Origin of the sequence: Tamilnaduibacter salinus, assembly GCF_003096655.1 — a bacterium.
GTDB lineage: Bacteria > Pseudomonadota > Gammaproteobacteria > Pseudomonadales > Oleiphilaceae > Tamilnaduibacter > Tamilnaduibacter salinus.
In genome coordinates this window covers 172,830-230,500 of sequence record NZ_QEKQ01000004.1, presented here as the reverse complement: position 1 = coordinate 230,500, position 57,671 = coordinate 172,830, and the positions used below count along the sequence as shown (strand labels likewise).

The 57,671-nt window shown below is 62.9% G+C and carries 51 protein-coding genes (2 of these 51 cut by a window edge); 27 read left to right on the top strand and 24 right to left on the bottom strand.

All coding sequences use genetic code 11. The features are described from left to right. The 3 genes from C8D92_RS07855 to C8D92_RS07845 form a co-directional block, all read right to left on the bottom strand. On the bottom strand, positions 1-659 hold the 5' portion of the coding sequence (locus tag C8D92_RS07855) for an OmpP1/FadL family transporter (RefSeq protein WP_095611530.1). The gene continues 766 nt to the left of window position 1, outside the view; the window shows 659 of its 1,425 coding nt (coding positions 1-659); the start codon lies at positions 657-659; its stop codon lies beyond the left edge, outside the window. 288 nt (positions 660-947) lie between these two features. Further along, on the bottom strand, positions 948-2,069 hold the full coding sequence (locus C8D92_RS07850; RefSeq protein ID WP_095611529.1) for a PilT/PilU family type 4a pilus ATPase: 1,122 nt from the start codon (positions 2,067-2,069) through the stop codon (positions 948-950). Positions 2,070-2,088: 19 nt separating this feature from the next. After that, a complete protein-coding gene (locus C8D92_RS07845) occupies positions 2,089-3,123 on the bottom strand; it encodes a type IV pilus twitching motility protein PilT (RefSeq protein WP_095611528.1) in 1,035 nt (344 codons plus the stop codon). A 190-nt stretch (positions 3,124-3,313) separates the two neighbouring features. Between C8D92_RS07845 and C8D92_RS07840 the strand changes: the two genes are divergently transcribed. The 9 genes from C8D92_RS07840 (at position 3,314) to hemW (ending at position 11,732) form a co-directional block, all read left to right on the top strand. Then, entirely contained in the window at positions 3,314-4,009 is a 696-nt protein-coding gene (locus C8D92_RS07840; protein ID WP_116918988.1) for a YggS family pyridoxal phosphate-dependent enzyme, read from the top strand. 94 nt (positions 4,010-4,103) lie between these two features. After that, complete coding sequence (gene proC / locus C8D92_RS07835; RefSeq protein WP_116918987.1) at positions 4,104-4,940, top strand: pyrroline-5-carboxylate reductase; 837 nt, start codon at positions 4,104-4,106, stop codon at positions 4,938-4,940. 75 nt (positions 4,941-5,015) lie between these two features. Beyond that, on the top strand, positions 5,016-5,600 hold the full coding sequence (locus C8D92_RS07830) for a YggT family protein (protein ID WP_095611525.1): 585 nt from the start codon (positions 5,016-5,018) through the stop codon (positions 5,598-5,600). A gap of 142 nt (positions 5,601-5,742) precedes the next feature. Beyond that, on the top strand, positions 5,743-7,707 hold the full coding sequence (locus C8D92_RS07825) for a dynamin family protein (RefSeq protein ID WP_116918986.1): 1,965 nt from the start codon (positions 5,743-5,745) through the stop codon (positions 7,705-7,707). 67 nt (positions 7,708-7,774) lie between these two features. Beyond that, positions 7,775-8,923 carry a homoserine O-succinyltransferase MetX gene (gene metX, locus C8D92_RS07820; RefSeq protein ID WP_095611523.1) on the top strand — a complete coding sequence of 383 codons (1,149 nt, stop codon included), beginning with the start codon at positions 7,775-7,777 and terminating at the stop codon, positions 8,921-8,923. Continuing rightward, positions 8,920-9,513 carry a methionine biosynthesis protein MetW gene (gene metW / locus C8D92_RS07815; RefSeq protein ID WP_095611522.1) on the top strand — a complete coding sequence of 198 codons (594 nt, stop codon included), beginning with the start codon at positions 8,920-8,922 and terminating at the stop codon, positions 9,511-9,513. The genes metX and metW overlap by 4 nt, the downstream gene beginning before the upstream one ends. A gap of 10 nt (positions 9,514-9,523) precedes the next feature. Then, on the top strand, positions 9,524-9,973 hold the full coding sequence (locus tag C8D92_RS07810; RefSeq protein WP_095611521.1) for a DUF4426 domain-containing protein: 450 nt from the start codon (positions 9,524-9,526) through the stop codon (positions 9,971-9,973). Between the two features lie 9 nt (positions 9,974-9,982). Next, positions 9,983-10,597 carry an RdgB/HAM1 family non-canonical purine NTP pyrophosphatase gene (rdgB, locus tag C8D92_RS07805; RefSeq protein WP_095611520.1) on the top strand — a complete coding sequence of 205 codons (615 nt, stop codon included), beginning with the start codon at positions 9,983-9,985 and terminating at the stop codon, positions 10,595-10,597. Continuing rightward, positions 10,590-11,732: a radical SAM family heme chaperone HemW gene (hemW, locus tag C8D92_RS07800; protein ID WP_116918985.1), complete on the top strand. Its 1,143-nt coding sequence runs from the start codon at positions 10,590-10,592 to the stop codon at positions 11,730-11,732. Before rdgB ends, hemW begins: the two co-directional genes overlap by 8 nt. Positions 11,733-11,861: 129 nt before the next feature. On the opposite strand, the gene trmB is transcribed toward hemW, so the two are convergent. The 3 genes from trmB to C8D92_RS07785 form a co-directional block, all read right to left on the bottom strand. Then, positions 11,862-12,578, bottom strand: a complete 717-nt coding sequence (trmB, locus tag C8D92_RS07795; protein ID WP_116918984.1) for a tRNA (guanosine(46)-N7)-methyltransferase TrmB — start codon at positions 12,576-12,578, stop codon at positions 11,862-11,864. Between the two features lie 61 nt (positions 12,579-12,639). Beyond that, the gene (locus C8D92_RS07790) at positions 12,640-14,160 is read right to left on the bottom strand and encodes a YifB family Mg chelatase-like AAA ATPase (protein ID WP_116918983.1); all 1,521 of its coding nucleotides are present in this window, start codon (positions 14,158-14,160) and stop codon (positions 12,640-12,642) included. A gap of 75 nt (positions 14,161-14,235) precedes the next feature. Continuing rightward, complete coding sequence (locus C8D92_RS07785; RefSeq protein WP_095611516.1) at positions 14,236-14,487, bottom strand: accessory factor UbiK family protein; 252 nt, start codon at positions 14,485-14,487, stop codon at positions 14,236-14,238. Positions 14,488-14,780: 293 nt separating this feature from the next. Here C8D92_RS07785 and glnK point away from each other — a divergent pair, with 293 nt between their 5' ends. Together glnK and C8D92_RS07775 are read left to right on the top strand one after the other, a co-directional pair. Beyond that, on the top strand, positions 14,781-15,119 hold the full coding sequence (gene glnK / locus C8D92_RS07780) for a P-II family nitrogen regulator (RefSeq protein ID WP_095611515.1): 339 nt from the start codon (positions 14,781-14,783) through the stop codon (positions 15,117-15,119). Positions 15,120-15,186: 67 nt separating this feature from the next. Next, on the top strand, positions 15,187-16,452 hold the full coding sequence (locus C8D92_RS07775; protein WP_095611514.1) for an ammonium transporter: 1,266 nt from the start codon (positions 15,187-15,189) through the stop codon (positions 16,450-16,452). Between the two features lie 77 nt (positions 16,453-16,529). On the opposite strand, the gene C8D92_RS07770 is transcribed toward C8D92_RS07775, so the two are convergent. Both C8D92_RS07770 and speE read right to left on the bottom strand, forming a co-directional pair. Further along, the gene (locus C8D92_RS07770) at positions 16,530-16,742 is read right to left on the bottom strand and encodes a DUF6316 family protein (protein ID WP_095611512.1); all 213 of its coding nucleotides are present in this window, start codon (positions 16,740-16,742) and stop codon (positions 16,530-16,532) included. Positions 16,743-16,849: 107 nt separating this feature from the next. Continuing rightward, the gene (speE, locus tag C8D92_RS07765; protein ID WP_095611511.1) at positions 16,850-17,710 is read right to left on the bottom strand and encodes a polyamine aminopropyltransferase; all 861 of its coding nucleotides are present in this window, start codon (positions 17,708-17,710) and stop codon (positions 16,850-16,852) included. Between the two features lie 89 nt (positions 17,711-17,799). On the opposite strand from speE, the gene speA reads away from it, so the two are divergent. From speA to C8D92_RS07750, 3 genes are all read left to right on the top strand, one after another. Then, positions 17,800-19,716: a biosynthetic arginine decarboxylase gene (speA, locus tag C8D92_RS07760; RefSeq protein WP_116918982.1), complete on the top strand. Its 1,917-nt coding sequence runs from the start codon at positions 17,800-17,802 to the stop codon at positions 19,714-19,716. 61 nt (positions 19,717-19,777) lie between these two features. Continuing rightward, complete coding sequence (locus C8D92_RS07755; RefSeq protein ID WP_095611509.1) at positions 19,778-20,425, top strand: sigma-70 family RNA polymerase sigma factor; 648 nt, start codon at positions 19,778-19,780, stop codon at positions 20,423-20,425. Further along, positions 20,422-21,075, top strand: a complete 654-nt coding sequence (locus tag C8D92_RS07750; RefSeq protein WP_116918981.1) for a ChrR family anti-sigma-E factor — start codon at positions 20,422-20,424, stop codon at positions 21,073-21,075. Before C8D92_RS07755 ends, C8D92_RS07750 begins: the two co-directional genes overlap by 4 nt. Positions 21,076-21,356: 281 nt before the next feature. Here the strand turns inward: C8D92_RS07750 and C8D92_RS07745 are convergent, their stop codons facing one another. Next, entirely contained in the window at positions 21,357-22,079 is a 723-nt protein-coding gene (locus tag C8D92_RS07745) for an SDR family oxidoreductase (protein ID WP_116918980.1), read from the bottom strand. Positions 22,080-22,220: 141 nt separating this feature from the next. On the opposite strand from C8D92_RS07745, the gene C8D92_RS07740 reads away from it, so the two are divergent. The 3 genes from C8D92_RS07740 to C8D92_RS07730 all read left to right on the top strand — a co-directional run bounded on the left by C8D92_RS07740 (position 22,221) and on the right by C8D92_RS07730 (position 27,095). Continuing rightward, positions 22,221-23,996, top strand: coding sequence for an acyl-CoA dehydrogenase C-terminal domain-containing protein (locus C8D92_RS07740; RefSeq protein ID WP_116918979.1), 1,776 nt, complete (start codon positions 22,221-22,223; stop codon positions 23,994-23,996). 397 nt (positions 23,997-24,393) lie between these two features. Continuing rightward, a complete protein-coding gene (gene tcdA, locus C8D92_RS07735; protein WP_207775143.1) occupies positions 24,394-25,188 on the top strand; it encodes a tRNA cyclic N6-threonylcarbamoyladenosine(37) synthase TcdA in 795 nt (264 codons plus the stop codon). 50 nt (positions 25,189-25,238) lie between these two features. Next, positions 25,239-27,095 carry a cation:proton antiporter gene (locus C8D92_RS07730; RefSeq protein WP_116918977.1) on the top strand — a complete coding sequence of 619 codons (1,857 nt, stop codon included), beginning with the start codon at positions 25,239-25,241 and terminating at the stop codon, positions 27,093-27,095. 11 nt (positions 27,096-27,106) lie between these two features. Here C8D92_RS07730 and C8D92_RS07725 read toward each other — a convergent pair whose 3' ends face one another. The 4 genes from C8D92_RS07725 to C8D92_RS07710 form a co-directional block, all read right to left on the bottom strand. Further along, the gene (locus C8D92_RS07725; RefSeq protein WP_423837074.1) at positions 27,107-28,054 is read right to left on the bottom strand and encodes an NADP-dependent oxidoreductase; all 948 of its coding nucleotides are present in this window, start codon (positions 28,052-28,054) and stop codon (positions 27,107-27,109) included. 118 nt (positions 28,055-28,172) lie between these two features. Continuing rightward, a complete protein-coding gene (locus tag C8D92_RS07720; RefSeq protein ID WP_116918975.1) occupies positions 28,173-28,622 on the bottom strand; it encodes an acyl-CoA thioesterase in 450 nt (149 codons plus the stop codon). Beyond that, positions 28,609-29,703 carry an SMP-30/gluconolactonase/LRE family protein gene (locus tag C8D92_RS07715; RefSeq protein WP_116918974.1) on the bottom strand — a complete coding sequence of 365 codons (1,095 nt, stop codon included), beginning with the start codon at positions 29,701-29,703 and terminating at the stop codon, positions 28,609-28,611. The genes C8D92_RS07720 and C8D92_RS07715 overlap by 14 nt, the downstream gene beginning before the upstream one ends. Positions 29,704-29,827: 124 nt before the next feature. Beyond that, positions 29,828-30,613: an alpha/beta fold hydrolase gene (locus C8D92_RS07710; protein WP_116919051.1), complete on the bottom strand. Its 786-nt coding sequence runs from the start codon at positions 30,611-30,613 to the stop codon at positions 29,828-29,830. A 96-nt stretch (positions 30,614-30,709) separates the two neighbouring features. Between C8D92_RS07710 and C8D92_RS07705 the strand changes: the two genes are divergently transcribed. The 4 genes from C8D92_RS07705 to C8D92_RS07690 all read left to right on the top strand — a co-directional run bounded on the left by C8D92_RS07705 (position 30,710) and on the right by C8D92_RS07690 (position 34,905). Beyond that, entirely contained in the window at positions 30,710-31,156 is a 447-nt protein-coding gene (locus tag C8D92_RS07705; RefSeq protein ID WP_095611500.1) for a PilZ domain-containing protein, read from the top strand. Between the two features lie 293 nt (positions 31,157-31,449). Then, positions 31,450-32,490 (top strand): AraC family transcriptional regulator, encoded by a 1,041-nt coding sequence (locus C8D92_RS07700; protein WP_116918973.1) that lies wholly within the window; start codon positions 31,450-31,452, stop codon positions 32,488-32,490. After that, a complete protein-coding gene (cls, locus tag C8D92_RS07695; protein ID WP_423837073.1) occupies positions 32,487-33,917 on the top strand; it encodes a cardiolipin synthase in 1,431 nt (476 codons plus the stop codon). The genes C8D92_RS07700 and cls overlap by 4 nt, the downstream gene beginning before the upstream one ends. Before the next feature lie 307 nt (positions 33,918-34,224). Then, positions 34,225-34,905 carry a GntR family transcriptional regulator gene (locus C8D92_RS07690; RefSeq protein ID WP_116918972.1) on the top strand — a complete coding sequence of 227 codons (681 nt, stop codon included), beginning with the start codon at positions 34,225-34,227 and terminating at the stop codon, positions 34,903-34,905. Between the two features lie 39 nt (positions 34,906-34,944). On the opposite strand, the gene C8D92_RS07685 is transcribed toward C8D92_RS07690, so the two are convergent. Together C8D92_RS07685 and C8D92_RS07680 are read right to left on the bottom strand one after the other, a co-directional pair. Further along, a complete protein-coding gene (locus C8D92_RS07685; protein WP_243402401.1) occupies positions 34,945-37,194 on the bottom strand; it encodes a patatin-like phospholipase family protein in 2,250 nt (749 codons plus the stop codon). A gap of 2 nt (positions 37,195-37,196) precedes the next feature. Continuing rightward, positions 37,197-37,811, bottom strand: a complete 615-nt coding sequence (locus C8D92_RS07680) for a hypothetical protein (protein ID WP_116918971.1) — start codon at positions 37,809-37,811, stop codon at positions 37,197-37,199. 202 nt (positions 37,812-38,013) lie between these two features. Between C8D92_RS07680 and C8D92_RS07675 the strand changes: the two genes are divergently transcribed. Continuing rightward, complete coding sequence (locus C8D92_RS07675; protein ID WP_165819250.1) at positions 38,014-38,385, top strand: hypothetical protein; 372 nt, start codon at positions 38,014-38,016, stop codon at positions 38,383-38,385. Position 38,386: 1 nt separating this feature from the next. Here C8D92_RS07675 and C8D92_RS07670 read toward each other — a convergent pair whose 3' ends face one another. The 8 genes from C8D92_RS07670 to C8D92_RS07635 form a co-directional block, all read right to left on the bottom strand. Then, a complete protein-coding gene (locus C8D92_RS07670; protein WP_116918970.1) occupies positions 38,387-41,509 on the bottom strand; it encodes a transporter substrate-binding domain-containing protein in 3,123 nt (1,040 codons plus the stop codon). Positions 41,510-41,553: 44 nt separating this feature from the next. Beyond that, a complete protein-coding gene (locus C8D92_RS07665) occupies positions 41,554-43,233 on the bottom strand; it encodes a sensor domain-containing diguanylate cyclase (protein WP_116918969.1) in 1,680 nt (559 codons plus the stop codon). 63 nt (positions 43,234-43,296) lie between these two features. Then, positions 43,297-44,193, bottom strand: a complete 897-nt coding sequence (gene xerC / locus C8D92_RS07660; protein ID WP_116919048.1) for a tyrosine recombinase XerC — start codon at positions 44,191-44,193, stop codon at positions 43,297-43,299. Positions 44,194-44,234: 41 nt separating this feature from the next. Next, a complete protein-coding gene (locus C8D92_RS07655) occupies positions 44,235-44,984 on the bottom strand; it encodes a DUF484 family protein (protein ID WP_095611494.1) in 750 nt (249 codons plus the stop codon). Between the two features lie 28 nt (positions 44,985-45,012). Beyond that, positions 45,013-45,975 carry a diaminopimelate epimerase gene (gene dapF / locus C8D92_RS07650; protein ID WP_116918968.1) on the bottom strand — a complete coding sequence of 321 codons (963 nt, stop codon included), beginning with the start codon at positions 45,973-45,975 and terminating at the stop codon, positions 45,013-45,015. Between the two features lie 6 nt (positions 45,976-45,981). After that, positions 45,982-47,232, bottom strand: coding sequence for a diaminopimelate decarboxylase (gene lysA, locus C8D92_RS07645; RefSeq protein ID WP_116918967.1), 1,251 nt, complete (start codon positions 47,230-47,232; stop codon positions 45,982-45,984). 26 nt (positions 47,233-47,258) lie between these two features. Next, complete coding sequence (lptM, locus tag C8D92_RS07640; protein WP_116918966.1) at positions 47,259-47,414, bottom strand: LPS translocon maturation chaperone LptM; 156 nt, start codon at positions 47,412-47,414, stop codon at positions 47,259-47,261. 37 nt (positions 47,415-47,451) lie between these two features. Then, positions 47,452-50,298: a class I adenylate cyclase gene (locus C8D92_RS07635; protein ID WP_116918965.1), complete on the bottom strand. Its 2,847-nt coding sequence runs from the start codon at positions 50,296-50,298 to the stop codon at positions 47,452-47,454. 96 nt (positions 50,299-50,394) lie between these two features. Here C8D92_RS07635 and C8D92_RS07630 point away from each other — a divergent pair, with 96 nt between their 5' ends. After that, entirely contained in the window at positions 50,395-52,860 is a 2,466-nt protein-coding gene (locus C8D92_RS07630; RefSeq protein ID WP_243402400.1) for an EAL domain-containing protein, read from the top strand. 32 nt (positions 52,861-52,892) lie between these two features. Here the strand turns inward: C8D92_RS07630 and argH are convergent, their stop codons facing one another. Continuing rightward, positions 52,893-54,290, bottom strand: coding sequence for an argininosuccinate lyase (gene argH, locus C8D92_RS07625; RefSeq protein ID WP_207775142.1), 1,398 nt, complete (start codon positions 54,288-54,290; stop codon positions 52,893-52,895). Between the two features lie 72 nt (positions 54,291-54,362). Between argH and C8D92_RS07620 the strand changes: the two genes are divergently transcribed. The 4 genes in view from C8D92_RS07620 to C8D92_RS07605 are tightly spaced (at most 47 nt apart) and all read left to right on the top strand, a layout consistent with a single transcriptional unit that may run on beyond the window. Further along, on the top strand, positions 54,363-55,433 hold the full coding sequence (locus C8D92_RS07620) for a sensor histidine kinase (RefSeq protein WP_095611487.1): 1,071 nt from the start codon (positions 54,363-54,365) through the stop codon (positions 55,431-55,433). Next, a complete protein-coding gene (locus C8D92_RS07615; RefSeq protein ID WP_116918962.1) occupies positions 55,430-56,185 on the top strand; it encodes a LytR/AlgR family response regulator transcription factor in 756 nt (251 codons plus the stop codon). Before C8D92_RS07620 ends, C8D92_RS07615 begins: the two co-directional genes overlap by 4 nt. A 47-nt stretch (positions 56,186-56,232) precedes the next feature. Next, complete coding sequence (gene hemC / locus C8D92_RS07610) at positions 56,233-57,174, top strand: hydroxymethylbilane synthase (RefSeq protein ID WP_116918961.1); 942 nt, start codon at positions 56,233-56,235, stop codon at positions 57,172-57,174. Further along, positions 57,155-57,671, top strand: partial view of a uroporphyrinogen-III synthase gene (locus C8D92_RS07605; RefSeq protein WP_116918960.1) — the 5' portion only. It continues 278 nt past the right edge of the window; only the first 517 of its 795 coding nucleotides appear in the window; it begins with the start codon at positions 57,155-57,157; the stop codon falls past the right edge of the window. Before hemC ends, C8D92_RS07605 begins: the two co-directional genes overlap by 20 nt.

The following is a 57,671-nucleotide window of genomic DNA, read 5'->3' as shown; positions in this document are numbered from 1 at the left end:
CCCTCGATATCCACATAACCCTGCCCATTGCTCTGATTCAGGAACTGCTGACCTCCCGGTAGCGCCGCCAGCGTCGGTGCCTGGGCGCTGTAGTCCTGGAACTTGGTGAGTGTGCCCTCCGCGTACATCAGATTCGCACCGATGCCCGCGGAGAAGCCGTTGTTATCAGTGACAGCGATGGACGGGCTCAGGCTGATGACCCTCAACTCTGTTTCGTCCGCAAAGTACCGGCCCTTGAAGCGGTCGTCATAGTCTGCCGCCAGCCCGTACGGCGCGTGAAGACCAATACCGACGGAGACGTTCTTGCTGACCTGACTGGTCGCATACGCGTTTGGAAGGACCGCAACCGGGACAAAATCACCGCCATCGTCACCGTTCACTGATTGACCAGCATTATTGGTCGCCTGCCCTCTGAAATCCCCGGTGATATCCAGAACGGCAGCGCCAAACGACACATGATTGCCTTCCAGTTCCGTCATACCGGCCGGGTTGAAGTAGACCGTTGTCGCGTTCTCGGGGTTCGCAGCGGCACCGGCATTGGCCGTACCCATGGCGCTGGCGCTCTGCTCATTGAGGGAAAACCCACCGGCCAGGGACACCGCCGGTGTCAGTGCGGTCGCCAGAACCAGCACACCACGGACGTCAAACACTCCACGCATCGACTTTTCTCCAGTTGTCATTTTGTCGGCGGGAGTCTAAAGGCGCGGGATATTGGCCTCAAATGCCAAATGCAATGATTCAGGGAGGCAGGTTTTATTGCAGTAAGACGATGAGCAGCCACGGAAAACACAGAACGACACAGAAATTGCCCTCGGCACAAAACCGACTCGGGTTACAAGGAAAGTGGCAGGCCACCGCCTTTTCGTCTCTTATCGTCTTCCGCGTTGTTCCGTGTTTTCCGTGGCAATGTCATTTTCCGCGCCCGTCCGAGGTTTCCGCGGCCACCATCAGTCGTCCTGAATCGACAGTTTGTCGACGGACGAGGACAGCTTGTCCGCACTGGCCGCATCGGCACCCAGCTTGATCATCAGGCGCAGGTCGTTGGGCGAGTCGGCGTGCGCGAGGGCGTCCTTGTAGGTGATCGCGCCCTCATCGTAGAGCCAGTAGAGGGCCTGATCGAAGGTCTGCATGCCGGTCTCGTTGGACTTGGACATCAGTTCCTTGAGTTTGTGCACCTCGCCCTTGCGGATCAGGTCCTGGGCCAGCGGCGAGTTGATCATGATCTCGATCACCGCGCGCCGCCCCTTGCCATCCGGCGTGGGAATCAACTGCTGGGCGACAATCGCCTTGAGGTTCAGCGACAGGTCCATCCAGATCTGGTTGTGCTGCTCGGGCCCGAAGAACTGGATGATCCGGTCCAGCGCCTGGTTGGCGTTGTTGGCGTGCAGCGTTGCCAGACAGAGATGACCCGTTTCGGCGAACTGCATGGCGTACTCCATGGTCGCCTTGCTCCGAACCTCGCCAATCAGGATGACATCCGGTGCCTGACGCAGCGTGTTCTTCAACGCCACTTCGAAGCTCTCAGTATCGATCCCCACCTCACGCTGGGTCACGATGCAGCCCTGGTGCTGGTGGATGAACTCAATCGGGTCCTCAATGGAGATAATGTGGCCGCGGCTGTTTCGGTTACGGTGCCCCAGCATGGCCGCCAGCGACGTCGACTTACCGGTCCCCGTGGCGCCCACGAAGATGATCAGTCCGCGTTTGGTCATGGCCAGTTCCTTGATGGCCTCGGGCAGGTTCAGATCGTCCAGCTGCGGGATTTTCACCTCGATCCGACGCAGTACCATGCCGCAGACGTTGCGCTGATAGAATGCGCTCACCCGGAAACGGCCAACACCGCGGGCACTGATCGCGAAGTTGCACTCGTGCGTGTCGTCAAACTCCGCCTGCTGCTTCTCATTCATGGCGCCGTAGACCATCTCGCGCGTCTGGTCCGGCGTCAGAGCCGTCTTGGTCACCGGCAGCACCTTGCCATTGACCTTCATGCTGGGCGGTACGCCGGCGGTAATAAACAGGTCGGAGCCGCCCTTTTCCACCATCAGGGCCAGCAGTTTCTCAAAATCCATGATCGTCACCCGTCAATGATCAGAAGTTGTCCGGCATCTTGGCCTTCGCGCGCGCCGCCTCGCGGGAGATCAGCCCTTTCTGCAACATCTTCTGGAGACACTGATCCAGCGTCTGCATGCCCGTCTGGCCACCGGTCTGGATGGCCGAGTACATCTGCGCCACCTTGTCCTCACGAATCAGGTTCCGGATGGCTGACGTACCGATCATGATCTCGTGCGCCGCCACGCGACCGCCCCCCACCTTTTTCATCAGAGCCTGGGAAATCACCGCCTCCAACGACTCCGACAGCATGGAGCGGACCATCGACTTTTCCTCCGCCGGGAACACATCGACGATCCGGTCGATGGTCTTGGCCGCCGAGGTGGTGTGCAGCGTGCCGAACACCAGGTGACCGGTTTCGGCCGCCGTCAGAGCCAGGCGAATGGTCTCCAGGTCCCGCAGCTCACCCACCAGAATGATGTCCGGGTCTTCCCGCAGCGCCGAGCGCAGCGCTTCATTGAAACCCAGCGTGTCCCGGTGCACTTCCCGCTGGTTCAGCAGACACTTCTTGGAGTCGTGGACAAACTCGATCGGATCCTCAATGGTCAGGATGTGCTCGTACCGACTCTCGTTAATGTAATCGAGCATGGCCGCCAGCGTTGTGGACTTGCCCGAACCCGTCGGCCCGGTCACCAGCACCAGCCCCCGAGGGACCGAGGACACGTCCTTGAACACCTGCCCCATGCCGAGGTCTTCCATGGTCAGCACTTTCGACGGGATGGTCCGGAAAACCGCACCCGCGCCGCGGTTCTGGTTGAAGGCATTGACACGAAAACGCGCAACACCCGGCACCTCGAACGAAAAGTCCGTCTCCAGGAACTCCTCGTAATCCTTGCGCTGCTTGTCGTTCATGATGTCGTAAATGAGCCCGTGGACCTCTTTGTGCTCCATGGGCGGCAGGTTGATCCGCCGGACATCGCCGTCCACACGGATCATCGGCGGCAGACCGGCCGACAGGTGAAGGTCCGACGCGCCCTGTTTGGCGGAAAACGCCAGCAGTTCGGTTATATCCATTGAGTCTTTCCCCGGAAGGCTCGTTGGTCTTTGTTCTTAACCAGCGGAAGTCGTCCCGAAGCTGTCCGGTGGCGGGGCATCATGTTGGCGTTCGCTGGTACCGGGCGGTAGTCTAGAGACCGTCTGAGGAGGCCCTTGTGACACCCCCGGAACCCCTGAGAACCGCACCGGAAAGGCCCGGAACTTCCGAATGAACAGCATAGCAGACAACCTCGGGACCGTAACCCGACGCATACAAAAAGCAACACAGGCCGCAGGCCGGCCAGATGGGGCCGTGAGCCTGCTGGCGGTCAGCAAGACCCACCCCCCGTCGGCGATCCGCGATGCCGCAACCGCCGGCCAGCGCCGGTTTGGTGAAAACTACCTTCAGGAAGCTCTGGAGAAGATGGAGGCCCTGTCGGACCTGAGCGATCTGGAGTGGCATTTCATCGGCCCGATCCAGTCGAACAAGACGCGGGACATCGCCGCCCGCTTTGACTGGGTCCATAGCGTCGACCGCCTGAAGATCGCGCGCCGCCTGAGTGACCAGCGCCCGGCGGGCATGGCGCCGCTGCGAATCTGCCTGCAGGTGAACATTGACCGGGAAGCGAGTAAGTCTGGAGCCGACCCGGACGAGGTGCCGGCGCTGGCAAGGGCCATCGCTGCGCTCGAAAACCTGGAGCTGGCGGGACTGATGGCGATCCCCGACCCGAACCAGGCGGAATCGTCCCTGCGTGCCAGCTTCCGTCGACTCGCCGGATTGCTGGCGACGCTTCAGGAGCAGACGACGGACGGGCCCATCCCGCAGACACTGTCGATGGGGATGTCCGGTGATCTGGAAATCGCCATCGCGGAGGGCGCGACCCTGGTGCGGGTTGGTTCAGCGCTGTTCGGCCCCAGGGGATAGTCCCTGCCCGGCTGATTCGCCAATGGAATAAGCCCCGCGATGAAGTCGTGCCTGTTATGATGACGCTTTTGCCTGAATCGGAGGGAGCCCTACCGTGAGCACACCCCGCACCATCGCCTTCATTGGCGCCGGCAACATGGCCAATGCCATCATCGGCGGCATGCTGGAAAACGGCTTCAACGCTGACAACCTCTGGGTCAGCGCCCCGGACGACAGCCACCTCCAGAGAATCCGCAAGCAGTCGGGGGTCAGCGTCACCACCGACAACCGCTATTGCGCACAACAGGCCGATATTATCGTGCTGGCGGTCAAGCCCCAGATTATGCGGTCGGTCTGCGAAGAGATCGCGCCCGTGGTCCAGAACACACGCCCGCTGATCGTCTCAATTGCCGCCGGACTCGAAGTGGACACGCTTGATGGCTGGCTCGGCGGCGGCATGCCCATCGTGCGCTGCATGCCGAACACACCGTCACTGGTTGGAAAAGGGTCGGCCGGGCTCTATGCAACCGACAGTGTTGGCGACGATCAGCGCAAGGCGGTCACGGCCATCTTTGAGGGCGTGGGGATTGCTCTCTGGGTCCCAGACGAGGCCATGCTGCATTCGATTACGGCATTGTCCGGCAGCGCTCCCGCCTACTTTTTCCTGATGCTGGAAGCCATGGAAGAGGCCGGTGATGAACTCGGCGTCGAGCGCGAGCAGGCCCGTTGGCTGGCCATTCAGACCATGGCCGGTGCCGCCGAGATGGCCCGGCGCGGCCCCGATGAACCCGCCCAGCTCAAGCGCAACGTCATGTCACCCGGCGGCACCACGGAAAAAGCCGTCGAAACCTTTGAGGATGGCGACCTGCGCGGACTGGTCCGGCGCGCCTGCCAGGCGGTGATCAAGCATTCGAAAGCGATGGCGGCGCAATTGCGCGACAACGCGTCCTGAACCATCACTGGAAATTGACCGGGATAATCCCCATGATTTTTCCACCACCGATTAGTTGTTGAACGGAGCCTTTCAATGCTGGCTGAAATCGTGATCACGGTCCTGCAGCTTGTATCCACCTTTTACCTGACCGTCGTACTGCTGCGCTTCCTTCTGCAGATGGCGCGGGCGGATTTCTACAACCCGATCACCCAATTCGTCGTGAAAGCCACCAACCCACCGCTGCGCCCGCTGCGCCGGATCATTCCGGGCTGGGGCGGGATCGACGGAGCCTCGCTGGTACTCGCCATCCTGATCCAGGGGCTCGTGTATCTGCTCATTCTCGCCGCGCTGAGCAATGGGTTCCCGGCGATCAACCCGGTCACTCTGCTGGCCTGGTCGGTCGTGACGGTCCTCGGGCTGATCGTGAAAATCTATTTCTGGTCGGTTCTCGCGATCGTGATCATCAGCTGGATTGCCCCTGGCAGCCCGCACCCGGCGATTCAACTGGTGGGGCAGCTCACCGAACCGGTGATGCGACCGGTGCGCAGCATCATGCCATCCATGGGGGGGCTGGACCTGTCCCCCATCATCGTGTTCCTGCTGCTCAACGTCATCTCCGTTGTGATTGAGCACATGGCCCAGGGCGTGGGACTGGGGAACATTGGCGTCGGGCTGTGACTGTCGTCACGTTTTACATTTCCTTACCAACCGACGTGGCGACATTCGATAGCATCACACTATAGTGTCCGTTATCCATACCCAGAGTGAGTGACCGGTTCGGCAGGGACACGCCGATCCGGTTGCGGAGACGAGCAGTGTCATGCAGATGAACGGCAGCCTGTCACAACAAGTCGAGGCCTATCACGACTGGAAAAAGGAACTGATCCGCCAGATAGCGCGCTACCGGCTCTGGCTCCAGGACAATGACCTTTTTTCCGAGGACGTCAGTGACCGTATCCGCCACGGCCTTGAGTTACTCGTCGAGGACGAACTGACGCTCGCGTTCGTGGGCGAGTTCTCCCGCGGCAAGACCGAGTTGATCAATGCCCTGTTCTTTGCCGGTTACGGTCAGCGCATGCTGCCCTCCGAGGCCGGGCGCACCACCATGTGTCCGACCGAGCTGTTCTTCGACCGCAACCGGAACCGCAATTACCTCCAGCTGCTCCCGATCGACACCCGCCGGGAAGAGCCGTCACTCCAGCAACTGCGTCGCGAGGACGCCTGGTGGGAGCATCACGAGCTTGACACCAGCTCGCCGGACACCATGCGGGAAGTCCTCTCAGAAGTCGCGCGCGTGCGCAGCGTATCGGTTCGCGAGGCCCGGGAGCTGGGCTTCGATGAGAAAATGCTGGAGTCCGACCCGGAGCATAACGACAACGTTCTGATTCCAGCGTGGCGCAGCGCCCGCATCAGCATCCAGCACCCGTTGTTCGAGCGGGGGCTGCGCATTCTCGACACCCCCGGACTGAACGCGCTGGGCTCGGAACCGGAACTGACCATCAGCATGCTGCCCGCCGCCCATGCGGTCATATTCCTGCTGAGCGCGGACACCGGCGTCACCGCCAGCGACATGACCATCTGGAAAGAGCACATCGCCACCGAGGACTCGGATCACCGGGCGGGTCGGTTTGCCGTCCTCAACAAGGTGGACATGCTCTGGGACGACCTGGAGGGGGAGAGTCACTCTCAGGACGCCATCCGACGTGTCCAGCGCGATACGGCGCGACACCTCAACATCACACCGGACGACGTGGTGCCGGTCTCCGCCAAACAGGGGCTGCACGGTCGGGTGCGGGACAACCAGTCACTGTTCGATCACAGCGGCCTTGGCAATCTTGAGGACCTGATCGTTGATCGCATTCTTCAGTACAAAGAGGACCTGATCACCCAGAGTCTGATCAATGATCTGGTCGGAATGCTTCAGAACAGTCAGGCCGCCATGCAGAGCCGCCTGTCTTCCATGCGCGAGGAGCTGGACGCCTGCCGTGAGCACCGGGTCGACCGCGAGGCACTCAAGCGCCTTGCCGAACGCTCCCAGCAGGACTACGACTTCTATTACCGCAAGCTGATTACACTGCGTTCCAGCCGCCGCCTGATGCAGTCCCAGGGGGATCTGCTCGCCGACATGGTGTCCCAGGAACGCTTCGACCAACACGTCAGCAAAATCCGGCACCTGATGGGAAGCAGTTGGACCACCCCAGGGCTGAGCCGGGCCATGGACCACTTTTTTGAGCGGCTGGAAAACGACTTCAACAACCTGCTGATGGAGGGGCGTTTGGCCGAGAAAATGGTCGGCTCCATCTACCGGCGCTATAACGAGGACAACCGAACTCGTCACCTGGAGCCCATTCCGCTGCGCGCCGGCCGGCACCTGATTGCCCTGCGCGACCTGCGCCGCAAGGCCGACCGCTTCCGGCGCAACCCCAGGAACCTGCTGTCCGGCCAGAACCGACTGATCCAGCGCTTCTTCAACGTCATGGTCACCGAAGCCCGGCGACTGCACGAACGGGTGCGGGCCGACGTTGACCGCTGGCCACGAGAAGCGCTGCTCCCCATCATGCAGTACTCGCTGGAGCAGAAGAAGCTGCTGGAGCACCAGATTCGCCGGGTACGCGACATGGCTCGCAATGACCAGACCCTGCGCAGCGAACGCGAGCGCCTGACTGACCGCATCGCCGAGCTGGAAAAGCAGCTCGATCTGGCCGACGGCATGCTGCGCCAGATCCGGCTCCCGCCACCAACGCAGATGCAGCAAAAGGTGGTTAACCTCTCCGGCATCGCCTGATTTGCAGAGCCCCCGGCGGCGCTTTACACTGCGGCGTTCGCCGGAATGTCAAGGATTCTGCCACACCATGCCCGAAACGCTGCCGCCGGACTGTGTCGGCCTGGTTGAGCCCCGGACGCTTCACTTCAGCGACCCCCTGCCGCTGGCCTGTGGCCAGTCGCTGGGCGAGTACGATCTTGTCGTGGAGACTTACGGCACGCTCAACGAGGAGGCGTCCAACGCCATCCTGATCTGCCACGCATTGAGCGGCCACCACCACGCGGCGGGCTACTACAGTCTCGATGACCGCAAACCGGGCTGGTGGGACAGCTGCATCGGCCCCGGCAAGCCCATCGACACCAACCGCTTTTACGTGGTCAGCGTCAACAACCTGGGCGGCTGTCACGGCAGCACCGGCCCAAACACCGTGAATCCGGCGACCGGCCAGCCCTATGGCCCGGATTTTCCCGTCATCACCGTTCGCGACTGGGTCGATAGCCAAATCAAGCTGGCGGACCGACTCGGCATCCAGCAATGGGCGGCAGTCGTCGGTGGCTCGCTCGGCGGCATGCAGGCGCTGCAATGGGCCATCTCCTACCCGGATCGGTTGCGCCATTCGGTGGTGATCGCCTCCACACCCCGACTGACCGCCCAGAACATCGCTTTCAACGAAGTCGCGCGACGGGCCATCACCTCCGACCCGGAATTTCATGGCGGCCGCTACTACGAGCACAACACTGTGCCACGGCGCGGGCTCATGCTCGCCCGGATGATTGGCCACATCACCTATCTGTCCGACGCCTCGATGGGCGAGAAATTCGGCCGTGAACTGCGCGAACAGGCCTATCAGTTCGGTTATGACGCCGAGTTTCAGGTGGAGAGTTATCTGCAGTACCAGGGGGAACGCTTTTCCGAGTCGTTCGACGCCAACACCTATCTTCTGATGACCCGCTCACTGGATTATTTCGATCCGGCCTATGAATTCAACAACGACCTGGCGGCGGCGCTACGCCATGCACAGTGCGAGTTCCTGGTGCTGTCATTCAGTTCGGACTGGCGCTTCACGCCCGCCCGCTCCGAGGAGCTCGTCAACGCGATGATCGCCGCCCGCTGTCGGGTCAGCTACTCGGAAATCGACGCACCCTGGGGGCACGACGCCTTCCTGATTCCCACTCCCCGGTACATGGACACCTTCTCCGCGTACATGGACCGGGTCGCCCGGGAGATTGGCGCATGAGAGCGGACCTGGAAATTATCGAACGCTGGATTCAGCCCGAGAGCCACGTTCTGGACCTCGGCTGCGGCGACGGCACGCTGCTGTCCTACCTCCAGGGCGAGAAGAACGCGACGGGCTTTGGGCTGGAAATCAGCCCGGAGCACGTTGCCGAATGCATGAATCGGGGCGTCAACGTCATCGAGCAGGACCTGGACGAGCAGGGCCTGGGCAACTTCGAGGACCAGAGCTTTGACGTGGTGCTGATGACCCAGGCCCTGCAGGCCGTGCGCCGGCCCGACATCATGCTGGACGAGATGCTGCGCCTGGGCCGCGAGTCGATCGTCACCTTTCCCAACTTCGCCTACTGGCGCCTGCGCTGGTATTTGATGTGGCGGGGTCGCATGCCGGAATCGGACACACTACCCTACAAATGGTATAACACCCCGAATATCCACCTGTGCACGTTCAAGGATTTCGAGGCACTGTGCTACCGCAAGGACATCCAGATCCTGAACCGCACGGTGGTGGACAGCGAACACCGGTATCGCTGGTTCAACCGGCTCTGGCCGAACATGCTCGGTCAGATCGCCATCTACCGGATTACGCGTTAGGGAGGCTCCCATGACCGTCCGATCCTTTTTCCACTGGCTGCTGCTTATCGGCCTGGCGGTTCTGCCGCTGTCGGCGGGCGCCGGTCAGTACAAGTCTTTCGGCGACTATCAGCTGCACTACAGCATTTTTCCCAGCAGCACATTGCAGGCAGACATCGCCAAGCAGTACAACCTGACGCGCAGCCGCTCCATTGGCGTCATCAACGTCAGTCTGCTGAAGCAGTCCGGCAACCGGCTCGAGCCGGTTAACGGCCAGGTGGAAGTGCGCATTGCCAACGACGTACAGCAGGAGTGGTTCCCGGGCTTTCGGCGCATCCAGGAAGGAGAGGCCACCTATTACCTGGCCTCATTCCAGTTTGTGGAAGGCGACCTGCTGACCTTCCACATCTCGGCAACCGTGCCGGGGCGGGATCGGCCCATGCGTGTCCGGGTTGCCAAGACACTGTTCAATGACGGGTAATCGCCAACTATGACCGCACGTCGCCTGGTACTGGCCAGCAACAACAAGGGCAAACTGGCGGAACTGGACCGGCTGCTCTCACCGCTGGGCATTCATCCGACACCTCAAGGCGAGCATGATGTGCCGGAGGCGGACGAGCCTGCCGTGACATTTGTCGAGAACGCCCTGCTCAAGGCCCGGAACGCCGCCCGCCATACCGGCCTGCCGGCGCTGGCCGACGATTCCGGCCTGTCGGTGGACGCTCTGGGCGGCGCACCGGGGGTGCGCTCCGCCCGCTATGCGGGACCGGGTGCGTCGGACCGGGACAACATCGACCAACTGCTTGCCAGGCTGACCGATGTGGATGACGGCCATCGCTCGGCGCAATTCCACTGCGTACTGGTCTATCTGCGCCACGCCGACGACCCGACGCCCCTGATCTGCCACGGCATCTGGCGCGGCCACATTCTTCAGGAAGTGCGCGGCGAAGGCGGCTTCGGTTACGACCCGGTCTTCTGGGTGCCGGATGCCGGCTGCACCGCCGCTGAACTGGAGGCGGAGACCAAGGCCCGCATCAGCCACCGGGGCCAGGCCCTGGAAGGCCTTCTGGACCGGCTGGCCCACCAGCTTGGCGGTCATGACTGACACCAGCCGGCCACCGCTGAGCCTCTACATCCACGTCCCCTGGTGTGTTCGCAAGTGCCCCTACTGCGACTTCAACTCCCACGCACTGACCGGGGATCTGCCCGAAGGCGCCTACCGTCACGCGTTACTGGAAGATCTGCAGGAGGACCTCGGCGGCGTCGACAACCGCCCGATCGACACCGTGTTCATCGGTGGCGGCACGCCGTCCCTCATGTCGGCTGACTTCTACCACTGCCTGTTCGACGGGTTGCGCGAGCACCTCACCCTGGCACCAGACGCCGAGATCACTCTGGAAGCCAACCCCGGCACCCTGGAACAGGGCCGATTCCGGGGCTTCCGGGAGGCCGGCATCAATCGGCTGTCCATTGGTGTGCAGAGCTTTCAGGCATCGCACCTTGAGGTGCTGGGGCGCATTCACGACGCCGACGCCGCGCGACGGGCCATGGACGAGGCCCGTGCCGCCGGCTTCGAGCGCTTCAATGTGGACCTGATGCACGGCCTGCCAGACCAGACTGTGAACGACGCCATCGCCGACCTGCACACCGCCATGGCCCACGAGCCGCCGCACATCTCGTGGTACCAGCTGACCCTGGAACCCAACACGGCGTTCTACAGCGCGCCCCCTCGCCTGCCGGATGAAGAGACGCTCGCCGCCATCGCCGACGCCGGCGCCGAGACGCTTTCCGGCAGCGGCTATCGGCCCTACGAAGTCTCCGCCTGGTCACGGGACGGCGACATTGCGCGGCACAACCTCAACTACTGGCAGTTTGGGGACTACCTGGCCCTGGGTGCCGGCGCCCATGGCAAGATCACATTCCCCAACGGTGATATCCGCCGCTACTGGAAAACCCGCCAGCCCGAGGCCTACCTCAACCGCCTGGGCAGCCGCACGGCAGGTCAGTCCACCATCGAGCCGTCCGAGCGGCCCCTGGAGTTCCTGATGAACGCCCTGCGGCTGACCGATGGCGTGGAGGAGGCTCTATTTGAGGCACGCACGGGCGTGCCACTGTCGTCTATCCAGGACGAGTTGACAGCGTTACGGCAGGAAGGGTTGCTGACACCGGACCGGCTCCAGACGACGCCAATGGGGCAACGGTATCTGGATTCGATTCTGCAGCGATTTCTTGGGGACTGAATTCGCTACGGAAGAAGGTTTTAAAGTTTTAAGGACTTAAAGTCTCTACGTTCTAGCGCAGGTGGTGTGCCCGCGGCGAATGCCGTCGACACTTTAAAACCTTCAGACTTTAAAACTTTCAGACCCTTTTCAATTCGTTCGCCGGAACACCAGATCCCAGACACCATGCCCTTTGCCCAGCCCGCGTTCCTCAAACTTGGTGATCGGCCGGTCCTTCGGGCGGGGGGAGAAGCCGTTTTCGGGCATGGTGTTCGCGAATCCTTCGGCCGTGCTCATCACTGCCATCATGTGCTCGCTGTAGTTCTCCCAGTCGGTCGTCAGATGGAGCACCCCGCCGACCCGCAATTTGTGGCGCAGGCGCTGGACGAACTCCGGCTGGATCAGGCGGCGCTTGTGGTGGCGTTTCTTGTGCCAGGGATCGGGAAAGAACACCATGACCCGGTCGAGCGAGGCGTCCGGCAGGCAAAAGTCGATGACGTCGTTGGCGTCGATGTTGTAAACCCGGACGTTTTCCAGCCCGCGGTCCTCGACTTCCTTGAGCAGTGCGCCCACGCCCGGCCTGTGGACTTCCACGCCGATAAAATCCTGCTCCGGCGCCGCTTCGGCCATGGTGGCCATAGACTGCCCCATGCCAAAGCCGATTTCCAGGTTGAGCATCGCCTGCCGACCGAACAGTTCCCGCGGCTCAATCATGCCGTCGGAACGGCTCAGACCGAAACGGGGCCAGCTCCGCTCCCAGGCTTTCTCCTGGCCCGACGTCATCCGGCCCTGCCTCAGCACAAAGCTGCGGATGCCTTTGCGGGTGGTGACCGGTTCGTCGGTTGCGCTGTCTTTCTGGTCCGTCATGGGGCATTGGCCTCGTTGCTCTCGTTCAGTGGCGAGAGTTTACCAGAGCGCCTTCCCCGGATCAGGCCGGCACGCCCGACGGACTGTGCCGCCGGTCCAGTTTCCGGTAGCCCAGCGCCTCCACCAGATGGGAGCGCTCAAGCGTCTCCGCGCCCTCCAGATCCGCCAGCGTCCGGGCGACCCGGAGAATCCGGTGCAGGGCCCGCGCTGAGAGGCCCAGCTTTTCCATGGCCTGGGTCAACAACTGACGGCCGCTATCGCCGGGGTCGCAGGCCTCATCCAGTGCACTGCCCGCCAGCTCGCAGTTCAGCGCCCCACGCCGGGCCTGCCGTTCCCGGGCGGCAAGCACCCGCGCGCGAACCGTCGCACTGTCTTCCGGAGTCTGGTCCTGACGAAGCAGCGTATCGCCATCCTGCACCGGCACTTCCACATGGAGGTCAAAGCGGTCCAGCAGCGGCCCGGAGAGGCGGGATTGATATTTCATGACCTGCTGCGGGGCGCACTGGCACTCGATGGTGGGATGCCCCTGATAACCGCAGGGACAGGGATTCATGGCGGCGACCACCTGGAAACGGGCGGGATATGTGACCTGCTGGGCCGCGCGGGAGATGACGATTTCACCCGATTCCATCGGTTCGCGAAGGACTTCGAGCACCTTTCGACTGAACTCCGGCAGTTCGTCCAGAAACAGCACGCCCCGATGGGCCAGTGAGATCTCGCCGGGCCGGGGATTCGAGCCACCGCCCACCAGCGCCGCCGCCGATGCGGTGTGGTGCGGCCCGCGGTACGGCGGTCGTCGCCAGCCGTCGGTTTCCACCGGCTGACCCGCGACAGACCGCACACTGGCCACCTCCAGCGCGGCCTCATCGTCCAGCGGCGGAAGAATGCCCGGCATACGGCTCGCAAGCATGCTCTTACCCGTGCCCGGCGGACCAAAGAGCAGTAGGTTGTGGCCACCGGCTGCGGCGATCTCCAGGGCACGGCGGGGCACATGCTGACCGCGCACCGCCCTCAGGTCCGGGCCGACCGTCAGGGCCTGATCCTCTCGAATCGGCGGCAATGGGGCAATGACCGAGTCCCCGTTCAGATGCGCCACGATGTCCAGCAGGTGGCCAGCCGCGTAGACATCATCGCCGGCGGCGAGGGACGCTTCCTCTGCGTTGGCCGCCGGAATCATCAGCGACCGGCCATCGTGCCGTGCCGCGATGGCCGCAGGTAACACGCCCCGAACCGGTCGGACAGCCCCATCGAGAGCCAGCTCGCCCACGCACTCCAGCCTCGCCAGGGGCTCACTCTCGATCTGACCGGACGCCGCCAGAATACCCAGGGCAATGGGCAGATCGAACCGGCCACCCTCTTTGGGCAGGTCCGCCGGGGCCAGGTTGATGGTGATACGACGGGTCGGAAATTCAAAACCGGCATTGATCAGGGCACAGCGCACCCGGTCTTTACTTTCTTTTACGGCGGCCTCGGGCAGGCCAACGATCGACAACGACGGCAGACCGCTCGCCAGATGGGTTTCCACGGTGACAGGTGGCGCCGACACGCCCAGTCGGGCGCGGGTGTGCACGATTGCAAGCATGATGGTCTTCCCTGAACGAGGGCCCGGACCATCCTGTCCGGGCATTCATGGAGGCTGTCGTCCTGACCGGCTCCGTTATTGCGATTGTTGCTGCTCCAGCTCAGCGACGCGCTTTTCCAGCGCTTCGACTTTCTCGCGGGTGCGCAGGAGCACGGCCTGCTGGGCATCGAATTCCTCACGGGTCACCAGATCAAGCCGGGACAGCACGGACATCGCTGTTGCGCGGGCGTGGTGTTCGACATCGTCGCGCGCGGCCTTCGCCATGTCCGGCAGCACCGATCCGAACTGGCCCTGCAACTGGCTGAAAAAATCCTGCGGTGTTTTCACGGCCTTGATCTCCGGTTACCGGTTTTCCGGTTCGGAGTGTACCATAAACATCACGCTGGCCCGGCGAGGGGGTCTGCACCATTGCGGGGCGATCGCCACAGCAGTGCGCCACGATGGCGCACAAAGCTGCCCGAAATGAGGGCACCGCAAAACCAAAGCACTGATTCGAATCGATTTTTTTGCGTTGGCACAACCGATGCTTTCGACCTCGTACGCACTCCGCACACATTGTGTGCGAGGTCGCAGTATCCCGGACTCAATCCGATTGAGACGGCTTTAACGAGGAGACAGCAATGAAACTTGTGACTGCAATCATCAAGCCCTTCAAGCTCGACGATGTCCGCGAGGCACTGTCCGAGATTGGCGTTCAGGGCGTGACGGTGACTGAGGTGAAAGGCTTCGGCCGTCAGAAGGGGCACACCGAGCTCTATCGGGGTGCGGAATACGTCGTGGACTTCCTGCCCAAGGTCAAGGTTGAGGTGGCCATCGGTGACAGCCTGCTGGATCAGGTCATCGAGTCCATTTCCAAGGCGGCTAACACCGGCAAGATCGGCGACGGCAAGATCTTCGTCACCCAGCTGGAACAGGCCATGCGCATCCGGACCGGCGAAACCGACGAAGAAGCGGTCTAGGCACGACCCCGGACGCCAACGCAAAAGAATCATTCATTCCAGATAGGCCTTGTGCGGAGGGCTCACCATGGAAACCAGTGTTTTTCACTTGCAATACGCAATAGATACCTTTTATTTCCTGATCTGCGGCGCATTAGTGATGTGGATGGCAGCAGGCTTTGCCATGCTCGAATCCGGTCTCGTGCGCTCCAAGAACACCACAGAAATCCTCACCAAGAACGTGGCCCTGTACGCAATCGCGTGCACCATGTATCTGGTGTGTGGCTACGCCATCATGTATGGCGGTAACGCATTCCTCGCCGGCATGGGCAGCGTCGACGTGGATGGCGTGCTCGGCAGCTTTGCAGAGCGCGGTGACTTCACCGGCGGCTCCATCTACTCCGGTGCGTCCGACTTCTTCTTCCAGGTCGTGTTCGTAGCAACCGCCATGTCCATCGTCTCCGGTGCGGTCGCCGAGCGCATGAAGCTCTGGGCCTTCCTCATCTTCGCCGTCGCGCTGACCGGCTTCATCTACCCGATGGAAGGCGCATGGACCTGGGGCGGTGCGTCCGTCTTCGGCATGTACTCGCTGGGCGAGCTCGGCTTCAGTGACTTTGCCGGCTCCGGCATCGTTCACATGGCCGGTGCCGCCGCCGCCCTCGCCGGCGTCATCCTGCTGGGTGCGCGTAAAGGCAAATATGGGCCGAACGGCGAAATCCGGGCGTTCCCGGGTGCCAACCTGCCGCTCGCCACGCTGGGTACGTTCATCCTGTGGATGGGCTGGTTCGGCTTCAACGGCGGCTCCGTCCTGAAGCTCGGTGATGTGGCCAGCGCGCACTCCGTCGCCATGGTCTTTCTGAACACCAACGCGGCAGCGGCCGGCGGCGCGATCGCGGCACTGATCACAGCCCGCCTGATGTTCGGCAAGGCCGACCTGACCATGCTCCTGAACGGCGCCCTCGCCGGTCTGGTGGTCATCACAGCCGAGCCGTCCACGCCGAGTGCGCTGCAGGCGCTGATCTTCGGTGCCCTGGGTGGTGTGCTGGTGGTCTTCAGCATCGTGTTCTTCGACAAGATCCGCGTTGACGATCCGGTCGGTGCCATCTCGGTCCACGGCGTCTGCGGTCTGCTCGGCCTGCTGCTGGTCCCGGTCACCAACGGCGGTGCCAGCTTCGGCGGCCAGATTGTCGGTGCCCTGACCATCTTCATCTGGGTCTTCGTCACCAGTCTGATTGTCTGGGGCATTCTCAAGGCGGTCATGGGCATCCGGGTCAGCGAAGAGGACGAGTACGAAGGCGTCGACCTGTCCGAATGCGGCATGGAAGCCTATCCGGAGTTCGTCAGCGCCAAGTAACGAACCACTCCACCGAACGAAAAAAGGGCAACCTACGGGTTGCCCTTTTTTTGCGCCTGGCCGACAGACGATCCGTCTCATTCGCCGGAATCGGCTGCCATCTGCCGGGAGACCAGGTCATCCTCGACGTGTCGCAGATACAACAGCAACGCGTTCTCCGCCTCCCGCTGGGAGCCGAACGGCCCCTCAATGGCGCCTTCCCGTGTCTCAAAAAACCACTCGCCGTTCACGCAACTGAACCGGTCGCTGCGGAACCAGTTCTTTTCCGATTCGCCCTGCCTGACATCCATGATCCACCCCTGACACAACTGCCTGGTTTTTGACCACTCTTTCGGCAGTGTAGACAGGGTGTCACCCCTTGTCAGGGGCGATGTCTGACCCGCATCACACCGGCGCCTCAACCCTCCAGTTGATCACGCATGAACTGTGGCTGTGCCAGGGCTCCGCGGTGAATCGACTCATTGTAATAACGGGTGACGAATGGGCGCTCGGCCGCATCCTCTTCACGGAAGTACACCAGCGGGTTGTCGTGGCTTGCCAGGGTGCAGCTCCACCACCCCGTGGGGTAAACCGGTTGCGGGAACGGCAGGGTATGAACGTGAGAGAGGCCCGCCTCTCTCATGTCCCGGTGCATCGACTGGATGATCGATCTGGTGTGCAACAATGGCGACTCACTCTGCTGGACAAGAATGCCGCTATCCCCCAGCGCCACATGGCAGTCCCGGTAGAACTCAGCAGAGAACAACCCCTCCGCGGGCCCAACCGGATCGGTGCTGTCGATGATGATGACGTCGAAGCGGTCCGGGACGGCGTCTTTTATCCAGGCCACACCATCGCCAAAAAAGAAGTGCGCCCGGGGATCTTCGTTCGCTTCACACAACTCAGGAAACCAGGTTTCGGACAGACGGGTAACGCGCTCGTCAATGTCCACCTGCCAGACTTCCTCGACGTCCGGGTGGCGCAACACCTCGCGCAGAGTGCCGCAGTCCCCGCCGCCAATAATCGCAACACGACGGGGGTTGCGGTGTGTGAACAGGGCCGGATGCGCCATCATTTCGTGATAGAGAAAGTTGTCGCGACTGGAGAGCATCACGCAGCCATCGAGCACCATCAGGTTGCCGAAGGTCTCCGTTTCATAGATCTCGGCGTGCTGATAGGGCGTCTGCTCTTCATGCAGCTTGCGTGTGACTTTCAGCGAGAAAGCGGTGCCCTCGTCCTGAAAGACTTCCGTGAACCACTGGTCGTCGAGTGATGGCATGCTGTTTTCCTCCCGCCCATATCATAACCGGCTGCTTTATCGGTTATTGTACGATGATCCCTGAACACTCAGCCAAGGAACCGCTTCTGATGACTGAATCCCACGTCGAGCGCGCCCGACGCCTGTATAACATCGCCCAGTGGAGCGACGGTTACCTGGCCATTGGCGATGCGGGCGAGGTTCGTATCCGCCCCCATCGCAACAGCAACGACCTGTCCGTCAGCCTTCCGGATCTGGCACGACGGCTGCAGAACGAGGGTGTGCGCCTGCCCGTTCTCGTGCGCTTTAGCGACATCCTTCACGACCGCGTCAACCGGCTCTGCACCGCGTTCAACAGAGCCGCCCAGAAGACTCATTATCAAGGGCACTACGCGGCCGTCTATCCGATCAAGGTCAATCAGCAACGCCACGTTGTGGAGGAGATTGTCCGGGCGGAGCCCGCCGCAAAACACGGTCAGGTGGGACTCGAGGCGGGCAGCAAGCCGGAACTGCTGGCCGTAATGGCCATGGCACCGGCCACGGGCACCCTGATCATCTGCAACGGCTACAAGGACCGCGAGTACATCCACCTCGCCCTGATTGGCCAAAAACTCGGCCACCGCGTATTCATTGTGGTGGAAAAACCCTCCGAGCTGCCACTCATCCTCGAACAGGCCGATGCCCTCGGTGTCGAGCCGCTGATCGGGGTCCGGGCGCGCCTCGCCACCATCAGCCAGGGCAATTGGCAGAACACAGGCGGAGAAAAATCCAAGTTCGGCCTGTCCGCCAGCCAGGTCATGGCCATGATCGACGCACTGAAGGGCGAGAACCGGTTGTCATCCCTCCAGATGCTGCACTTTCATCTGGGGTCGCAGATTGCCAACATCCGCGACATCCAGACCGGCCTGCGTGAATGCGCCCGTTTCTATACCGAACTCAGAGCGATGGGCGTCCCGGTCTCCACCGTGGATATCGGCGGCGGCCTGGGCATCGACTACGAGGGCACCGGCTCGCGCAGCGCCTGTTCCATGAACTACAGCATGGACGAGTACGCGGCAAACGTCATTCACATCCTGCAGACGGCGTGCGACCAGCAGAACCTGCCCCACCCGGATCTGATCAGCGAGTCCGGCCGGGCACTGACCGCCCATCACGCCGTTCTGATCACCAATGTGGTGGACCGCGAAGCCTCGGACGACGCCGAACCTGCACCGGCCGGTGAGCGCGACCCGACACCCGTTCAGGAGCTGACGCGCAGCCTCTCCCGGCTAACGGAGACCGGGCGGCAGCGATCTCTGGTTGAGCTTTACCACGACGTGCTCCATGCCATGGACGACGTTCAGGCCGGCTTCGTCCATGGCACACTCACTCTGGCCGAACGAGCCCGCTCAGAAGAGCTTTACCGCGCCTGCTGTCAGGCGCTGGCACGCCAGTTGGACCCGGGCAACCGCGCCCAGCGCGATTTGCTGGACGAACTCAACGAAAAACTCGCTGACCGGCTGTTCGTCAATTTCTCTCTGTTCCAGTCACTGCCCGATGTCTGGGGCATCGATCAGATTTTTCCGGTACTGCCCATTACCGGTCTCGACCGGCCCCTGACCCGGCGGGCTCTGATCCGGGACATGACCTGCGACTCGGACGGCCGCATGGATCGCTATGTCGAGGACCAGAACATCGAAAGCACCCTGCCTCTGCCCGCCGACACTCCCGGCGAACCCATGCTGCTGGGATTCTTCCTGGTCGGGGCCTATCAGGAGATTCTAGGAGACATGCACAACCTGTTTGGCGACACCAGCTCCGTAGACGTGTCATGCCCTGCCGAAGGAGACTGGGAGGTCCGGCATCTGGCCGCGGGCGATACGGTTGCCGACGTTCTACGCTACGTCAACTTCGACCCGGAGGTGTTGCTGGACCGATACCGGCATCGCTTGGAGGCCAGCACTCTGTCCGATCTGGAGAGGCGCACGCTTTTCGACACCGTCCGAAAGGGGCTGGGCGCGTACACCTATCTTGCCCCGGACATGTGATCCGGGAACAGCTTGCTGCCGTATGTGAATGGAACTGACAAAAACACGGCGAGTGCTTATCATGGCGGAAACGGCAGCAGTCCAAAACGTGATCACCAAGGAGCGTTCAGTGTCCAATCCGACGCGGGGAAACGCCCGTGCTGAAGGCCGAAAAGACCCCTGGAGTCAGCTCCTGGAGCGGGTCGGCCGGCATCAGGACCGGAGCGCCTATAGAGAGCTGTTCGAGCACTTCGGGCCGCAGATCAAGTACTACGCCCTCGCCAATGGCCTCTCGAGTCATGCCGAGGAGCTGGTCCAGGAGGTGTTCGTCTCCATCTGGCGACGGTCTTCGACGTATGACTGGCGCAAGGCGGCGGCATCGACCTGGATTTTCACCATCGCCCGGAACCAGCGCATCGACATGCTTCGCAAGATGCGCCGGACCAGCCGGGAAACGCCGGTCGAAACCGAAGAGCTCTGGCAGATTCCCGGTGAGAACGAAAACGAGCCGGTCACCTCTCTCCATCGGCTGATGTCCGAACGCCGCGTTCGCGATTCGCTCAGGCATCTGCCGGAAGACCAGATCACCGTGATTGCCAAGGTGTATATGGAAGACAAGTCCCACCAGTCGGTTGCCGATGAGCTGGGCATTCCCCTGGGCACCGTCAAAAGTCGTGTCCGCCTGGCACTGAACAAACTCAAGGTCATCCTGCAGGATTCCTCGGCATGACACAGCATCATCCCGACACGCATACCCTGATGGAGTACAGCGCGGGCAACCTCAGCGAGCCTTATGCGCTGTGCATTCGCCTTCACCTCGATCAGTGCGCCCACTGTCGCAGCCAGGTGGATACGCTGGACAGTCTGGGCGCCGTCATGATGGAGTCCCAACCCAGTGCTGACGTAAACGATGACATGTTCGAGCGCATTCTGGGGCGCATCGATACCGAGACCGCGACCGACCTGGAAGTGCACACGGAGCCAAAGGTCCGGACCGCGTACAGCAATGCGCTTGAGCGCATGCTGGAGAGCGACATCAACGATCTGCCCTGGAAACGGCAGCTTGCGGACGTCAGCGTCATGGACATCACTCACCTGTTTCCCGATCAGCACGACCGGGTTGTGCTCCAGAAGCTGACCGCCGGCGGTAAGGCTCTTGAGCATACCCATCGTGGCCGGGAAACCACACTGGTCCTGCAGGGGGCATTCGCCGACAACAATGGCGTGTTTGGCCAGTGGGACTTCGTCACGCTGGACAACCACGACACCCATAAGCCGGTGGCCCTGGAAGGCGACGACTGCATCACTCTGTCGGTATTGACCGCCCCCCTGAAATTGACCGGAACGTTCAGCCGGGTGCTAAACCCGTTTATTCGCTAGTGTCCCGTCTGGTTAATTCGCTGATCTACTGAGCGCCTGAACGCTTTGGGAGCAAGGCGCGGTAGCGAAGGTTTGGTGGTTCCAAATCGAGCTGCCGCAACACCGCTATCAAAGCGTTCAGGCGTTCCCGGAGGGCGCACCGCTGACGCCTCTGGACCTGCGTTGCCACCCCTTGATGTGGAACCACCACACCGGCGGGCTGGCGCCTTGGCCAGAGGCGTCAGCGGTGCGCAGTAGGTCAACGAATTAACCAGACGGGACACTGGCGAGGCCCGCCTCTTTCACCACGGAAGAGGCGAGCCATCCCAACTCACGAACTGCCCGTTCCACGCGGGGTCCAGCCGGTCCCAGAGCGCCAGCAGGCTCTGTGCCGTTTCAGCCGCCGATCTCACGGGCAGTTTTGCCAGTGACTGCTGAAACGGCTCACTGAGCGGTGAATACGTCGTGCCCGGATGGACGGCCACGCAGGCAACCGGGCGTGCCCGACGATGCAGCTCAATGGACAGGGTACGCACCATCATGTTCAGCGCCGCTTTCGAGGCCCGGTAGGCATACCAGCCGCCCATGCCGTTATCACCGATTGAGCCCACCTTCGCGGATACCGCCATGAGTCGCTTCAGACCCCGGTGGGACAGCCAGGGCATCAGTGACTGCACGAGCAACAAAAAGCCGGATGCATTGGCGACGAATGCTCGCTGAAGAGCGTCGGGGGACAGCTCCTCCAGACGCTTTTCCGGGCTCATGGTCTCATCGTGGAGCAGTCCGGCTGCGTAGATCACGCCATCGATCCGAAACGAACGCCCCCACCGATCGGCCAGACGACTCCCCAGATCCATCGAACTGGCCTCCCAGTCCAGAATCGTCACGTGGTCCGGTTCATTCGCCAGCCACCCCCTTGGCTGACGACACAGCGCCCAGACGTGCACGTCTCCCTGACCGGCCAGCTGCCTGACCAGTGCCTCACCGATCGCCCCACTGGCACCGGCCACGATGATATTGCGCATGCTCCTCTCTCCTTCCCCGGTTCGCCCACCAGGACTTACGTTTGCGGGTCGCCCACCGACCAACCACTAAACCAACCGAATTAAACGAGCGTATGACTCTGGTAAGCCAATCGCATAACCCACACAACGGGAGAGTCACGAATGAGTTATCAGGCACCGCTCAATGACATCCGATTTCTGCTCAACGATGTTCTGGGCGTGAATCAGCTCCACGAACTGCCCAACTATTCCGAAGCCACCCCGGACCTGATTGACGCGATTCTTGAGGAAGCCGGACGCGTCGCGGCAGAGGTCATCCAGCCCACCAACCGCCCGGGCGATACGGAGGGTTGCCAGTTTCATCCCGAAACGGCCTCGGTAACAACGCCCACAGGGTTCAAAGAGGCTTACCGGCAGTTTGTGGAAGGAGGCTGGACCGCATTGGATGCCCCGGTGGCCTACGGCGGCCAGGGACTGCCCCACACCCTCAAGTTCGTCGTCGATGAGATGATGTGCTCATCCAACCTGTCACTGGGTATGTATCCGGGACTGACCCATGGCGCCATTTCTGCACTTCATGAACACGGTTCCGACGCGCTCAAGGACACCTATCTCGAGAAACTGATCTCCGGTGAGTGGACCGGCACCATGTGTCTGACCGAACCACAGTGCGGGACGGACCTGGGCCTGATCCGGACCAAGGCGACCCCGGCCGACGATGGCAGCTACCGGATCGAGGGCACGAAAATCTGGATCACGGGCGGCGAGCATGACCTCACCGACAACATCGTGCACCTGGTATTGGCCAAGCTGCCGGACGCCCCGAAAGGCACCAAGGGCATCTCTCTGTTTGTTGTCCCCAAGGTGTTACCGGAAACCGGCGAGCGCAATCCGGCCTGGTGTGGCGGCCTCGAACACAAGATGGGTATCAAGGGCTCGGCCACCTGCGTCATGAATTTTGAGGGCGCGAAAGGTTGGCTGGTCGGCCAGCCTCACGATGGCATGCGCCAGATGTTCACGATGATGAACGAGGCGCGGCTGATGGTCGGCATGCAGGGCCTGGGGCTGGCCGAGACTGCCTTCCAGGAAAGCCTCGGGTTCGCCAGGGAGCGCTTGCAGAGCCGGTCGCTGTCCGGGCCAAAAAACCCGGACGGGGCGGCCGATCCGGTCCTGGTCCATCCGGACGTTCGCCGCATGCTGATGCGCCAGAAGGTGTTGAACGAAGGGATGCGCGCGCTGGCACTGTTCGCCGGCCAGCAGCTGGATCTCTCCATTGCCCACCCCGATGAGTCCGTACGGGAATCGGCGGACGATCTCGTGCAGATCCTGACCCCGGTCGTGAAGGCATTCCTCACCGATGAGGGCTTCAACAACGCCAACACCGGCCTGCAGGTGCTTGGCGGCGCTGGATTTACCACCGACTGGCCGATCGAACAGCTCGTTCGAGACGGCCGTATCGCCCGCATTTATGAGGGCACCAACGGCATTCAGGCCATGGACCTGGCCGGACGGAAGCTGGCGCTGAAGAACGGTCGGCTGATCCGCAACCTGTTCAAGACCATGACCGGCTTCCTGAGTGACCATGAGGATGCGGCGCACCGCGAAGGCCTCAAGCACGCCATCAGAACGCTCGAAAAGGCCACCACCTGGATCGGCGAAAACGGCCCCAGCGATCCCGAACAGGTCGGAGCGGCGGCAACCCCGTATCTCCGGCTGACCGCGCTGACCGTCATCGCGTACCTCTGGAGCCGTCAGGCCACCACAGCTCAGCGACTGCTCGATGCCGGAGCCGGCCAGACGGATTTGCTGAAGGCCAAGCAAACGTCGGCGCAGTACTACTTCGACAAGCTTCTGCCGGAGATCGACTGGCTGCTGGCCGACATCCGCGATGGCAAGGCCTCCCTGATGGCCCTGGAGGACGATCAGTGGGCGGTCTGATGATGATGGCCGGATATGACACGCCGGTGGCCCTTCGCCCCCTTCCGCAAGTCGCCCCGGTGTGGAGAATAGGGCTGGCAGATTAGTGTCTCTGAACTAATCCGGTCCGCTCTGTCCCGGGCGGGCCACTGCCTGTCAGGCCACGCCTTCTTGGCGTGGCCTTTTTTCCCTTTCGCTCCTGTATCGAATCACTCCCATCGTCATGATGTTCACGTTTCATCTCAGCGCACCGCTGTTCTACAGTGCCTTCTCAGGTACAATCGCCGCTCTGATTCACGGACCAGTGTCTGGCCTTGGTGTGGAACAACCACATCCGGGGAGCTGACGCCCTGGCCAGTGGCCGCAGCGTCAAGCGATCAGTCAATGAATGAACCGGACGGGGCATCAGGTCAATCTCATGACGGCGGACGACTTCCAGTTCCGTTTTGGCGGCATTGAGCGGCTGTATGGCCGGGCCGCTCTCGCGCGTTTCCGGAGCGCCCACGTGGCGATTGCCGGACTCGGCGGCGTGGGCTCCTGGGCCGCGGAATCACTGGCCCGGAGCGGCATTGGCGCCCTGACACTGATTGACATGGACGATGTCTGCGTCTCCAACACGAACCGCCAACTGCATGCGCTGGCCGGCGAGTACGGACGGGCCAAAACGGATGCACTGCATGACCGGTTGATCGCCATCAACCCGGAACTGCGCATTACCGCCCATTTTGGCTTCGTGACGCCGCGCAACGTCGACAACCTGATTCATCCAGAGCTGGACGGAGTGGTGGATGCCATCGACAGCGTGAACGCCAAAGGCGCCTTGATCGCCCACTGCCGTCGACGCCGGATACCGCTGGTATGTGCCGGCGGGGCGGGCGGGCAGATGGACCCCACACGAATTCAGGTGGCTGATCTGAGCCGGACCACTCAGGATCCGCTGCTCGCCAAGGTCCGGAACCACCTGCGCCGGGAGTATGGTTTTTCACGCAATCCCAAACGCCGGTTCGGCGTTGAAGCGGTGTATTCTATGGAGCAGCTGACCTACCCGACCGGCGATGGCGGCACTTGCCACCAGAAACCGGACTCGGCCGGTCCAGCCCGACTGGACTGTGCGAGCGGGTTCGGCGCAGCCAGCCCCGTTACGGCCAGCTTTGGGCTGATTGCGGCCTCCCGTCTGCTGGCACGACTGGCCCGGGAGGCGAACGCCGAATGACCACCGAGTCCACCCATCCAACCATTTCTCGACCGGGACCCACTTAGATTATGACCGTCAGCATCGTCATGCTTCTCGCGAGCATCGGGGTTTTATCGCTGTTCTGCCAGTGGCTTGCCTGGCGTCTGCGGGTTCCGGCGATTCTGCTGCTGCTGGGCGGCGGTATCGCTGCGGGCCCGTTATTGGGTTTTCTCAACCCCGGGGCGCTTTTCGGGGACCTGCTGTTTCCGCTGATTTCGCTGGCGGTCGCCGTCATCCTCTTCGAGGGCAGCCTGACCCTGCGCTTCCAGGAGATCAAGGGCCACGGCAAGATGGTGCGTAACCTGATCCCGGTCGGCTCGGTGGTCACGCTGGCCGTTGGGACCCTCGCGGCTCGCTGGACGCTCGATATATCCTGGGAGATTGCGCTGCTGTTTGGGGCGATCTCCACCGTGACCGGCCCGACGGTGGTGGCGCCCCTGCTGCGCTCGGTCAAACCCGCCGCCAAGCTGGCCAACATCCTTCGCTGGGAAGGCATCATCATTGATCCCGTGGGCGCCCTGCTGGCGGTTCTGGTGTTCGAAGGCATTATTTCCTGGGGGCAGGGCAATGTCTTTGGCCACTCTTTGTACACGTTCGGTAAAACGATTTTCATCGGCGTGGCTCTGGGGGCCGCAGCAGGCTGGCTCAACGGGATCGCGCTGCGCAAGCATCTGTTGCCGCAGTATCTCCATAACGCCGGCACCCTGACATTCATGCTCGGGGTCTATGCCGTCTCAAACGAACTGGCTCACGAGTCGGGTCTGCTGACGGTCACCGTGATGGGCATCTGGATGGCCAACATGAAGCAGGTGCCGATCCAGCCCATTCTGGAGTTCAAGGAATCGCTCAGCGTTCTACTGATCTCAGCGCTGTTCATCATCCTTGCTGCGCGGGTGGAATTCGAGGCCATCGGCGCCCTGGGCTGGGGCCTGGTGGCGGTGCTGGCCGCGCTGATCTTTATCGCCCGCCCGGCCAGCGTGTTTCTCTCGGCAATCGGGACCACGCTCAACTGGCGGGAGAAGCTTTTCCTGAGCTGGGTCGCCCCGCGCGGCATCGTCGCCGCGGCGGTGTCGGCGGTTTTCGCGTTTCAGCTTCAGGAACAGGGCTTCACAAGCGCCGAGCTGCTGGTGCCACTCGTGTTCATGGTGATTATTGCCACCGTCACACTCCAGAGCCTGACAGCCCGCCCGGTAGCGCGCCTTCTGGGCGTCGCCGAACCGGCCGATTTCGGCTTTCTGATTCTGGGCGCCAACCAGGTGTCCCGCGAAATCGGGCGCGCCCTGAAAAAACTCGAAGTGCCGATCACCCTGTGTGACACCAACTGGGAAAACGTGCGCCTGGCACGGATGGATAATCTGCACGTGTACTTTGGCAACCCGGTGTCCGAGCATGCCAAGACACACCTCGACCTCACGGGCATCGGCAACCTGCTGGTGATTTCCCCCTACAAACAGCTCAACTCACTGGCGACGTACCACTTCCTGGATCACTTCGGCAACGGCAGTGTCTACAGCCTTTCAGAGGGCGATCAGGACCAGAAAGCCCGCCACCAGACCGCCGAAAAGATCCAGCAGACGCGCGGACTGTTCGGCAACATCAGCTACGCCCGGCTGGCCAGCATGGTGAGCAAAGGGTACACGGTGAAAAGCACGCAGCTGACGGACAGCTTCAAACTGAGCGATTTCCGACAACAGTACGACAACCAGGCGCTGACGCTGTTCTATCTGGACCCGCGCAGCCGTATCTACGCGGTCACGACAGCCACGACAGCGAAGCCGGAAAAGGGATGGGTCGTGGTCAGCCTGGTGCCGCCGCAGCCCCCACGGGATCCACGCGAGAAAGAGAAGAAAGACCAGACGGGCAGATCAAACGCACTGCCGGGCTGATGCCGACGGCATCAGCCGCAGTCGAGGACCAGCTTACCCCGCCCGTGGCCCATTTCGAGTCGCTCATGGGCGCGGGCCGCATCGGCCAGGGGGAAAACGGCGTCCACGTGCAGTCGCACATCGCCATCCTCGATCAGCTCGGCGATTTCCTCCAGGTGAAAGACCTCCGGCCGCACCGTCATCCCGTGGGCCTTCAGGCCCCGGTTCTCAGCCTCGGTAATGATGTCGTCAGCCGTGACCGTGGGGACGGTGACCAGCACGCCATGCTCACCCAGGGCGTGCAGCGACCGTTTGCCGGTATCGCCGCCCACAAGGTCCAGCACCACATCCAGCCCGTAGCACTCGTCGACCACGTCATCTTTCCGGTAGTCGAGAATTTCATCGGCCCCCAGTGAGGCGAGAAAATCCCCGTTGGCTTCAGACGCTGTGGCAATCACATGGGCCCCGTGGGCTCTGGCGAACTGCACGGCCAGATGCCCAACGCCACCGGCCGCCGCATGAATCAGGATCTTGTGGTCCGGCTGCAAGTCGGCCATTTCGAACAGCGCCTGCCAGGCCGTCAGGGCTGCCAGCGGCAGGGCTCCGGCGCTGACCAGGTCGAGCTCATCCGGCACCTGCACCAGCTCCTCGGCCGAGGCGACGGCGTACTCGGCGTAACCACCACCTTCACCCGGGAAACCGATCATGCCCATCACCCGATCGCCTTCAGCCAGAGTGGTCACGCCGTCACCAATGGCCGTGACCACGCCGCTGACGTCGTATCCGGGCGTCCACGGCAAGCAGTCTTCGATCTGACGCGCGGCGAACCCCAGGCCCTGCCGGGTTTTCCAGTCGATGGGGTTCAGACCCGCGCCGGCCACCCGGAGACAGACGTCGCCGGGCCCGGGCGCCGGAATGGCGGCGTCATCCAGAGTCAGGACGCTGGAATCACCAAAACGGTGATACTGGATATGGCGCATGACGATCGTCTCCATCAGAGAATTCGGATTGCCACCCGGTACGCTCCGTGACCGGACGGAGAACGGGACCTGCCTCTCCGCTCGGAGAATAGCAGACGACGCAGAAATGAGCGTGGTATCAGTCGCGAATCAACGCCGACGACAGCGCCTCGGCGAAGATCGCCGGCACCCGGCTCGGGCGCTGGGTCCTGAGACTCACACAGGCGTGAGTGGAAACGGCCCGGGCCAGCGTCCGGCCGTCCCCGACGCGTACCAGCTGAAAGCAGCGGGTTGACCGGAAACGGCCGTCAAAGTCGGTCAGCCAGGTTCCCAGCTTGAGGTGATCCCCCGCCTGCGCCGGTATCAGATAATCGATCTCCGTGCGGGTGATCGCCATGGCCTTACCCGTTGCCTCGTGCTGCTCCCAGGTCATCCCCAGGTGCTCAATGTGCGACCAGCTGACGCCCTCCAGCCAGCGCACATAGACGACATTGTTGGCGTGGCCGAGCCGGTCCACGTCGGACGGATGCACAGTGATATCCATCACAAACGGCTTCCGGCGGTCCCACTGGATGTCAGTCATCGTCATCTCCGGCAGACAGATCGGGAATGATCGACATGGACAGGCGACCGATCCGATCACCATGCAGGGTGCCGAAGTAGAGCTTATCGAGATGCGGCTCCACCGAGGTAATCTCCTTGAGGTGGCGACCGTCGGTGTCGTGCAGACTGGTCAGGACCTCCCCGTTGCCGTTCATCGCCAGGACCAGCCCGTAATCCCGGGGCGCCGGCTTCAGGCTGTCCGGCAGTTTCGCAATCTGTTCCTTGATCCAGGGATGCGGGTGCACGGCGTCGACCATCCGGTTCCGGGTCGTCGCCAGGGCCACCCAGAAGCGCCCTTCCCGGTCCACCGACACGCCGTCCGGGAAGCCCGGCAGGTTCTCCACAAGCACTTCGGCCGTCCCGGCCTTCGGCCCTTTCAGGTGGTACTTGAGCACCCGGTACCGCCAGGTCTCGTTCACCAGCAAAAAGTCACCATCCGGGGCCACAGCCACGCCATTGGCAAAATAGAGGCTGTGGATCAGGACATCGGTTCGGCCGGTCGCCGGATCGTACCTCAGCAAACGGCCGTGGGGCCGTGTTTCCAGTAGATCCAGCCGGAAGTCCTGCTGGCTGAACTCGGAGGTGGCATCGGTGAAGTAGATCCGGCCGTCCGGGGCGACATCCACGTCGTCTGCAAACCGGAAAGGAAGACCCTCGGCCTCGCGGGCCAGAACGCGGGTATTGCCCTCCGGATCAATCGACATCAGCCCCCGGGAAGCGTCCGCGACAATCAGATTCCCCCGTCGGTCGAAATCCAGCCCGAGCGGACGCCCCCCCGTATCCACCCAGCGCTCCACCTTCCCATCCGGCCAGATCCGGACAATACGACCATCGCTGAGACCGGCATAGATCCTGCCAGCCTGGTCAACATCCACATCCTCCGGCCCGGTGACCTGCCCTTTCGCCAGCAACTCCGCCAGACGCAGGCGCTCGTTCGGCGCCAGCTTTCCGTCCAGCCCCGGTGCCACAGGCGGCGTCCACGCGCGGCTGTCCACCGGCGACGGCGTGAGCAGAAACCCGCCCAGCACCATGAACACCACAACGCATAGCCCGAAAATCCAGCGCATTCGCCTCCCCTGTCCTTCTCTTGGCGTCGGTCGACAGCTTAACAGAGCCCCGGGATGCTCACACCCGAAAACACAGGTCAGCAGAAGGCGTCATCCGCCGTGTCGCGCTGGCGGCGCTGAGCGCTCAGGGGCGATCCAGCTCGGCGCACAAGAACCGCCGGACCGTGTTGGCAAACCGGTCCGGCTTTTCCGCATGCAGCCAGTGGCCGGTTTCGGGAATCATCCGCAATGATGCGGCCGGAAACAGCCGCGTCGTGGGCTCCCGGGCCTCCTCCCCGATGTAATCGGATGCCGCGCCCTTGATGAACAGTGTCGGTCGGGTAAACGGTCCCGACGCACTGGGTGCTGCCGCAATCGCCTCGTACTGATCGGCGATGACCGGCAGGTTCATCCGCCAGCCGAAACCACCTTCCCGACGACGCACAAGATTTTTCAGCAGAAACTGCCGCACGGCGGGGGTACTGACCTTTTCGGCCAGTCGTTCGTCGGCGTCACGGCGCGACCGCAGCGCAGCCGTATCAAGACTCATGAGCCCGTCGAGGATGGCATCGTGACGGGGGGGATAGGCGACTGGCGCGATGTCGGCCACCACCAGACGATCGACGGAGTGCGGCCAGGTCAGTGCCAGCTCCATTGCCACTTTGCCCCCCATGGAGTGCCCGAGCACCGACGCCCTATCGAGTCCGGCGTCATCCATGTAGGCCTTCACATCCGCCGCCATGGCCGGATAGTCCATGGTGTCACTATGGGGCGAACGTCCATGATTGCGCAGGTCGAGCGCATGAACGCGCCACTGATCCGACAGCCGCTGGGCAATGCCCCCCAGATTCTCCAGCGAGCCGAACAACCCATGGAGCAGGATCAGGGGCGGACCCTGGCCATCGACACGATGATGAAGCGATACCGACACGCCATAGCCTCCGGGAATGGTCATCCTCTGAAACGATCCGCTATGCTACCAGACGGCAACGCTGCCCGGCGCAGAACACAACAAAGGTAGAGGTGCATGACCGAATCCGACAACGAACGCCGTCGTTTCCAGCGCTTTCCCGCTTCCGAACTGGCTGCCCAGTGGCGTCGGGGACGTGGGTCGCACTGGCAATCGCTGACGGTGTACGATTTTACCCGCGACGGCATGGCGGTCGCCCGACCGCAGGATGGTCCCGCTGAAGGTGAACAGGTCGAAGTCCGGCTGGCCCTGACCCTGGACAACGACGATATTCGAATTGATCGGCTGACGGCCACCGTTGTCAATCGCCAGAGCCGTCGAGGACACGACTCAATCGGACTCGAATTTCAACCTGAGACCGCGCTTCTGACGCGCTCGGACGGGCTCCGGGCACAGCTTGGGCGAATTGAGGGCATCCTGGACCGGGAAGAGCAGCACCAGCTGCGTACTCAACCGGCGGATGCGATCCCGGGGTTGGGTCATGAGGAAGACACGCGGGGCTGAGACAACGGGCGTTGTCGTCGTGACGGCGTCCAGCGCACCACGAAAAAGCCACCCCGTGGGGTGGCAACGAAGGGATCAGCAGAAGAACATGTTATTGAGGTAGTCTTCGAGAGCGCGGCAGTTTTGCCGCTCCAGTTCGTCATGCGGAACGAACACCTCATCCATCATCATGGCACCTCCGGCTTCTTCTCAGCGTATCAGTGCCCACTATGCTAACCGGGGAGGCCGAAGAGACCCTTGACAGGCCGTACCAGTGATTTGACCGTACGTAACAGTTTCAAGGCACACGCCCCATGAACAATGTCACCAGCGCGGAACCCCGGGTTGCCGCCTCCAGCACGCTGGGCCTGATCCATTATCTCCGCGAACAGGATTGCCTTGACGTTCCCCGCGTCGAGGCCATCCTGGGGCAGCCGCTCGCCAGCCTGGACGACCCCGATCATCGGATTGCCGCCTCCCGCCATTATCAGCTCTGGGATCACGCCGAGGCCGTGACGGGTGACCCGGCCATCGGACTCCACGCCGGCGCCACCGCCGATACCGACCGCATGGGGCTGGCCGGTCATGTTTTCTTCAACGCCGACACGCTGGGGGCCGCCGCGACCCAGTATGTCCGGCTGCACCGCCTGATCAACGAATCGGTGTCGCTGCGACTGGAACAGACCGATGAACTCGCCATCCTGATCTGGACCGTGGACGAACCTCACCACTACTCCCGACAGGACATGGATCGCACCCTCGCGTCCACCATCAGCCGCACGCAGCACTTCATGCAGGTGCCACTCGACATCGCTCGGGTCCGCATCGCCCACCCGGCGCCGGACTATGCCGGCGCGTATCACGAGCTGTTGCAGTGCCCGGTGGAATTCGGCGCGCCAGCGATGGAACTGGCGTTTGACGTGCGCTATCTCAACCGCCCACTGCCGCACCGCAACCCCTATGTCTATTCAGCGGTCTTGAAACAGGTCAATTCACTGCTGTCCCGAATCCAGTCACGACGGCGCTTCTCACGCAAGGTACGCCGTCTGATCGCACGACAACTGGCGAGCGAGCGCATGGATGCCGACACGCTCGCCCGCCAGCTCCATATGAGCCGCCAGACCCTGTACCGGCGCCTTAAAAAAGAAGGGCTGAGTTTCCATGACCTGGTGGAGCAGGTCCGGCAGGAGCGGGCCCTGCGCTACGTCGGGGACGACCGCTACGCACTGGGCGAAATTGCCTTCCTGCTCGGTTTCTCGGAGCTGAGCGCCTTCAGTCGGGCCTTCAAGCGCTGGACCGGCGAATCCCCTGCCCGATACCGGGAACGCCACCGGGCCGATACGGAGGGGTCATGATCATCGACGGAAGCTGGATCGGCCTGATACTGGCGGCGCTGTATGGCATCACCCTGCTGTGCATCGGGCAGATCCTGCTCAACTACCGGACCGCCCAGGGGGCGATCAGCTGGATCGTGGCGCTGCTGGCATTCCCGATTCTGACGCTGCCGCTGTTCCTGCTGTTCGGGCGCAACCGTTTTGCCGGATACGTCCGGGCCCGCCGTTCCGGGGACGAGGCACTCAACCATCTGCTGGGCGTGTTCGATGACAGCGACGCGGTCATCCCGCCGGAGGCCTTTGGTGACAGCCCGGACCTGAAGGTCCTCAGCGCCCTCGCCCGTCAGCCATTCACCCGCGGCAACCACGCGACCCTGCTGCGCGATGGCGTCGAGACCTTCGAAGCGCTGTTCGACGCCATGGAAAATGCCCGGGACTACATCCTGCTGGAATTCTACATCGTCCGTTCCGACCGGGTTGGCCGACGCATCAAGTCCATTCTCAAACGCAAACTGGCCGAGGGCGTGCAGGTGTTTTTCATCTACGACGAGATCGGCAGCGTTGGCCTGTCCCGTCACTACACCCGTGAACTAAGCGGTGCCGGTGCCCGGGTCTGTGCCTTCGGGGACGGCAACCGGCGACAATGGCGCTTCCAGATCAACTTCCGCAACCACCGCAAGCTGCTGGTCTGCGACGGTCGCGTCGGGTTCGTGGGAGGCATCAATCTGGGAGACGAGTACCTCGGCGAGGCCTCGAATCTGGCCCCCTGGCGGGACACGCACTGCCGGGTCGAGGGGCCGGCCGTGGCAGGCCTGCAGCTGACCTTCGTCGAGGATTGGTACTGGGCCGCCGGCGATCTGCCGGTACTGCACTGGTCCGTGGAGCCCTCGACACGGGGCGATCAGGACATGCTGATTCTGCCAAGCGGGCCGGCGGATAGCTTCGAAACCTGCACACTGTTCTTCCTGAACTGTATCAACAACGCCCGGGAACGGATCTGGATCAGCTCGCCCTATTTCGTGCCCGACCTGCAGATCGTCAATGCCCTGCAACTGGCGGCACTGCGCGGCGTGGATGTGCGCATCCTGATTCCCCAGAACCCGGACCACTGGCTGATCAGGCTGGCAGTCTACTCCTACCTTGAGCAGGCCGGGCAGGCGGGCATCGCCCTGTACAGCTACCAGCCCGGCTTTCTCCACCAGAAGGTGGCACTGGTGGATGATCGCTACGCGGCCGTGGGCACCGCCAATCTGGACAACCGCTCCCTGCGGCTGAACTTCGAGGTGACGGCCGTGTCCACCGACGCCACCTTCGTGGACGCCGTGCGCGGCATGCTGGAAGCCGACCTTGTCCACTGCCGCCCCATGACCACCGCCGACTACCGCCGCCGATCCCTGCCATTCCGGCTGACCTGCCGGGCGGTGCGGTTATTGGCGCCGATTCTGTAGGGATTTGCCACGGAAAAACACCGAAAGCACGGAAACGCCCTTCGGGCGAAACAGAAAAATGGGCTCGTAGGTCTGAAGGTCTGAAGGTCTGAAGGTCTGAAGGTCTGAAGGTCTGAAGGTCTGAAGGTAGGGTGCGCCTGATCCACCCACTTTAAAACTTTCTGACTGTTTCGGTGTTTTTCAGTGACCCACGTCCCCTCTTTCTGGCAATCGTGTTCGGAGGCCCCGTCATCCGGGCAATAGGCGCTGCTCCGCCGAATGTGAGAGTATCTCAGGGTTCCAGTCACCGGAGAGCGACCCGACGGCGATGAAACCCTTCAAGCCCAGTGAAACCCTGACCGAGCAGGTGGCCCGTCATCTTGATGATCTGATCGTGTTTGGTCAGTTACGCTCCGGCGAACGCATCTACGAAACCACCATGGCCCGGGAGCTGGAAGTCAGCCATGGCTCGGTGCGCGAAGCGCTGTTGTTGCTCGAACGTCGCCACCTGGTCCGCAATGTTCCGCGAAAAGGCGCCTTCGTCAAAGAACTGGACGCGTTCTTCGTGACCAGCCTTTACGAAACCCTGGAACTGATCCTCGGGCATACCAGCCGGAAACTGGCACACCAATGGCAGCCGGCGGATATGGAAAAAATCGAATCGCTCTACGAGCGTATGAGCGACTGTTACCGTCAGGGCGACCTCACCGGCTTCCTGGATCTGGGAATGCAATACGCCCAGGCCTCACTGGTGTACGCCGACAACTACTTCATTCTCGAAGCACTGCGTGATCTCTGGCCATCTGCCCGGCGCTGCGCCTTCGAGGCGTTCCGACACTCCAACCAACAGGTGCTGGCCGACAACCTGACCCACATGCGCGACTCAATCGACGCCGTCAAACAGCGCGATGAAGAGGCGGTCATCCGCATTCTTCACCGCTACGCGACCCAGCAACGGAATCAGGTCCTGGACGCCATCGGCGCGGCCCAACCCGAGCCCGTTGCCTGAGACGACGCCGGACCGATCGGGTGCAGACACAGGGGGGGTTCAAAGGTCGCGGAACAGGCTTTCCAACGAGTAGCCCACATTCAGGAACACCGACCAGTGCTCTTTGTCGGCATAGGCCGTGGACACCTGCACCGGGCCCAGAAAGGTGTCGACCCCCGCAAACGCATTCCAGGAGTGAATCAGGTCATTGCCCCGTGCGTCCCGGATGTCGGACCAGGCATTGCCCGTTTCGTAGCCCAACCCGGCGAAGAACGGAATAAAGGGACCGCCGAAGCGACGGTATCCGTAGAGAGACGCCAATGCGGCGTCGCGACCGGTGATTGCACCGCGGGCGTATGCCGACAACCGACGCAGCCCACCCAGTGAGATCGTGTTCTCAACGCCCGCCTCACCGCGGGTAACAACGCTGCCAAATGCTTTGCCGACCGCCGTGTAGTGCCCAAGGCTGATCGCTCTCGCCGCCAGCAATGCCGCCCGGTCGAAATCACGCTCACCGCCCAGACCGGGGCGCTCGAAACGGCCCTTCACCCCCAGGTAGTGACCGGACGCCGGCATGAACGGATCGTCCAGTGAATCAACGGTCAGCTCCAGAGACCAACTGCCCTGATCGATCCGCTCGTCGGTCAGGTTGGCCTGTCCAACCACGTTATCAACGCGGGCATAACCCCGCTGCAGGCCTGCCCGCGCCTCCGCCGTATTCGCCAGTTCCAGACCGAAGGCCAGATCCACCTGCTGACGGGAGACTTCCACTTCCGCCTGCTGCTGGCCCTGCGTCCCGAACACGGTATAACTCTCCTGCTCGTATTCCGCCCCCGCCACGACAAACCGACGGTACCCGAAATCCAGCGGCTGGAACCACTGGCTTCTCACCCGCGGCTCGGTGCCCAGCTGGACACCGGTGTGCCACTCCCCGCCCAGATCGTTGAGCTCGGTCATCTGGAGCGCGGCAGCCACGTTGAAACGGGTATCGTTGCGGAAGTTGTCCTCGTACCCCAGCCCGAACCGCAGGTAGTTCGGACCCCAGCTCTTCTCCGTCACATCGATGACCAGCGCCGTCCCTTCGGGGGTAGGTTCGAGCTGGTAGGCCACCGTCTCGTAGTATCCCAACCCGTAGATGCGGCGAAGATCGTCCTGTAGCGCGGGCACATCCAGCGGTTGCCCGAGAGGCTGGTGAATCCGGGATCGGAGAAACCGGGTGGACAGGCGGGACTGATCCCGGACACGGACCTCCGTGATGACGCCCGGCTGAAAACGGGTCGTCGAGCGGCGTTTCTGATAACGCTGCCAGAGGACGTCGTCGACACGCAGCGACTGCAGGTCCACCGCATAGCGGCGCGTGGCCGTGGCTCCCGCCTCAATGATCGCCGCCGCGCTGTAGAAATCGGCGGACCCGAGTGATCCCAGATCCGGCTGGATCAACAGGTCGTCGTCATCAAGTCGCTGGATCTGATCGTCCATGTTGCGCCGGGTCATCAGGGTGGTGAGCTGACCAACAATCGAAAAGGCGCCGGTCAGGGTGCGGCGATCAGCAAGCGCGTCGCTGATATCAATGGCGATGATCCGGTCGGCCCCCATTTCCTGGGCGACACTGACCGGAAGATTGTTGGCAATGCCGCCGTCCACCAACAATCGTCCATCCCGGGAGACCGGAGCGTAGACACCGGGGATGCTCATGCTTGCCCGGATCGCTTCGGACAGCGCCCCTTCCCCCATCACCACGGCCTCGCCCGTCTCGAGATCGGTCGCCACGGCCCGGAAGCGAACCGGTAGCGCATCAAAATCCCGGACCAGGGCGGCGTCGCGCGTCAGCTCATTGAGAATGAACCCCAGATTCTGGCCAGCCACCAGACCACGACCGACCCGCAATCCGTCCAGACCCACGCCAACGCCCGGACTGATCGGATAACGCCAGTCGTTCTGCTTACGGCGCACCGGTCGGTAGGCACGCCCCGGGCTGTCGCGAAAGCTGGAGAGCCAGTCCATCTCAATGAACCGCTCCTCAATCTCTGGAACGGCCATCCCCTGAGCGTACAATGCCGCCACGGCCGACCCGGCGCTGGTCCCCACCACGATATCCACGGGAATGCGCATTTCTTCAAGGACACGCAGCACCCCGACGTGTGCCATGCCCTTGGCACCGCCGCCCGACAGCACCAGCGCGACGGTTGGACGCTCGGATGCGGGATTGGGCGCCGCCATAAGCGGCCCGGCAACGACAATCAGCAACAGGGTGATCAGCCGGGCGCAACGCCGCCCATGCCCTGACTGGCGGGCCGGAGCAGACCGCACGATCAGACGTCGTCCCGTGACTCGTCGTCGGGTTGCTCGACCAGTGACAGATGGGAGATGTCCGGTACGACCGGCGGAATGTCTTCGCGGGACTCAGTCAGGGTGGTGCCAGCCGGGGCAATGGTCCAGTCGTCAAGATGCTCGAACATCGGCGGCTCTTCCTCATGCGTCTCGGTCAGCCGCTCATGGGCCTGGTCGACGCGCAGGGACGAGCCGGAGAGAATCGACTCTACCCGCTCACCAGCGACCGGCAGCCGGTCGCCGGGCTCGACCGGCACCGCATCATCGCGGTCCGACGCGGTTTCAGCGGTCGGCGGCTCGGATGGCCGGGGCGTCGGCTCGGGGCTGGAAGGCTCGGACGAGGGTGCCGGGCGAGCGGGTGGCGGCGCCGTGGCGCCCATCGCCTCAACGCGGGCAACCATGCCATGCTTTTCGAGCACCGCACGGTACTTTTCGGCCTGGGCTTCGTCGAGCTTGTTACGGATCACCACGCGCTGGCCGCTAAACATGCGATCAACCTGATCGATGCTCGCCTTGAACAGCGCCATGGCGTTGGACCGGGCGGTCTGGCGATCCGTGCCCGGAGTGCATTCGCCCTCAAAGACAAGTTGATACATCGTTCGTGCCCACCCTGATCATCTCCGACCATATCCATGGTAGCAAAGGACCGGTGGGCTGGGGACACGGTGGTTCAGTCGTTGTCATCTGCAAACAAATGCAAAATAACGCCCGCCCCCCATGTCCCGGCCGCCTCTGTCTGCCATAATCCGCCGTAACACACTGTCACACTCCGTTACAGAGAACAGGGAGTCGGGAACAATGGTCCTTCCCCGCCCGTTGTCAGACCTGGTGGCCGCCGTGGCGCTGACCATGGCGCTGGCCTCACCCGCCCAGGCGCAAAACATCGATATACTGATGGGCTCACTGTTCAGTCAGCAGGGCCCCGACTACATCGGTCACACCAGTGTCAGCCGGGAGGACGTCCCGGCCGCATCCGCTCTGGAGCGCAAGTTCCTGATCGTGGACTTCCGCTTCGATCAGAACCCCGGCCATGAAGCCCGGCAGGCGCGGGTCCACACCATCTGCATGACCATGCTGCGCGACCGCGACCTGATGCAGCGCCTGACCCGCAGGGGGTACGACATGGTATCCGTGGCATTCGACCGCAAGAGTCAGTACGACTGTCTGTAATTCACGCCAGTAATTCCGGGTACCGCTCCAGGCGCTCATGGACTCCGTCCAGATCAAACGCCTCAATGTCCTCCAGCAGCTTGTCCGCGTAGCGGATCACTTCCGCGACCTGCTCCCGCTGCGCCCAGGCCCTCAGGTCATCGGCAAAGCCCTGTAATTGCTCCGGGTCACCGCTGCCCCGGACGTCCCCCCAGCGCTGGCGGAACGCCTCGTCCATGCGATTGCGGAGCTGGCGTCGTTCGGTGGCATCCGTGACCGGTTGTGGCGAGTCGGTCTCCGTCCCGGAGTCGTCGGTCACCACATCCTCCCGCTCGTGATCCAGGAACCGGGCCAGCTCGTCAAGCAGGACCTGACGACTGACCGGTTTCTGTAAGAAGCCGTCAAACCCGCTCTCGCGGATACGGCCGGCGTCGCCAGGCATTACCGACGCGGTCAGGGCGACCACCGGAATGTCCGCCAGCTCCGGGTCCTGGCGCATCGCGGCACGGCAGGTGAATCCATCCATCACCGGCATGCGGATGTCCATAAGCACCAGGTCCGGCCGGTCGCTGCGGACCCGGGACAGGGCCTCGCCCCCATCCGACGCTTCCAGCACCACCAGACCAGCCGGCTCAAGCATGTCACGAACCAGCTGGCGATTGATGCGATTATCGTCCACCACCAGAACCTGTGCGTCCGAAAAGCGCAGCACCGGCGCATCATCCAGCTGACTATCAGGGCCGGCGGAGGACGTTTCCACGTCATGCAGGGTGAGGCGGAAGCAGGCCCCTTCACCGGGCGTGCTCTCCACACTGAGTTCACCGCCCATCATTCGCGCCAGCTTGCGACTGATGGCCAGACCGAGGCCGGTGCCGCCGTATTGACGATTGCTCTGGCCCTCCTGCTGTTCAAAGGCGTCGAAGATCCGGTTCTGCTGGTCGTCGGGAATACCGATGCCCGTGTCACGGACATCGATCACCAGCCGACAGCCATCGCTCTCGTTCCCATTGGCCGGTTGCTCGGTACGGGCCGTGACACCGACCTCCCCGCTGGCAGTGAACTTGATGGCATTTCCCACCAGATTGAACAACACCTGACGCACTCGGGTCTCATCCAGAACCATTGCCGCAGGCATGCCCTCTTCGACCGAAACCGTCAGGTTCAGCCCCTTGGCCCGGGCACGCATGTCGAAAATCCGCCGAACGTCCTCCAGCAGCCGCTGGAGATCGAGTGGACCGAACTCCAGCTTCATCTTGCCGGCTTCGATGCGTGATAGGTCGAGAATGTCGTTGATCAGGGTCAGCAGACTCCGGCTGCCGGCCTTGATGGACTCAATATAACCACGCTGGCGGGTGTCGGTGACACTGCCCTCAAGCAGCTCACTGTAGCCCATGACCGCATTCATGGGGGTACGGATCTCGTGGGACATGTTCGCCAGGAACTCGCTCTTGGCACGGCTGGCGGACTCCGCTTCCCGGGCCAACGCCTCCGCTCGCTGTTTGGCCTCACGCAGCTCGTCCTCACTCAGGCGCAGTGCGTTCTCGGAACGAATCCGTTCGTCCACTTCGCGGGACAGCTTGCGGTTCCAGTACAGGAAGATCAGCACCACCAGCACCGCAATGAGCACCACCCGGCGGACCACCGTATAGTCCATGCCCTGCTCACGGTCCAGATGAATCCAGCGGTTCTGGATCGCATCCATCGTCTCGCCGGAGATGCCGGCCAGTCCCTTGTTGAGGATCTGCAGCAGCGTGCGGTCCTTCGAGCGCACCGCCATCCGCATTTCGTACTCATAGGGGGTAATACTGGTGATGCGCAGGTTGGAAAGACCAAGCTTGGCGACAGTGTCACTGACCGCCGGAATGTGCGTCACCATGACATCAATATCCCCGTTGGAGAGATTCAGCAGACCATCCCGGACCGACTCCACCGGGAACAGATTCAGCTCCGGGTGGTTGATCAGCAGGTATTCGTGGGACGCATGCTGGCGCACGACCCCGACACGCTCATCCTGCAGTTCACGCAGGTCTCCGATGAAGCGCCCATCATCACGGATCACAAGCGCGATCGGCAGGGTCAGGTAGGAGCGGGTGAAACGGAACCGGTCTTCGCGCCGGGGCGTTCGGGGCAACCCCGGCAGGATGTCCACTTCGCCCTCTTCCAGCATGCGCTCGGCATCAGACCAGTCCTCGAGAGTACGCCGGTCGAACCGGATCTCCAGATTTTCGGAAAGGGCCGTGGTCAGATCCGGCACCAGTCCAGTCGCCCGATCATCCTTCCAGTATTCGAAGGGCGGCCAGTCGCTGCGGAAGGCGATACGCAGGTCCGGATTGCGCCGCAACCACGACCGCTCGGTGTTCGTGAGCATCGGCTTGGCGGGTTGATCCGTGCCCTGATCCAACGCGCCCAGCCAACGCCGGCGGATTTCCCGGCCTTCCTCGGCCTCAATGGCGGCGATGGCAGAGTTGATGATGCGCTGCAGGCGAACGTTGTTGGGTTCGAACGCCAGCAGCGCGTCCGCTGGACGGCCATCAAACACCTGCACAGGGCCAATGCCCGTGACGCCCGACGAGGACAGATAATCCATAACGATTGGCATGGGAGCGATCAGGGCATCCGCCGCTTCGATCCGGATACGGCCAATGCCGGCGCGAACCGTCCGCACCGGCACCGGACTGAATGTGTCCACGGGTTCCAACAGGTCGTACTGATAATCGTCGCCGGTGATCAGCGCCACCCGCTTTTTCTCCAGATCCGACAACGACCGGACCGCGGCATTCTGCTGATCGGCAAACAGGCCATAGCGAATGGGCATCAGCGGGTTGGACCAGCGTAGCGTGGTGCCCGGTGCCCCCGGGCCGCGCACCGAGATCAGTGCGTCGAGCTGACCAACACGCAGGGCGGCTTCCTGGGCCAGGGTCTCGCCCGGCACCAGCTCGATCCGTATATCGAGTTTTTCACCCAGCAGCCGGGCGTAGTCCGGCAGAGCGCCGGCCATGGTGCCATCCCGGCGCAGCCAGGAAAGCGGCTGCTGGCGGGTGGGAACGCCAATCTTCAGATGATCCCGACGATCGAGGTAAAGCAGGTCATCCGCTCCCAGGACCGCGCGCTGGTTGGCAATTGGCGGCTCCGCCAGTGTCTGCATGGACAAAAGACACAGCAACAAACCAACAAAACGGGACCCTATTGTCACGAACCAGCCACCCTGATTCGGTTCCGTCCTGCTTCCTTGGCCTCGTAGAGGGCCTGATCGGCCCGGTCAAAAAGGCTATCGGGAGAGCCGCCTGCTGCAAAATCGATCAAGCCGGCCGAAAACGTAACCCGGACCGGTGTCCGCTGAAAATGAAAGGGCAACTCCGCAACGTATTCACGGAGGCTATCCAGAACACGGCAGCCGTCTTCAAGCGTCGTCTGGGGAAGCAGCAGAACAAACTCCTCTCCGCCATAACGCGCCACGAAATCGGTGCTGCGCAGGCGCTGACGAATGGTCCGCGCAACCAGCTGAATCACTCGATCACCCGCTTTATGGCCCCAGTTATCATTCACCTGCTTGAAGTGATCGATGTCGAGCATTGCCAGAACCACTGGGTTTCGGTATCGCTGCCAGCGCTCAAATTCGAACTCGAAGCGTTCCTGCCAGGACTCCCGGTTTGGCAAGTCGGTGAGTGCATCAGTCAGCGCCCGGCGACGCTCTTCCTGGAGACGGCGCTTCATTTCTTCGGAGTAGACTTCCATACCCGCCAGCTTTTCACGCATCGTCGCGAGCTTTGCCTCCAACCGCTTCTCCCGTTCCGTCTCCCGGGACCGAAAGTCACGGAACGCGCCGGCAATCGCCTGAACCCGGTCGTTCACGGATCGCTTCAGCTCGGACATGTCATCGGTCGTTTTTACCAGGCTGCCCATCGCATCCAACTGCTCCGCGACATCAAGATCCAGCGCTTCAGCATCTGACCGGCGGTCATTGGTCGCCTCAGCTTGTGCGTCGCAGTCTTCTTTCAGCATGGCCAGTCGGTCATCCAACCGACGCAGGAACGCCTCGAACTCCGTCTGACTCCGGCTGACCGCCGCGATAACAAGATCGGCGACCTCATTGAGCGCTTCGCGCAGGTCCTCCCACTCAGCAGCCGACTCCAGGCGCTCGCGCAGGTGACTCGCCCGGGCATGCGCCCGGGCTGGCAGGACGACCTGATCCAGCACATGGTCGAGCAGTTCACACACCCGCCGGGCGATCCGCAACCGCTGATCCAGAGATTCCTCAGCCTCACCATCCGACAGTTCGGTCATGTCATTCGAAGCATGAGGTTGAGGCTCGGCCTGCTCAGCGTCGTCAGTCTCCTGTCCCTCTTTTCCCCGCGAGCCATGACCGACTCCAAACCACCTCTTGAGCGGCCCCGGATCTCGGGGGGATTGATCCTGAAGCCTCTGGAGCAGGCGCCCGAAGCACTCCAACCATCCGGCGAGCTGGACGCCGCGCTCCCGTCCAGTGGGCAGGCAACGCTCCAACGACTTGAACTCATCTTTCATGCCCGCCTGGCGGGCCTGTCGACGAACGATGTCCATCAGAGTCGCGAGGGCGCTGCCCAGTGCCCTCTCGGAACGTTGCCGATCGGCGTCCAGCTCATCGAGCAACTGATCAAGGCGACTCTGGATCGACTTCAACGCGGCAAGATCAACATCGTTGGAGCGCATTAACTCGCGCAACTCACCAAGCTGCTCATCAAGATCCGGGCCCTGCCCCTCCGCAGCCAGGCTCGTGCGCACCAGCAGGCGCTGCAGCGCAAAGCGCTCATCCCGACGCTCGCTTTGTTCCAGTTCCAGACGCTCGCTTGCGTCCAGAAACTGGTCCTTCCATGAGTCACTGGATGTCATGATCCCCCTGCCCCCATTTCCGCTGACGCCCTCTGATGACGATTGCTTACCAGCGTAGCCGATTCACGGCTTGCGGCGTCGACGAGCCCGGGGATGCGCGTCGTCATAGACCCGGGCCAGATGCTGAAAATCCAGATGAGTATAGATCTGGGTTGTGGCGATGTCGGCATGCCCGAGCAGCTCCTGAACCGCACGCAGGTCGCCACTGGACTCCAGCAGGTGGCTGGCGAAGGAGTGGCGCAACAAGTGCGGATGCAGCCGCTGATCTGCCCCTGAACGGACCCCCCAGCGAGCCAGCCGGTCCTGGACGCTACGGCGGCTGATGCGGCGCCCCCGCTGACTGACGAACAGGGCCGCCTCGCCCTCCGCCGCCCACTGGGGACGGACGGAATACCAGGCGGACAAGGCCTCGCGTGCTGCCCGACCCACTGGCGACAGGCGCTCCTTCCCCCCCTTGCCGATGACCCGCACTTCACCTTCGCCAACGATATTCTGATGACAATCGAGTGCCACCAGCTCCGCCAGACGCAGTCCCGACGAATAGATCAGCTCGAACATCGCCTTGTCCCGAACATCGAGCGGGTCGTCCGAGCCGTCATCAAGCAACTGCGACAACTGATCCACATCGGCCACTCGTGGCAGACGTCGCGGCGACTTCGGCGGACGGATGTCGAGCGCCGGATTGTCCGTCGCCATGCCTTCGCGAATCAGATAACGGTAGAAACGCCGGATCGCCGACAGGTGCCGGGCCACACTGCGCCCGGTCAGGCCGCTGCGAGCCAGCTCAGCGGCATGGCGCCGTACCAGGGGCGCATCCACCCGCGACCAGTCACTCTCGCCACCGTTCAGCAGACTCTGTGCAAACCGCTTCAGGTCTCTCTGGTAATGGTCGCAGGTGCGTTCAGACTGTCGCCGTTCCGAGACAAGATGACGGAGAAACGCATCAAGCGGCGCCTGCAGGCGGTCGGGAAGCGCCTCCGCTGAGCCCACGCCAGCCCCCGTTACTGCCCGGTCCCGGTGACGGGCGCGGCGATCCGGCCGGCTCGATCATGACGGCTGATCAACGGCGGCAACAGGCGACTGAGGGTATCGCTGATGTAGGTCAGGAACAGCGAGCCCATGCTCTCGTCAAAATAGCCCGTTTCATGGCTGCCAATAGCGAGCAGACCGATCAGCGACTGATGGCGCAGCGGCACAAGGGCGACGGAGGCAACCGGCGTGTCGCGCTCGGGGAACAGGAATTCGCGCTGATCGTCGCGGAACTGGCCGCAGACAGCGCGCTGACCTTCCAGCAGACCGCTGAACCGCTCACGCGCCCGCTCAGGCTGGACCCGGAGCAGTGCCCCATCGGGCGTCGGCTCACCGGCCCGCTCATCGAGGATCACCAGACTGGTGGCATCCAGACCGAAATCATTGCGGATGCAGTCATCCAGCACGGAGGCCACTTCGGTGAGGGTGCGGGCCTCAATCACCTGCATGAGCAGTTGCTTGCTTTTCTCGAAGAGGCGGTCGTTGTGGCGGGCAATGTCGATCAGCTCGCCGAGTTCCCGGCGCAGGGTGTCGCGTTGCTCGCGGAACAGATGGACCTGGCGCTCGACCAGCGAGATGGCCCGACCACTGTCGTGCGGGAGCGTCAGACTTCTCAGCAGTTCATCCTGATGCAGGAAAAAGTCCGGGTTGTCTTTCAGGTACGCGACCACATCCGTTTCGGTCACTGCCTCGGATGGGTTCGTCGCTGCCTGGTCCGTCATCCCGTTAACCTCCTGATACATCCAGTTCTTATGATTGTTCGCCACGGCGGCGACCGGCGTGGCGCTGGCGCCCGCGGGACCCGCGCCGCCGACGACCGCCACGTGCGCTTTTGGCTGGCTTGCCCGCTTTGGCACCGGGCACGCTCAGGCGCCCATCAAACACCCGTGCCGTCGGCCCCGTCATCATAACAGGGGCCCCTTCCCCCTGCCATGACAGGCTCAGCGGCCCGCCTCGCAGTTCCAGACGCGCCTCAGCGTCCAGACGCCCCTGGCGGATACCGGCCACCAACGCGGCACAGGCACCACTGCCACACGCGAGCGTTTCACCGGCCCCCCGCTCGTACACACGCAGGCGGGCGTGACGACGGTCCTGGACCTCGAGAAAGCCGATGTTGGCCCGTTCGGGGAACGCCGGATGCCCCTCAAGGGCAGGCCCCAGCGTTTCGACCGGGGCCGTCTCGAGCGAGTCAACGAGCAGAACGGCATGCGGATTCCCCATGGAAACGACACTGACCGTCACCGCCTGACCGTCGACCTCCAGCGTATGCGTGACGGCCGGCTCAGCCGCCTTGAACGGGATGGTGCCGGGCTCGAACGACGGCACACCCATGTTGACCGTCACCCAGCCGTCGCGCTGCACGTCCAGCTCAATCACTCCAGCCCGTGTCTGCACCCGGATACGGTCCTTGTTCGTCAGACGCTGCTCACGGACGAAACGCGCGAAGCAGCGGGCACCGTTGCCGCACTGCTCTACCTCCGAACCGTCCGCATTGAAAATGCGGTAGTCAAAGTCCACATCCGGTCGGCCGGGGGGCTCCACCACCAGTACCTGATCGAAACCAATCCCGAAGTGGCGGTCCGACAGCTCTCGGATACGCTCGGGCGGCAACTGGAACGGCTGGCTGATCGCATCAATCACCATGAAGTCATTGCCCAGACCGTGCATCTTGGTGAAATGCAGCACACCGCCTCGACGCCGGGAATCACTCATACAACACTACTCCGGCAATACGCATTCAGGGCCCATCTGGTCCTCAAGGGTTTCCCGACGGCGCACCAGATGCACCCGATCGCCATCCACCAGGACTTCCGGGGGACGATTCCGGCTGTTGTAGTTGGAACTCATGACAAAACCGTAGGCACCGGCTGAGCGGACCGCAAGGAGGTCGCCCGCCTTAAGGCGCAGACGGCGCTGCTTGCCGAGAAAGTCGCCGGTCTCGCAGACCGGGCCGACCAGGTCCCAGTCTTTTTCTTCAACATCGTCGCGGAGGGCGACCGGGTCAATGGCCTGCCAGGCATCGTAGAGCGCCGGACGCAGCATGTCGTTCATGGCGGCATCGATGATGGCGAAATCCCGGGCCTCTGTGGACTTCAGGAAGTCCACCCGCGTCACCAGAATGCCCGCGTTGGCGGCGATGGAACGTCCGGGCTCCAGAATCAGCTCCAGGGCGCGGTCACCGAGACGCTCGCGCAGCGCGGCCATATAGTCACCGGCGTCCGGTGGTGTCTCCTGGTCGTACACGACGCCGAGACCGCCGCCCATGTCGATATGGCACAGGGAAATGCCGTCCTCTTCCAGCTGGTCCACCAGCAGCAGCACGCGATCGAGGGTGTCCATGAACGGGGCCAGACTGGTGAGCTGAGAACCAATGTGGCAATCCACCCCATCCAGGCGCAGGTGGGGCATCGCGGCTGCCTCCCGGTAGACGCGACGGGCGTCGTCGATGGCGATGCCGAACTTGTTTTCACGCAGCCCCGTGGAGATATAGGGATGGGTACCGGCGTCCACATCCGGGTTCACGCGGATCGAGACCGGTGCCTGCGTGCCCAATTCGCCGGCAACGTCGTTGAGCAGGACCAGCTCGGCCTCCGATTCCACGTTGAAGCAGCGCACACCGACCGACAGCGCCCGGCGCATCTCATGGGCCTGCTTGCCCACGCCCGAGAAGACCACCCGGGACGGCTCACCTCCGGCCCGCAGCACGCGCTCCAGCTCGCCCACCGAGACAATGTCGAACCCGGCACCCAGACGGGCCAGAGCCGACAGCACACCAATGTTGCTGTTGGCCTTGACCGCGTAGCAGACCAGGTGCGGGAAATCCGACAGCGCATCATCGTAGGCGCGATAGCGTGTCGTCAGCGCGGCGCGGGAGTATATGTAGGCCGGTGTGCCATGCTCACGGACAATGTCCGGCACGGGCACCTCTTCGGCGTACAGAACGCCATCCCGATAGTTGAATGGTTCCATGCAAAATCCTGTCTCTGAAAACGTTCTCAGCGATCGTCGTCGGCGTCGTCACTCCGGGCATCGCCGTCGACGGCATGCGGCTCGCTGGCCGCCGGCTCCGGCTGGTATAGCGGCCCTTTCTGGCCACAACCGGCCAGCACCGTCAACAGGATCGTCAGGAGCAGTATCGTTCGGCGAGTCATAGCGCGGATCACGACCGGTGCGAAAGGCAACATTGTATCAGAGCGCACTATTCAGCGCTGCCTGAATGCGGTTGCGGTAATGCAGGTACTGACAGGTCTGCAGGTCGTGACGGTAGGCATACGGATCAAGATCATGGGGCAGGTGCAGGTCGGTCAGGTACACCGGATAGCGTGCGCCGCTGGAGCGACGGGAACGGATGTAGTGCGCCACAGCCGGAATGAGCTGATCGCCATACTCAAGCACGGAGAACTCCTGCTCCTCACAGAACAGATCAAACTGCAGGGGCTCATCCCCTTCCTGAACGCCCATGGCCATCACCTCAAAGCCATCCAGAGGCTGCTCATCCCAAAGGCGCGAGCGGTCTTCGGTACGCCATTCTCCACGGGCATACACCAGTTCGCGGCATGCAATGGACAGATCGGCCGCTTCTTCAGTCAGTGCACGGCGCAACTGGCGGCGTTCGGAAAGATTGGCCAGGAACCGCAGCAACGGCGACATGGCCTGGTTCCGTGAGGACGGCGGCTGCTGCCAGTGGCTGAGCGATCCGAGCTCGTCCACAACCCAGACATCCACCCGGGTATCGGTCTGGCGAAAGAACACCTGGATGTTATCGGGCTGCGCGGCCAGCAGGACCTTGCGCAGCGCTGGATTATCATCCAGCGCGTAGCGGTCCGGGACCACAGGAATAAAACGGGACTGAGGCTTCTCCAGATAGTCCAGTAACGCGGCCGGCGACTCCAGCGTCGCAAACGCCGGCTGATCGTTATTGAAGTGCAGCAGAAAGAAACGCTGCCCCATTTCAATGATGTAACGCAGTGGATGGGGCCCACGACCGCCAGCAAAGAAATGTTTCTGGACATCGGCGAACAACTGGCGCAGACGCGACTCAATTGCCGAGCCATGACCGGGCGTCTGGCAATCGACCGTCAGCTCCGGCTCATGGGCCGGTGCGATCACTCGCGCCGCAAGCAGGTTCTTGAGGCACTGCACCAGGACGTCGCCAGCCTCGTACCGGTGAACGCTGAGCTCATGCCAGCTGTTGAGGGTGACCTGGTCCAGCGCCATCACCAGATTGTCATGAGTGGCACTGAAATCCAGGGAATCGTGACGACTGCTCAGTTTGTGGAGTCCTTGGCTGCGCAGATGGGATTGAGGGTCTTCGGCGACATTGACGAACAACAACACCGTCAGCAACCGAGGGCGCTCCATCAGCGCCTCCCCGGACGCCGGCCCCGACGGCACCGGCAACCGGCTGAACAGGGTTTCGCTGATGCCCCGCAGGGCAGCGAGGGTCACGCCGCTGCGACCGGCCTGCAGATTGAGTCGCGTCCCCCGCGTCAGCAGGCCGTTGTAATGACTCCAGACCATCAGCTCAACCAGGTTGGCCGTCCGTCGTATGGGCGCCTGCCAGGTGACATCGGACGGCTGATCCAGGTCGCGGTACAGCGTCCACCCCAGCCCGGTACCCGGTTGCGCACTACGGTGATGGAACGAGAGGTTCTCTTCCGCCAGCGAGGGCGCCAGGTTGGGATTGATCCGCTCCACCTTGCCCGCCTTTCGCTGGAAGGCGGCATACAGTTTGCGGCCCAGCCTCTGCATGTCCTCCGGCCGGATTGCCGCATGAACCGAGTGATGGCGCGCCAGCCGGGAAAGAAAGCGGTAGCTGTGGGTCAGCTCCGACACCACACGCCGGCGCAGAGCCTGCACATCACTGGCCTGCCAGGCCTGGCGATTGTCCAGATCCCGGACATCGGCCTCATCCCACCCCCAGTGCGCTACCAGGGACTGGAGCAGTCGCCCCTGCCAGTGCGCCCCGACGCTTTCCAGCCGCGACAGAGGCACACCACTTTTCAGGTACAGTGCCCGACGGACCAGATCCAGACGCCGGGGCGCGGCAATAGTATCAAGCCAGCTCGCCAGCCGCTCATAAAGCAGGACATAGGGATCCAGCCGGTCCGGATCCGTCACACCCATGAAGATCAGCGACTTGAACTGGAGCGAGAGCAGCCCGCCCTGACGGTCCCGGGCGTAGCACTCGATCAATAACAGTTTGAGGATCGACTTCCAGGGGGAATCAATGCCCTTGTACAGCTGCCAGACCCCCGCGCCGAGAAACTCCGCCGCCGGGATGCGCGGGACCGGCCCAAAGTCGATGAACCGGTCCGCGCGGATAAACCGGTACTCGTAAAGTTGCCGTGCCAACGCTTTGTATCGGGCCTCGAATTCGGAAGGAATCAGCCACCACAGTGGATAGCAACCGGCCAGATACACCCCGGTCCGATAGAATTCGTCCAGCAGCAGAAAGTGCTGTGCGCTACCGCAGTTCTCGCCCGTCACCGCTGCTTCCTGGCGACCGCGACGGAACGCCTCGGCCGTGAACACGAAAATATTGAGCTCGACACCGAGACGGGCTGCCCACACCGACACCGCCTCCGCCTTCCGCTCCAGCCGGCGCACATCCGTGCCTGAAAGGTCGGGGCGATGGCAGAGCCAGACGTCCAGATCGCTTGCCACAGAATGTCCGAGACTGCCCGGGCTACCCATGAAGAACAGCCCTTCGATATCGGCGGCGCGACGCCCCGACGACCGCATCCGGAACGAGCGGGCTTCACGCCGGGCCGCATGCAGCACGGCCCGGGATGGCTCGTAGTGAGCGATGCCCTGCGGGCAGTGGCCGTCCAGGTATCCGGGCAGGGCGGGATGGTTGAGATGGAAGACCAGAGGCAACAGGTCCGGGACGACACGCTGACGGGGGCCCAGCGCCGTGCGGGTGCGCTCCAGGCGCGCCTCATTGACCGCCAGAAACCGGTCACAGAGCTGCCGCAGGGTCTTGCGGTCAATACCCTCGTCGAAATCCAGTTCAATGGCGGCGGCCGTGGTCATGGTGACTCCGAAATCCCAAACAGGTCGCTGTTTCGCGATATCATTATCCGTATCATGGCGGATAATCAGCAAATCGCCAGAGGCGGGACGACACCAGTGAAAGAACTGTACATCAGCCGCCAGCGCCCGGATGCCGACGCCGGACACGCTCGACGCACCCTGGTGCGGATCGACGACGACGGTATCGTTCAGTACGTAGACGCCCATTCGGACGCAGTCTGTGGCTTCGACCCGCAGGAGCTCACCGGACAACGCCTCAGCGTTCTGGCCGCCAGCGGCGAGGACGACCCCCTCAACCCCGTCCACGAGGATCGCTTCGATGATGGCCAGTCAGTACGCCTGACCCTCCGACACAAGGAAGGGTTCTACTTCACGGCGCTGGTCACGGTCCGGGTGGCCGTGGGCGATGCCGACGAACCGGTCCAGGCCACCATCACGCCGCGCGGCAACACCCCACTCGATCCGCGACTGCTCAACGTGGCGGAAGGCGCCGGTCAGCTCGGCGTCTGGCAACTCGATGTGCAGAGCAACCGGATCACATGGTCCGATGGTCTTTACCGACTGTTCGACCTGCGCCCAGGCACCCCGATCGTCCCCGAGCATGCCCTGTACTACTTCCAGGACCAGCAGCAGCGCGTCCGGGCGCTGTTCCGTCGCTGTGTCCGTGCGGGCCGGGACTTTTCCTGTGATCTCGACATCCTCACAGACCGGCAGCGCCTGCGCCCGGTCCGGCTGACCGGGCGGGCGCTCTATACCGGCGAACGGATCACGGCCGTGGCGGGCACCCTCGTCGATCTCTCGGAACGACTCAGTCAACGGGCAGCGCGAACCGAGGCCGAACAGATCCTCCACGGCATGATGGCAGTCACCGACGACCTGTTGATGGCCGTGGACCCGTCCATGCAGGTACTGGCCGTTAACCAGCGCATGGCCGACCGGTTCGAGGAGACATTCGGCCTGCGCCCCCACCCGGGCACCAGCCTGAACGAGCTGCTGACCGACTTCCCCAATGAACGGCGCCTGGCGCAGCGGCTGTGGGAACGGGCCATGGAACGGGAACAGTTTACGGTGGAAATGCCGCTGTCCCGGAACACTGAGAATCTGCCGGTGTACGAGTTCCGCTATCAGCGCCTGCATGACCGACACGGCCATGTGCTCGGCGCTCTTCATCTGGCCCGGGACATCAGCGACCAACGCAGTGTGAGCGACAGCGTCGACTACATGAACCGCCACGACCCCATGACCGGCCTGTTGAACCGGCGGGAACTGCTCAGGCGCCTCAAACGCGCCCTGGAACAGCAAGCGAGCGACGGCCCCAGCCATGCCCTGTTGTACATCGACCTCGACCACGTCAGCCGCTTTAACGACACAGCGGGCGCTGGCGCCTGCGACCGCTACCTGCGAGAGCTGACCGGCATGCTCAGCGGCTGTATCCGTCAGCGCGACACCCTGGCCCGGGTGGCCGGCGACAAATTCGCGGTGATTCTCGACCGGTGCCGGCGTGAAGAAGTGAGGCGGGTCGCGGACAATCTGCTCATCCAGATCCGAGACTTCCGGTTTGAGTGGCAGGGTGAAGAGCTGCACACCAGCGCCAGTGGCGGTCTGGTGCCGTTCAGCGGTGCGGAGCCCACCTCCAGCGCCGACGAGCTGCTGGCACTCGCCGCCGATCTCTGCCAGACGGCCAAGGATGCGGGACGGGACCGCATTCATGTCCACCAGCATGGCGGCGTGGCGCTGCCAGAAAGCGAGGCGCAACAGCGGCTGGCCAGCCTCCAGGCCTGCGTGCGGGAAAACCGGATCGGACTGATGATCCAGTCCATGAGGCCGATTGCCAGTGCCACCTGGGGCGAGCATGTCGAGGTTCTGGCCCGACTGGACGACGGCAGCGACGAGCCCTGGCTACCCAACGACTTTCTGCCGGTGGCTGAACGGTTTGACCTGGCCCGTGACATCGACCGGCGCGTCATCGGCAAAACCATGGACTGGCTCACCGACCAACCTCTTCTGGAACCACGCCTGAAGACCTGCTGTTTCAACCTGTCCCTGGCCAGCGTGCTCGACGACAGCTTCCCAACCTTTGTAAGAGAGTCGCTGTCACCGTTGCGATTCGCGCCTGAGTGCTTCTGTTTCGAGGTCCGGGAAGGTGACGCCACCCAATACCCGGATGCGGTCACCCTGTTTTGTGATGCCATGCACGAGATCGGCTGCCGGGTGGCACTGGATGGTGCCGGCGCATCCGTACAGAGCTATTCCCTGGCGGCACGCCTGCCGGTGGATGTGATCAAGCTGGATGAGAGCATCATGCGGGGGGTCGACAACGACCCGGTGCAACAGGTGATGGTGGATGCACTGCACCGTATCGCCGAAACCGCCGGCAAGACCACCGTTGCGCCGTTCATCGAAAGTGATGACACCCTCAGGCGGATGCGCACGATGGGCATTCACTTTGGCCAGGGCTACCGGCTGGCGCCACCCCGTCCCATCTCGGACCTGGCACCGGTTCACCCGGGTGGCCCCGGGGAGGGCCGGCGCCAGCGGACCAATAGCGCCCCGTCCGGCTGATATGCTGATGGGGCATTCACTGTCATGAGCGGTCAGTCGCCCATGGCCTGCCGTGCGCGCCGGGCAGCGGCCCGGACCTGACTTGGCGCCGTACCACCGCGATGATTGCGGGCTTCCACCGACCCTTCCAGCGTCAGCACGTCGAAAACATCCTCACCAATGGCGTCGGAGAACGGCGTGAGTTCGTCCAGAGTCATGTCCGACAGGTCCTTGTCCTGCTCGATACCGTAGGCAACGGCCTTGCCAACGATCTCGTGAGCATCCCGGAACGCCACGCCCTGGCGCACCAGATAATCCGCCAGATCGGTGGCCGTGGAGAAGCCCTGCTTGGCGGCATGACGCATGTTCTCCGCCTTGGCCTCAATCGCCGGCACCATGTCCGCATAGGCCCTCAGTGACCCTTTGACTGTGTCGACGGTATCGAACAGCGGCTCCTTGTCTTCCTGATTGTCCTTGTTATAGGCCAACGGCTGGGACTTCATCAGGGTCAGCAGACTGATGAGATGGCCGTTCACCCGGCCGACCTTGCCGCGCACCAGCTCCGGCACATCCGGATTCTTTTTCTGCGGCATAATGGACGAACCGGTACAGAACCGGTCCGGCAGGTCGATGAAATCAAACTGCGCCGACGTCCAGAGCACCAGCTCTTCGCTGAACCGCGACAGGTGCGTCATCAGCAGGGATGCAAAACTGGTGAACTCAATGGCGAAATCCCGATCGCTGACCGAGTCCAGCGAGTTGTCCGAGGGCCGTTCAAACCCGAGCAGATCGGCGGTAATGGACCGGTCAATCGGATAGGTCGTCCCCGCCAGCGCAGCGGCACCCAGCGGCATGACGTTCACCCGGCGACGACAGTCCAGCAGCCGTTCGGTGTCCCGGGCGAGCATTTCGTACCACGCCAGCAGGTGGTGACCAAACGTCACCGGCTGCGCCGTCTGGAGGTGGGTAAAGCCCGGCATGATGGTATCGGCTTCCCGTTCGGCCAGATCCACCAGCCCCCGACGCAGGCGCAACAGCTCCGCGTGGGTGGTGTCGATCTCATCGCGCAGATACAGCCGGATATCGGTCGCGATCTGGTCGTTTCGACTGCGACCGGTGTGCAGTTTCTTGCCCGTGATGCCAATCCGCTCGGTCAGTTTGGCCTCGATATTCATGTGCACATCCTCAAGGCTGACCGACCAGTCGAAATCCCCGGCCTCAATGTCGGCCCGAACCGCCTTGAGCCCTTCGATGATCTGATCGCACTCCTCATCGGTCAGCACCCCCACCCTGGCCAGCATGGTGGCGTGGGCAATGGAGCCGGTGATGTCGTGGTGGTAAAGGCGTTGATCAAAGCCGATCGAGGCGGTGAAACGCTCCACGAAGGCATCCGTGGGTTCACTGAAGCGTCCGCCCCAGGGTTTCTCCGAGCTGCTATTCTGGTCGCTCATGGTGTGCCGTTCCTGCTGGGTTGCCAAAAAAACGGCCAACATTGTAACACCCCGCGACACCGAGGATGCCGCATGACCCGGAAGTCACAACCCACCCGCCCCTCTGACCCATTGGCCCTTGAGACGGAGTTTTTCGTCCCCGACCTGTGCCGGGTGCGAGCGGTATTCCTGTTGCTGCTGACCACCGAACTGCTGGTGCTGCTGCTGGCCATTGTTCACGCCAGTCAGGGGTGGATCGACTGGGCGTACTTTGGGCTGGTGTCGCTGTTCGTGCAATGGACGGTGCTGACCAGCGCCGCGCTGATCTGCGCTCTGCGACCCTGGCTCCAGCGCTTCTCGACACCCGGCGTGTCGATCATCGTGACCGGCGTGGTGCTGGCCGATGTGCTTGCCTTTTCGCTGCTGTCCGACTGGCTGCTGTCCCCCGGTGCGCCGGCGCGCCCCGAGGCCATCGGCCGCAATGTGCTGGCCGCGCTGATCATCACCCTGATGACTCTGCGGTATTTCTATCTTCAGCACCAGTGGCGCCTGCAGAAACAGGCCGAAATGCGCTCGCGGGTCACCGCCCTGCAGGCACGCATTCACCCCCATTTTCTGTTCAACAGCATGAACACCATCGCCAGCCTCATCACCACCCGGCCGGAGCGGGCGGAGGATGCGGTACTGGACCTTTCCGAACTGTTCCGCGCCAGTCTTCGCACCCAGGACCGCCTGATTCCACTCGCCGATGAACTGGCGCTGTGTGACCGGTATCTGGCCATCGAGTCGCTGCGCCTCGGAGATCGGCTGACCGTTCACTGGGAACTGGATGACACCCTGGCGCGCCAGGCGATTCCCCCGCTGACGCTTCAGCCACTGGTCGAGAACGCCATCTATCACGGTGTGCAGCCACGGCCCAACGGTGGCACCATCACTATCGAGAGCCTGCGCCGGGGGCACTATGTGTACCTGATGGTCCGTAACCCGGCGCCGGACGACCGCCAGGCACGGCACCGGGGTAACCGCATTGCACTGGAGAACACTCGGGCCCGGCTGGTGGCGATCATGGGAGAGGAATCTGTGCTCAAGCACAGTCAGGGCGACGGCGAATACACCGTCACGCTGCGCCTGCCCTGGCGGACGGTATCGGAGACTGCCACATGACCCAGCGACTGCTGATTGCCGACGACGAGCCGCTGGCTCGCGAACGCCTGCGGCGACTGGCCGAAGAACTGCCCGGTTACGAGGTCTGCGCGGAGGCGGGCGATGGTGACGATGTACTGAAGGCCATTGCCGACGCCTCGCCAGATATCCTGCTTCTGGACATCCGTATGCCAGGGCTCGATGGCCTGGAGGCCGCCGACACCATCAACCGCCTGGACCATCCACCCGCGATCATCTTCTGCACCGCCTATGATGAGTACGCCATCGATGCGTTCCGGGCCCAGGCGGTGGATTACCTCCTCAAACCGGTCCGACGCGAACACCTGGAATCGGCACTGGGCCGGGCGGGGCATCTCAACCGGGTCCAGATCCGGGCACTGCAGGAGAGCGCACGGACCGAGCCGGAACAGATCACCGTCCGCACCCATCGGGGTACCGAACTGATCGACCTGCCCCGGATCTACTTCTGCGAAGCCGATCAGAAATGCGTGACGCTGCACCACGATCAGGGGGAGACGGTCACGGATTTCACCCTCAAGGAGCTGGAACAAGCCTATCCCGACCACTTTCTCCGCATCCACCGCCATACGCTCGCCGGTACCCGCCACATTCAGGGTCTGACGCGGTCGGGCAACGGCCAGGCGCTCCTCAAACTCCGCCCAATCGAGACGCCATTGCAGGTCAGCCGACGCCACCAGCCACACGTGCGCGAATGGATTGAAAGACAGGACAAGCGCTCCCAATCGCGTTAGTGTGTGTCGCGCTGACACACAACACGCACAGGACCCGAACACACGCCATGGCCAAACGAACGCTTCGCATCGCCACCCGCAACAGCGCCCTCGCCCTCTGGCAGGCCGAACACATCAAGGCCGAGCTGGAGCGGTTGCACGACCACATCGAGGTGGAACTGCTGGGCATCAAGACCCAGGGGGACAAGATCCTCGACGTGCCACTGGCCAAGATTGGCGGCAAGGCCCTGTTCGTCAAAGAGCTGGAAAACGCCATGCTGGACGGTCGGGCGGACCTGGCGGTGCACTCCATGAAGGACGTTCCGATGACCTTCCCGGAGGGGCTGGACCTGGTCGCCATCTGCGAGCGGGGCGACCCCACCGACGCCTTCATCAGCAATCACTACGATACGGTCGACGAGCTTCCGGAAGGCGCCGTGCTGGGTACCTCCAGCATGCGGCGGGAGGCGCAGATGCGGGCCTATCGCCCGGACCTGACCGTGCGCACACTGCGGGGCAACGTCAACACACGCCTGGCCAAGCTGGATGCGGGCGAGTACGACGCCATCGTGCTGGCCAGCTCCGGCCTGCGCCGGCTGGGGTTCGAGGAACGCATCCGCTACTGCCTGCCGGACACCATCTGCCTGCCGGCGGTCGGTCAGGGCGCGCTGGGAATCGAATGCCGCACGGATGACCGGGAACTGATCGACCTGCTCAAACCGCTCAACCATGCGGACTCATCGGATCGTGTTCACGCCGAGCGCGCGATCAACAAACGGCTCGACGGCGGCTGTCAGGTCCCCATCGCCGCCTACGCCCTGCTCGAAGACGACGACCGGCTGTGGCTGCGGGGGCTGGTCGGTTCTGTCGACGGTCAGACCATTCACCGCGTGGAAGGCCGTATCCACCGGCACAACGGCGTCCAGCTGGGGACCGAGCTGGCCGAAGACCTGCTCTCCATGGGGGCCGACCGGATTCTGGCCAACATCTATGGCTACGACGTCCACTGAGCCGCTGGCCGGCTGGCGCGTTCTGATCTGCCGGCCCCAGCCCGAGGGCGACCGCCTGGCAACGAGACTGGCAGATCAGGGCGCCACCACACGGTGTCTGCCACTGCTGGAACGGCGATCAGTGCCGGACAGCCCGGAACGCCGCACCCTGATTCAGGAACTCGACCGCTACCAGCACGTGTTTGCCGTCAGCCCAGGCGCTGCGCGCGCTTTCGTGAACGTCGCGGATGACTGGTGGCCGCAGTGGCCGGTCCAGCTCCACTGGTACGGCGTCGGTAAGGGCACCGCCGATGTCCTGCGGACCGCCGGCCTGCCCGTCACCACTCCCGATGCTGGCCACACGAGCGAGGCCCTGCTGGCACTGGACGCCCTTCAGGAGCTGGACGGCGACCGGATTCTGATCGCCAAGGGCCGGGGCGGGCGGGGCCTGCTGAGCCACGCGCTGACCGAGCGCGGCGGCCGGGTGGATGAAATGGTCCTCTATGAACGCGTTCCCA

Excerpts from the sequence above, each read along its gene's own strand:
- C8D92_RS07850 (WP_095611529.1), bottom strand. The coding sequence starts at position 2,069 with ATGGATTTTGAGAAACTGCTGGCCCTGATGGTGGAAAAGGGCGGCTCC.
- C8D92_RS07845 (WP_095611528.1), bottom strand. The coding sequence starts at position 3,123 with ATGGATATAACCGAACTGCTGGCGTTTTCCGCCAAACAGGGCGCGTCG.
- C8D92_RS07840 (WP_116918988.1), top strand. The coding sequence starts at position 3,314 with ATGAACAGCATAGCAGACAACCTCGGGACCGTAACCCGACGCATACAA.
- C8D92_RS07830 (WP_095611525.1), top strand. The coding sequence starts at position 5,016 with ATGCTGGCTGAAATCGTGATCACGGTCCTGCAGCTTGTATCCACCTTT.
- C8D92_RS07825 (WP_116918986.1), top strand. The coding sequence starts at position 5,743 with ATGCAGATGAACGGCAGCCTGTCACAACAAGTCGAGGCCTATCACGAC.
- metX (WP_095611523.1), top strand. The coding sequence starts at position 7,775 with ATGCCCGAAACGCTGCCGCCGGACTGTGTCGGCCTGGTTGAGCCCCGG.
- metW (WP_095611522.1), top strand. The coding sequence starts at position 8,920 with ATGAGAGCGGACCTGGAAATTATCGAACGCTGGATTCAGCCCGAGAGC.
- C8D92_RS07810 (WP_095611521.1), top strand. The coding sequence starts at position 9,524 with ATGACCGTCCGATCCTTTTTCCACTGGCTGCTGCTTATCGGCCTGGCG.
- rdgB (WP_095611520.1), top strand. The coding sequence starts at position 9,983 with ATGACCGCACGTCGCCTGGTACTGGCCAGCAACAACAAGGGCAAACTG.
- hemW (WP_116918985.1), top strand. The coding sequence starts at position 10,590 with ATGACTGACACCAGCCGGCCACCGCTGAGCCTCTACATCCACGTCCCC.
- trmB (WP_116918984.1), bottom strand. The coding sequence starts at position 12,578 with ATGACGGACCAGAAAGACAGCGCAACCGACGAACCGGTCACCACCCGC.
- C8D92_RS07790 (WP_116918983.1), bottom strand. The coding sequence starts at position 14,160 with ATGCTTGCAATCGTGCACACCCGCGCCCGACTGGGCGTGTCGGCGCCA.
- glnK (WP_095611515.1), top strand. The coding sequence starts at position 14,781 with ATGAAACTTGTGACTGCAATCATCAAGCCCTTCAAGCTCGACGATGTC.
- C8D92_RS07775 (WP_095611514.1), top strand. The coding sequence starts at position 15,187 with ATGGAAACCAGTGTTTTTCACTTGCAATACGCAATAGATACCTTTTAT.
- C8D92_RS07770 (WP_095611512.1), bottom strand. The coding sequence starts at position 16,742 with ATGGATGTCAGGCAGGGCGAATCGGAAAAGAACTGGTTCCGCAGCGAC.
- speE (WP_095611511.1), bottom strand. The coding sequence starts at position 17,710 with ATGCCATCACTCGACGACCAGTGGTTCACGGAAGTCTTTCAGGACGAG.
- speA (WP_116918982.1), top strand. The coding sequence starts at position 17,800 with ATGACTGAATCCCACGTCGAGCGCGCCCGACGCCTGTATAACATCGCC.
- C8D92_RS07755 (WP_095611509.1), top strand. The coding sequence starts at position 19,778 with ATGGCGGAAACGGCAGCAGTCCAAAACGTGATCACCAAGGAGCGTTCA.
- C8D92_RS07750 (WP_116918981.1), top strand. The coding sequence starts at position 20,422 with ATGACACAGCATCATCCCGACACGCATACCCTGATGGAGTACAGCGCG.
- C8D92_RS07745 (WP_116918980.1), bottom strand. The coding sequence starts at position 22,079 with ATGCGCAATATCATCGTGGCCGGTGCCAGTGGGGCGATCGGTGAGGCA.
- C8D92_RS07740 (WP_116918979.1), top strand. The coding sequence starts at position 22,221 with ATGAGTTATCAGGCACCGCTCAATGACATCCGATTTCTGCTCAACGAT.
- tcdA (WP_207775143.1), top strand. The coding sequence starts at position 24,394 with ATGACGGCGGACGACTTCCAGTTCCGTTTTGGCGGCATTGAGCGGCTG.
- C8D92_RS07730 (WP_116918977.1), top strand. The coding sequence starts at position 25,239 with ATGACCGTCAGCATCGTCATGCTTCTCGCGAGCATCGGGGTTTTATCG.
- C8D92_RS07725 (WP_423837074.1), bottom strand. The coding sequence starts at position 28,054 with ATGCGCCATATCCAGTATCACCGTTTTGGTGATTCCAGCGTCCTGACT.
- C8D92_RS07720 (WP_116918975.1), bottom strand. The coding sequence starts at position 28,622 with ATGACGATGACTGACATCCAGTGGGACCGCCGGAAGCCGTTTGTGATG.
- C8D92_RS07715 (WP_116918974.1), bottom strand. The coding sequence starts at position 29,703 with ATGCGCTGGATTTTCGGGCTATGCGTTGTGGTGTTCATGGTGCTGGGC.
- C8D92_RS07705 (WP_095611500.1), top strand. The coding sequence starts at position 30,710 with ATGACCGAATCCGACAACGAACGCCGTCGTTTCCAGCGCTTTCCCGCT.
- C8D92_RS07700 (WP_116918973.1), top strand. The coding sequence starts at position 31,450 with ATGAACAATGTCACCAGCGCGGAACCCCGGGTTGCCGCCTCCAGCACG.
- cls (WP_423837073.1), top strand. The coding sequence starts at position 32,487 with ATGATCATCGACGGAAGCTGGATCGGCCTGATACTGGCGGCGCTGTAT.
- C8D92_RS07690 (WP_116918972.1), top strand. The coding sequence starts at position 34,225 with ATGAAACCCTTCAAGCCCAGTGAAACCCTGACCGAGCAGGTGGCCCGT.
- C8D92_RS07680 (WP_116918971.1), bottom strand. The coding sequence starts at position 37,811 with ATGTATCAACTTGTCTTTGAGGGCGAATGCACTCCGGGCACGGATCGC.
- C8D92_RS07675 (WP_165819250.1), top strand. The coding sequence starts at position 38,014 with ATGGTCCTTCCCCGCCCGTTGTCAGACCTGGTGGCCGCCGTGGCGCTG.
- C8D92_RS07670 (WP_116918970.1), bottom strand. The coding sequence starts at position 41,509 with ATGCAGACACTGGCGGAGCCGCCAATTGCCAACCAGCGCGCGGTCCTG.
- C8D92_RS07665 (WP_116918969.1), bottom strand. The coding sequence starts at position 43,233 with ATGACATCCAGTGACTCATGGAAGGACCAGTTTCTGGACGCAAGCGAG.
- C8D92_RS07655 (WP_095611494.1), bottom strand. The coding sequence starts at position 44,984 with ATGACGGACCAGGCAGCGACGAACCCATCCGAGGCAGTGACCGAAACG.
- dapF (WP_116918968.1), bottom strand. The coding sequence starts at position 45,975 with ATGAGTGATTCCCGGCGTCGAGGCGGTGTGCTGCATTTCACCAAGATG.
- lysA (WP_116918967.1), bottom strand. The coding sequence starts at position 47,232 with ATGGAACCATTCAACTATCGGGATGGCGTTCTGTACGCCGAAGAGGTG.
- lptM (WP_116918966.1), bottom strand. The coding sequence starts at position 47,414 with ATGACTCGCCGAACGATACTGCTCCTGACGATCCTGTTGACGGTGCTG.
- C8D92_RS07635 (WP_116918965.1), bottom strand. The coding sequence starts at position 50,298 with ATGACCACGGCCGCCGCCATTGAACTGGATTTCGACGAGGGTATTGAC.
- argH (WP_207775142.1), bottom strand. The coding sequence starts at position 54,290 with ATGAGCGACCAGAATAGCAGCTCGGAGAAACCCTGGGGCGGACGCTTC.
- C8D92_RS07620 (WP_095611487.1), top strand. The coding sequence starts at position 54,363 with ATGACCCGGAAGTCACAACCCACCCGCCCCTCTGACCCATTGGCCCTT.
- C8D92_RS07615 (WP_116918962.1), top strand. The coding sequence starts at position 55,430 with ATGACCCAGCGACTGCTGATTGCCGACGACGAGCCGCTGGCTCGCGAA.
- hemC (WP_116918961.1), top strand. The coding sequence starts at position 56,233 with ATGGCCAAACGAACGCTTCGCATCGCCACCCGCAACAGCGCCCTCGCC.